At 35.2% G+C, this 57,671-nt stretch carries 51 protein-coding genes and 1 pseudogene (2 of these 52 running past the window's edge); 41 read left to right on the top strand and 11 right to left on the bottom strand.

What is annotated here, in order from left to right; all coding sequences use genetic code 11:
* The 4 genes from LG296_RS09750 to spoIIP all read left to right on the top strand — a co-directional run.
* On the top strand, positions 1–280 hold the 3' end of the coding sequence (locus LG296_RS09750; protein ID WP_181418098.1) for an AraC family transcriptional regulator. The gene continues 635 nt to the left of window position 1, outside the view; the window shows 280 of its 915 coding nt (coding positions 636–915); the start codon falls outside the window, past its left edge; it ends in the stop codon at positions 278–280.
* 244 nt (positions 281–524) lie between these two features.
* Positions 525–1,556, top strand: a complete 1,032-nt coding sequence (locus tag LG296_RS09745; protein WP_107936959.1) for a S66 peptidase family protein — start codon at positions 525–527, stop codon at positions 1,554–1,556.
* A 154-nt stretch (positions 1,557–1,710) separates the two neighbouring features.
* Positions 1,711–2,250: an RNA polymerase sigma factor gene (locus tag LG296_RS09740; RefSeq protein WP_107936957.1), complete on the top strand. Its 540-nt coding sequence runs from the start codon at positions 1,711–1,713 to the stop codon at positions 2,248–2,250.
* On the top strand, positions 2,240–3,139 hold the full coding sequence (gene spoIIP / locus LG296_RS09735; protein WP_107936955.1) for a stage II sporulation protein P: 900 nt from the start codon (positions 2,240–2,242) through the stop codon (positions 3,137–3,139). Before LG296_RS09740 ends, spoIIP begins: the two co-directional genes overlap by 11 nt.
* Before the next feature lie 68 nt (positions 3,140–3,207).
* On the opposite strand, the gene LG296_RS09730 is transcribed toward spoIIP, so the two are convergent.
* A complete protein-coding gene (locus LG296_RS09730; protein WP_107936953.1) occupies positions 3,208–3,912 on the bottom strand; it encodes a hypothetical protein in 705 nt (234 codons plus the stop codon).
* Between the two features lie 236 nt (positions 3,913–4,148).
* On the opposite strand from LG296_RS09730, the gene LG296_RS09725 reads away from it, so the two are divergent.
* From LG296_RS09725 to LG296_RS09680, 10 genes are all read left to right on the top strand, one after another.
* A complete protein-coding gene (locus tag LG296_RS09725; protein WP_251399063.1) occupies positions 4,149–5,084 on the top strand; it encodes an LCP family protein in 936 nt (311 codons plus the stop codon).
* A 112-nt stretch (positions 5,085–5,196) separates the two neighbouring features.
* A complete protein-coding gene (locus LG296_RS09720; protein WP_107936451.1) occupies positions 5,197–5,793 on the top strand; it encodes a protein kinase in 597 nt (198 codons plus the stop codon).
* Positions 5,794–6,047: 254 nt separating this feature from the next.
* On the top strand, positions 6,048–6,602 hold the full coding sequence (locus tag LG296_RS09715; protein WP_107936449.1) for a sigma-70 family RNA polymerase sigma factor: 555 nt from the start codon (positions 6,048–6,050) through the stop codon (positions 6,600–6,602).
* Positions 6,599–7,687 carry a DUF4179 domain-containing protein gene (locus LG296_RS09710; RefSeq protein ID WP_107936447.1) on the top strand — a complete coding sequence of 363 codons (1,089 nt, stop codon included), beginning with the start codon at positions 6,599–6,601 and terminating at the stop codon, positions 7,685–7,687. The genes LG296_RS09715 and LG296_RS09710 overlap by 4 nt, the downstream gene beginning before the upstream one ends.
* Positions 7,688–7,882: 195 nt before the next feature.
* Positions 7,883–8,326 (top strand): hut operon transcriptional regulator HutP, encoded by a 444-nt coding sequence (hutP, locus tag LG296_RS09705; protein WP_107936445.1) that lies wholly within the window; start codon positions 7,883–7,885, stop codon positions 8,324–8,326.
* A gap of 124 nt (positions 8,327–8,450) precedes the next feature.
* Positions 8,451–9,962: a histidine ammonia-lyase gene (gene hutH / locus LG296_RS09700; RefSeq protein WP_107936443.1), complete on the top strand. Its 1,512-nt coding sequence runs from the start codon at positions 8,451–8,453 to the stop codon at positions 9,960–9,962.
* A 94-nt stretch (positions 9,963–10,056) separates the two neighbouring features.
* Positions 10,057–11,733, top strand: coding sequence for a urocanate hydratase (gene hutU / locus LG296_RS09695; RefSeq protein ID WP_107936441.1), 1,677 nt, complete (start codon positions 10,057–10,059; stop codon positions 11,731–11,733).
* Positions 11,733–12,989 (top strand): imidazolonepropionase, encoded by a 1,257-nt coding sequence (gene hutI, locus LG296_RS09690; protein ID WP_107936439.1) that lies wholly within the window; start codon positions 11,733–11,735, stop codon positions 12,987–12,989. The genes hutU and hutI overlap by 1 nt, the downstream gene beginning before the upstream one ends.
* 1 nt (position 12,990) lies before the next feature.
* A complete protein-coding gene (locus LG296_RS09685; RefSeq protein WP_107936437.1) occupies positions 12,991–13,968 on the top strand; it encodes an agmatinase family protein in 978 nt (325 codons plus the stop codon).
* Between the two features lie 49 nt (positions 13,969–14,017).
* The gene (locus LG296_RS09680; protein WP_181418054.1) at positions 14,018–14,179 is read left to right on the top strand and encodes a hypothetical protein; all 162 of its coding nucleotides are present in this window, start codon (positions 14,018–14,020) and stop codon (positions 14,177–14,179) included.
* 175 nt (positions 14,180–14,354) lie between these two features.
* Here the strand turns inward: LG296_RS09680 and LG296_RS09675 are convergent, their stop codons facing one another.
* On the bottom strand, positions 14,355–14,789 hold the full coding sequence (locus LG296_RS09675; protein ID WP_107936435.1) for a GNAT family N-acetyltransferase: 435 nt from the start codon (positions 14,787–14,789) through the stop codon (positions 14,355–14,357).
* A 176-nt stretch (positions 14,790–14,965) separates the two neighbouring features.
* On the opposite strand from LG296_RS09675, the gene LG296_RS09670 reads away from it, so the two are divergent.
* The 22 genes and pseudogenes from LG296_RS09670 (at position 14,966) to LG296_RS09565 (ending at position 42,983) form a co-directional block, all read left to right on the top strand.
* On the top strand, positions 14,966–15,865 hold the full coding sequence (locus tag LG296_RS09670) for a TIGR01777 family oxidoreductase (RefSeq protein WP_107936432.1): 900 nt from the start codon (positions 14,966–14,968) through the stop codon (positions 15,863–15,865).
* Between the two features lie 23 nt (positions 15,866–15,888).
* Positions 15,889–16,272, top strand: a complete 384-nt coding sequence (locus LG296_RS09665) for a hypothetical protein (protein ID WP_107936430.1) — start codon at positions 15,889–15,891, stop codon at positions 16,270–16,272.
* A gap of 119 nt (positions 16,273–16,391) precedes the next feature.
* Positions 16,392–17,126: a class I SAM-dependent methyltransferase gene (locus LG296_RS09660; RefSeq protein WP_107936429.1), complete on the top strand. Its 735-nt coding sequence runs from the start codon at positions 16,392–16,394 to the stop codon at positions 17,124–17,126.
* A 269-nt stretch (positions 17,127–17,395) separates the two neighbouring features.
* Positions 17,396–17,977, top strand: coding sequence for a hypothetical protein (locus tag LG296_RS09655; protein WP_107936425.1), 582 nt, complete (start codon positions 17,396–17,398; stop codon positions 17,975–17,977).
* An 82-nt stretch (positions 17,978–18,059) separates the two neighbouring features.
* On the top strand, positions 18,060–19,052 hold the full coding sequence (locus tag LG296_RS09650) for a M23 family metallopeptidase (protein WP_107936417.1): 993 nt from the start codon (positions 18,060–18,062) through the stop codon (positions 19,050–19,052).
* 59 nt (positions 19,053–19,111) lie between these two features.
* Entirely contained in the window at positions 19,112–19,576 is a 465-nt protein-coding gene (locus tag LG296_RS09645) for a DinB family protein (protein ID WP_107936415.1), read from the top strand.
* A gap of 142 nt (positions 19,577–19,718) precedes the next feature.
* Positions 19,719–19,865, top strand: a pseudogene (locus tag LG296_RS09640) (hypothetical protein); the annotation flags it as partial.
* A gap of 71 nt (positions 19,866–19,936) precedes the next feature.
* On the top strand, positions 19,937–21,151 hold the full coding sequence (locus LG296_RS09635; RefSeq protein ID WP_107936413.1) for a CapA family protein: 1,215 nt from the start codon (positions 19,937–19,939) through the stop codon (positions 21,149–21,151).
* A gap of 107 nt (positions 21,152–21,258) precedes the next feature.
* Complete coding sequence (locus LG296_RS09630) at positions 21,259–21,471, top strand: hypothetical protein (RefSeq protein WP_107936412.1); 213 nt, start codon at positions 21,259–21,261, stop codon at positions 21,469–21,471.
* Positions 21,472–21,525: 54 nt separating this feature from the next.
* Positions 21,526–22,425, top strand: a complete 900-nt coding sequence (locus LG296_RS09625) for an alpha/beta hydrolase (RefSeq protein WP_107936410.1) — start codon at positions 21,526–21,528, stop codon at positions 22,423–22,425.
* Between the two features lie 148 nt (positions 22,426–22,573).
* Positions 22,574–23,029 carry a DUF2269 family protein gene (locus tag LG296_RS09620; protein ID WP_181418055.1) on the top strand — a complete coding sequence of 152 codons (456 nt, stop codon included), beginning with the start codon at positions 22,574–22,576 and terminating at the stop codon, positions 23,027–23,029.
* Positions 23,030–23,424: 395 nt separating this feature from the next.
* Positions 23,425–26,376: an EAL domain-containing protein gene (locus LG296_RS09615; RefSeq protein ID WP_107936406.1), complete on the top strand. Its 2,952-nt coding sequence runs from the start codon at positions 23,425–23,427 to the stop codon at positions 26,374–26,376.
* Positions 26,377–26,607: 231 nt separating this feature from the next.
* Positions 26,608–28,680: an EAL domain-containing protein gene (locus LG296_RS09610; RefSeq protein WP_181418056.1), complete on the top strand. Its 2,073-nt coding sequence runs from the start codon at positions 26,608–26,610 to the stop codon at positions 28,678–28,680.
* Positions 28,681–28,719: 39 nt separating this feature from the next.
* Positions 28,720–31,950: a response regulator gene (locus LG296_RS09605; RefSeq protein WP_181418057.1), complete on the top strand. Its 3,231-nt coding sequence runs from the start codon at positions 28,720–28,722 to the stop codon at positions 31,948–31,950.
* Between the two features lie 21 nt (positions 31,951–31,971).
* On the top strand, positions 31,972–32,820 hold the full coding sequence (locus LG296_RS09600) for a protein-glutamate O-methyltransferase CheR (RefSeq protein ID WP_107936400.1): 849 nt from the start codon (positions 31,972–31,974) through the stop codon (positions 32,818–32,820).
* Between the two features lie 147 nt (positions 32,821–32,967).
* On the top strand, positions 32,968–33,957 hold the full coding sequence (locus tag LG296_RS09595) for a VanW family protein (protein WP_107936398.1): 990 nt from the start codon (positions 32,968–32,970) through the stop codon (positions 33,955–33,957).
* Positions 33,958–34,265: 308 nt separating this feature from the next.
* A complete protein-coding gene (locus LG296_RS09590) occupies positions 34,266–36,374 on the top strand; it encodes a methyl-accepting chemotaxis protein (RefSeq protein ID WP_107936396.1) in 2,109 nt (702 codons plus the stop codon).
* A gap of 118 nt (positions 36,375–36,492) precedes the next feature.
* The gene (locus LG296_RS09585) at positions 36,493–38,028 is read left to right on the top strand and encodes a spore germination protein (RefSeq protein WP_107936394.1); all 1,536 of its coding nucleotides are present in this window, start codon (positions 36,493–36,495) and stop codon (positions 38,026–38,028) included.
* Positions 38,025–39,134: a GerAB/ArcD/ProY family transporter gene (locus LG296_RS09580; RefSeq protein ID WP_107936392.1), complete on the top strand. Its 1,110-nt coding sequence runs from the start codon at positions 38,025–38,027 to the stop codon at positions 39,132–39,134. The genes LG296_RS09585 and LG296_RS09580 overlap by 4 nt, the downstream gene beginning before the upstream one ends.
* Positions 39,131–40,252, top strand: a complete 1,122-nt coding sequence (locus tag LG296_RS09575; protein WP_107936390.1) for a Ger(x)C family spore germination protein — start codon at positions 39,131–39,133, stop codon at positions 40,250–40,252. The genes LG296_RS09580 and LG296_RS09575 overlap by 4 nt, the downstream gene beginning before the upstream one ends.
* A 78-nt stretch (positions 40,253–40,330) precedes the next feature.
* Positions 40,331–41,245 (top strand): VanW family protein, encoded by a 915-nt coding sequence (locus tag LG296_RS09570; protein ID WP_107936455.1) that lies wholly within the window; start codon positions 40,331–40,333, stop codon positions 41,243–41,245.
* Positions 41,246–41,405: 160 nt separating this feature from the next.
* Positions 41,406–42,983: an amidohydrolase gene (locus LG296_RS09565; RefSeq protein ID WP_107936388.1), complete on the top strand. Its 1,578-nt coding sequence runs from the start codon at positions 41,406–41,408 to the stop codon at positions 42,981–42,983.
* A gap of 53 nt (positions 42,984–43,036) precedes the next feature.
* Here LG296_RS09565 and LG296_RS09560 read toward each other — a convergent pair whose 3' ends face one another.
* Both LG296_RS09560 and LG296_RS09555 read right to left on the bottom strand, forming a co-directional pair.
* On the bottom strand, positions 43,037–43,957 hold the full coding sequence (locus tag LG296_RS09560; RefSeq protein WP_107936386.1) for an oxidoreductase: 921 nt from the start codon (positions 43,955–43,957) through the stop codon (positions 43,037–43,039).
* Positions 43,958–44,175: 218 nt separating this feature from the next.
* Entirely contained in the window at positions 44,176–45,072 is an 897-nt protein-coding gene (locus LG296_RS09555) for a 3-hydroxyacyl-CoA dehydrogenase (protein ID WP_107936384.1), read from the bottom strand.
* Positions 45,073–45,241: 169 nt separating this feature from the next.
* Here LG296_RS09555 and LG296_RS09550 point away from each other — a divergent pair, with 169 nt between their 5' ends.
* Positions 45,242–45,799, top strand: coding sequence for a flavodoxin family protein (locus LG296_RS09550; RefSeq protein ID WP_107936382.1), 558 nt, complete (start codon positions 45,242–45,244; stop codon positions 45,797–45,799).
* 52 nt (positions 45,800–45,851) lie between these two features.
* Here the strand turns inward: LG296_RS09550 and LG296_RS09545 are convergent, their stop codons facing one another.
* From LG296_RS09545 to plsY, 3 genes are all read right to left on the bottom strand, one after another.
* Positions 45,852–46,301, bottom strand: a complete 450-nt coding sequence (locus LG296_RS09545) for an NUDIX hydrolase (RefSeq protein ID WP_107936379.1) — start codon at positions 46,299–46,301, stop codon at positions 45,852–45,854.
* A gap of 121 nt (positions 46,302–46,422) precedes the next feature.
* The gene (locus LG296_RS09540; protein WP_107936377.1) at positions 46,423–46,713 is read right to left on the bottom strand and encodes a HesB/YadR/YfhF family protein; all 291 of its coding nucleotides are present in this window, start codon (positions 46,711–46,713) and stop codon (positions 46,423–46,425) included.
* Positions 46,714–46,739: 26 nt separating this feature from the next.
* A complete protein-coding gene (plsY, locus tag LG296_RS09535) occupies positions 46,740–47,345 on the bottom strand; it encodes a glycerol-3-phosphate 1-O-acyltransferase PlsY (RefSeq protein ID WP_107936375.1) in 606 nt (201 codons plus the stop codon).
* Between the two features lie 600 nt (positions 47,346–47,945).
* On the opposite strand from plsY, the gene parE reads away from it, so the two are divergent.
* The 3 genes from parE (at position 47,946) to LG296_RS09520 (ending at position 53,415) form a co-directional block, all read left to right on the top strand.
* Positions 47,946–49,922, top strand: a complete 1,977-nt coding sequence (gene parE, locus LG296_RS09530) for a DNA topoisomerase IV subunit B (protein WP_107936373.1) — start codon at positions 47,946–47,948, stop codon at positions 49,920–49,922.
* On the top strand, positions 49,919–52,348 hold the full coding sequence (gene parC, locus LG296_RS09525; protein ID WP_107936371.1) for a DNA topoisomerase IV subunit A: 2,430 nt from the start codon (positions 49,919–49,921) through the stop codon (positions 52,346–52,348). Before parE ends, parC begins: the two co-directional genes overlap by 4 nt.
* Positions 52,349–52,500: 152 nt before the next feature.
* Positions 52,501–53,415, top strand: a complete 915-nt coding sequence (locus tag LG296_RS09520; RefSeq protein ID WP_107936369.1) for a DMT family transporter — start codon at positions 52,501–52,503, stop codon at positions 53,413–53,415.
* A gap of 285 nt (positions 53,416–53,700) precedes the next feature.
* Here LG296_RS09520 and LG296_RS09515 read toward each other — a convergent pair whose 3' ends face one another.
* Both LG296_RS09515 and LG296_RS09510 read right to left on the bottom strand, forming a co-directional pair.
* Positions 53,701–55,245 (bottom strand): cation acetate symporter, encoded by a 1,545-nt coding sequence (locus tag LG296_RS09515; protein WP_107936367.1) that lies wholly within the window; start codon positions 55,243–55,245, stop codon positions 53,701–53,703.
* Entirely contained in the window at positions 55,245–55,568 is a 324-nt protein-coding gene (locus tag LG296_RS09510) for a DUF485 domain-containing protein (RefSeq protein WP_107936365.1), read from the bottom strand. Before LG296_RS09510 ends, LG296_RS09515 begins: the two co-directional genes overlap by 1 nt.
* Positions 55,569–56,032: 464 nt before the next feature.
* Between LG296_RS09510 and LG296_RS09505 the strand changes: the two genes are divergently transcribed.
* Complete coding sequence (locus LG296_RS09505) at positions 56,033–56,605, top strand: YdhK family protein (protein WP_235867655.1); 573 nt, start codon at positions 56,033–56,035, stop codon at positions 56,603–56,605.
* Positions 56,606–56,850: 245 nt separating this feature from the next.
* Here the strand turns inward: LG296_RS09505 and LG296_RS09500 are convergent, their stop codons facing one another.
* Both LG296_RS09500 and LG296_RS09495 read right to left on the bottom strand, forming a co-directional pair.
* Positions 56,851–57,225 (bottom strand): rRNA methyltransferase, encoded by a 375-nt coding sequence (locus LG296_RS09500; RefSeq protein ID WP_107937032.1) that lies wholly within the window; start codon positions 57,223–57,225, stop codon positions 56,851–56,853.
* Positions 57,209–57,671, bottom strand: partial view of an LAGLIDADG family homing endonuclease gene (locus LG296_RS09495; RefSeq protein WP_107937034.1) — the 3' portion only. It continues 350 nt past the right edge of the window; only the last 463 of its 813 coding nucleotides appear in the window; the start codon falls outside the window, past its right edge; its stop codon occupies positions 57,209–57,211. The genes LG296_RS09500 and LG296_RS09495 overlap by 17 nt, the downstream gene beginning before the upstream one ends.

The raw sequence follows: 57,671 nt of genomic DNA, 5'->3' as shown, positions 1-57,671 counted from the left end.
ACATTATTCAGATGATATTTCAGTAGAAACACTAGCCGGTATAGCACAACAAAGCAAATATCACTTTATCAGAAGCTTTAAGTTGGCAACTGGTTTTACTCCACATCAATACGTAATGATTATCAAAATCAAAAAGGCCAAAGAGCTATTAACTATTTCTAATAAAACGATAACTGAAATTAGTTATGAGGTTGGCTTTTCAAGCCCTAGTCAATTTTATAAAACTTTTGCTAATTTAGTTGGCTGTTCACCAAAGAAATTTAGAGAACACAAAGATTAAAATCAATAATAAATTCGCCCAATTCAGCTGCTCGAATTGGGCTTTTATAATTAATAAACATGTCTGTCCAAGTAAATATACGAACCAGCCCCTTTCCGATGAATGGGCTTTTTCTTTTTGAATGAGTATAGTTTCTTCAAAAAAAGAAGGATTTTAAAACATTCTATAGAAATTAAAATCTAAGAGAATCGTTATTTTACAGGTAAAAATACATAGATAATAGAGTTTTTTGGGGGGAGATTAGATGTTAATTAAACCAAAAAAGTTACAGCCTGGAGATAGTGTAGCAACCGTGAGTCCTTCTTGGGGAGGAGCAGGTGAACCAGAACTTAGATGGAGATATGAGCAAGGTGTAAAGAGATTGGAAGAGGTATTTGGGTTAAACGTTATCCCAATGCCAAATAGTTTAAAAGGTGGAGACTATCTATACAATAACCCACAGGCTCGTGCTGAGGATTTGATGACTGCATTTAAGGATGAAAATATAAAAGGGATTATTGCCAATATTGGTGGAGAAGATAGTATTCGTTTACTTCCATATATTGACTTTGAGGTGATACATAACAATCCGAAGATTTTTATGGGGTACTCTGATGTAACCATTTCTCATTTAATTTGCCATAAAGCAGGCATTTCTTCCTTTTACGGTCCAGCCATACTAACTGATTTTGCTGAAAATGTAGAGATGGATCCATATACAATTGAAATGGTGAACCGGACGCTCTTTTCTAATGAAATAATGGGAGAAATTCAACCAGCGAAAGAATGGACAAGTGAACGTTTAGAATGGATTGAATCCAATAAGAATAAGAGACGAACTTTGAAACTAAACGCTGGTAATGAGTTACTTCAAGGCTCTGATATCGTACAAGGACGCCTGATTGGCGGCTGTATGGAGGTTCTTGAGATGGCTAAAGGAACTGTACTTTGGCCAGAGAGCATACACTGGGAAAATAGTATCCTATTCTTTGAAACCTCTGAAGAAAAACCAGCACCAGATTATATTCGTTATTGGCTACGAAATTATGCGGCTCAAGGTATTCTTCAAAGAGCAAAGGGTATTATTTTTGGAAAGCCACAGGATGAGCAGTATTACGAGGAGTATAAAATCGAAATCCGAAAAGTCACGAAGGAATATAATTTAGAGCATTTACCAATTCTTTATAACCTAAATTTTGGCCATACAGAACCAAAGTTTATCTTACCTTATGGTGCTATGGCAGAGATCGATTGTGTCGATAGGACTTTCTCGATTCTTGAAAATGCAGCTGAATAACTAAACAGTATGTTATGTAAGGAGATGTATATCTCCTTTTTATTTTGTTTTTAAATGAACACCCTGTAATTCTTTTGATCATATATAAATTTCTGTAACCATTTATCAATCTCAAACGAATAATAAGTGACTACATACTAAAGGGGGGAAATGGTTGGTTGATTTACGAGACTTAGAAGGTAGCATAGTGGAAATTTATAATCAGCATTATCTAGATGTGTATCGATTTCTTGTTTGCTTTTCAGGAAATCAAAACGATGCAGAGGATTTAACACAAGAAGTATTCATTCGGGTGTTAAAAAGCTTACCAAACTTTAAAACTGATAGTAATTTTAAAACATGGATATTTTCTATCGCGAAGCATGTTGCTCTTGACCATTACAGAAAGAAGAAATTTTCAACGATTTTTAAGGAAGGTTTTTTCTCTAAGCTCGAGTCAAAGGAGAAAAAGCCTGATGAAGAGTACGAGAAAACTGAATTAGAGCACTATGTACATGAAGCTATCTCCAAGCTTAAACCGAATCACCGAGCAGCTGTTATTCTTCGCGGAATCAATGAGTTTTCAGTGAAAGAAACGGCAGAAATTCTGCAATGTAGTGAAGCCAAAGTGAAAGTCGATTATCACAGAGCTTTAAAGGATTTGAAAAGAAAACTAGATTTGGATGGAAAAGAGGTTTTGTCCAATGCAAAATGAAAAAGAAATTATTAACATGATAAAAGACAGTCACCCTCAAAATCCAAAAAAAGAATTTATAATATCAACAGAAAATTTGCTTAGACAAAAGGCTAGAAGTATGAGAAAAACTACAAGAGTTAGAAAACTCACTGTAGCAACAAGTGGTATTTTCCTATTTGCATTAGCTTTTTCTTGGCTTTTCCTTTTAAATGGCAAGGAAACCGTTATGAATCTTACAAATACAATTGGAGCAGAAGGTATTCCATCACTTGCCTTAGATGAAAAAGAACCGTTAGTGTTTATTTACCAAACACATAATGTTGAAGCATATTATCCAGAACTGCAGGGAGATGAGGATAGGGTACCCTTTAGTGATACAACGAATGTTACATTGGTGGGGAAGGAATTGAGTAATGCATTAGAAGAACGTAATATTAGCGCAATTCATGATGATACAGATTATAGTAAGATTTTGAGCGAAAGAGGATTAACTTTTAACGATGCCTATACAGTATCAGGAGAAGTCTTACAAAAAGCGTTAACTGAACATGATAGCATTGAAGTTGTATTGGACATACACAGGGAGTCAAATAAAAAAGATGACTCCACTACGACTATTGCAGGGACAGAATATGCAAAGATATGGATGTATGTATCGAAAACAGCTGATAATTATGAAATAAATAAAGCATTTGCATTGAAACTTCATGACAAACTAGAAGACCTATATCCGGGTTTATCCTTTGGTGTAATTGAAAGAGGAGTAAACCCAAGAAACACTTACAATCAAGATTTACAAGACAACTCTGTATTAGTCTCTATTGGTGGCATGGAAAATACATTCGAAGAGACATTTCGAACGGCAGATGCTTTAGCAGAGGCTATTAAAGAAGTATTGAGTAAATAATATATAGTAGCAAAAGCTTGATTTGGCGGTAATCTTCAAATCAAGCTTCAATCTTTATAGGAGCAGCTTTAATTTATTAATATAGCTTTATCATTAAATTCAACGTCAATTTCAAATAGCTGATTCATCAAAACAAGATTATCATGCCTCATTTTAAGAAAGTAATCTTGATAGTCCTCTGGAATAGGCTGTATATATGTTTTAGGTTGGCTTTGAACCTTCAACCATTCCTTCAAATTTAATAATTCAGCCGTAGTAAATCCATTATATGTAGTTGCCTCATTCAACTTTTTAATCTCTAAAGAGGGAACGACTGTTGTTACAAGTGGTTCTTTAGATTTATTGTTGATACCATATTTTTTTGGACGTATGTCTTTTGCCAGTTTTGATGAGAAGTGAATTTCATCAATCTCGCTCCATTTAAAATACTCGTTTTTGGTAAAATTGAAGCTTCTACGTTCAATACCTTCCTTATTCACTATCGTGAAAGTTTGTAGTAACAATGTGTTAGCGATGATTAAGATCGTTACACAGCTTATTAATAGTGCTTTCTTTTTCCTGAAAATCCAGCTGATTAGGATTAATATAATTGAGATGACCAATATTAAATCCGTAGGTGCTTCACGAAAGGAAACAATCAGATTGCCTTCTTTGTTTTCTAAAAACGCTTCAAGAATATGAGGCAGAGCTGCACAAATACCCATCAAAGCAATGACGATATAAACCTTATAATCCCAAAGAAAACCTTTATCTTTCCAACTATTCGTATCCATATTTTACCCTCCTTTCCTAATTTACCATATTCCAGCCTATTTTGAATAACCATTATTCAAAATTTTGGGAAGTAGGTTAAACTATGTAAATTTAAGGAGAGGTTATGGCTATTTTGCTATGTTAACAAATTAGAGTGCACTTAATTAGTCTATTTTAAACAACTTGAAAGCGAAAAATAGCATAATAACACGAATAAAGTTCACACTAAACCTAATTCCATAAAGGAGTGGGTTAAGTGAAAAGGTTAGTCTGGCATTTTTTCATTTTAGTTAGTGTTTTCTTGTTAATTAGTTGTCAACAATCTCCTTTAGAACAGTCTGGTGAACAATATAAAAAGTCTACGGAGCATAAAGTCAATAATCCTTTAGACTTTTTTAAGAATAAATTAATGGATAAGCCGATACATTTTCTTGTCGTAGGTGTAGATTCAAGAGATGAAGAAGAATCGCGAGCTGATAGTATTATGATTGTGCAATATTCTGCTGAGAATCGAACAATAAAGGTTGCCTCAGTGATGAGGGATTCTTATGTTGAAATCCCTGGATATAAACAAAAGTATGGAAAATTAAATCTTTCTCACTTTTTAGGTGGGGAAGAGCTTTTAAAAGAAACACTTCAAAATAATTTTGGTGTAAATATTGATTATACGATCACAGTCGACTTTCATGGATTTGCTACCATGATAGATACACTGGTTCCGGATGGTTTAAAAGTAAATGTTAGCTCAGAAATGATTAATGACATGAATTTTGACATGGAGGTTGGTGAGAATATTCTTCATGGGGAGGATCTTCTGAAATATGTCAGATTTCGTCATGATGATTTAAGTGATTTTGGTCGGGTCAATCGTCAGCAGGAGGTCTTACTCCAATTAAAGAACGAGATCAATGAAAAAATTAGCTCTTTAGACGGTGTTACACATATACCTGACTTTGTGGATATGGTCGTAAATAATGTGGAAACAGATTTAACCTTCAGCCAAATGTTTACATTATGTTCGAATATTTTTCTTCATCCAAGTGAAGAAATCGACACCCTTAGAATTCCCGTAACTGACGGATACACCAATAAAGAAACACCTCATGCTGGAGCGGTACTGGAATTAGATTTCCCTAAAAATCAAGAAGTACTATCAAAATTTTTCAATGAAACTTTAACAGTCAATGAATAAAGTGCTGAGTAATTACCGCGAAGTCCTAAGAGGATTTCGCGGTTTTATTTTATAAACTATCAAAAAATGTATAATATTTACAAATGATAATATGATAAGGAGCTGAGTTGAATTGATTCATGAACTAATTGCACGATGGAAAGAATTTTGTATACCTGAAAATTTTATTGGAATCGGTTCAACTCGAAAAGCCTATAAAGTAAATGATTATGTGATTAAAGTACATATACATCCAATTGGCTATAAACAATCAATAAGAGAAGTTGAAAAATATGTCCATATGAAAGAAAGAGGCTATAATCATTTATTTGCCCAGCCCTTTTATGTAAATAACTCAATTTCCATACAAAGGTTTTACCGCCCTTTAGAATTAGAAAATAACCAGAGCTACGAAATTGACACTCAAAAGCATGCAAATTACATTCCAGAAGCCTATCACAAAATCATACAACTATTAGATTCAGAGTTCGATAGCTTTGACTTGAAGGATAGTGGTAATTACGGATTGAATTCGAATGGAAAGCTAACATTCATCGACTATGGAATGAGTAAAAGCGTTTACGAAAAAGAATGGATACCACAAGCTGAAGCTGGAATTATACCTCAAATAGAATTTGACATATGTAGTAATTGTGGTGATGAGAAAGAGCTTCGAATGTATGGCGACCAGGATATGGATAAAAGATGCTATCACTGTGGGAAGGAGTAAAAGAACGAATTTATATTTGGAGAAGCTATATATATGGCTAGTAAAGTGATTGAATTGATTCCTTATTAAAAATGTTTCCTACTCATTTTGTTACGTTTACAAAATTGAGTAGGATTTTTATTTTAACTTTAAATTCCTTTTTTAAATTAAAATGGAATTATCATTATACATATTAAATTTTTTTATGAGAATAAAGTCTTCTTTAAGCGATGTATTAAGTGTAAAGGATTTACAGCTTAAGAAAGGGTGTTTGTATGATAATTACAAGTGAGAATTTTATAAAGCATTTAAAGAAAGGAAGAGAAGAGGCATTAGATTTTATTCTAGAAAATTATGCTGGCCTAGTAAAAGCCGTGATACATAATAGTCTGAAAAATTATAATGATCCTCAAATTATTGAAGAATGTATCAGTGATACTTTTATGGGAGCTTATGAAAATGCCAAGCAATTCAAGGGAAATGAAGAGGATTTTAGAAAGTGGATTTGTACAATAGCTAAATTTAAAGCAATTGACATACAAAGAAAATTACACAAGGTACCACAGCCATCTGAATTGGATGGTACGAGTAACCCTGTAAAATCTGCTGAGGAAGAATTTTTGATAAAGACTTCTACAAAAGAGCTGCTAATAATGATGAGTAAATTGGACCAATTAGATCGATATATCTTTACTATGAAATACTTTCTTAATATGAAGAATGATGAGATTGCATTGCATCTTGGAATGACTAAGGCTGCTATTGATAATCGGTTATATCGCGGAAAGAAACGGCTACATCAGATGTATTTAGGAGGGATTTTGACATGAAAAAGGTATATAAACAATTAAACCGCTTAAATATAGGATTTGAAATAGAACCCATGGAAGTCAGCGAAATTGAAAAAGAGCGAATTAAACGAAATATATTAAAGGAAAAAAAGAAAAATCATTATACAAGAGACTTTGTGGCAGCAGCTACTTTCTTGGTTGCCTCAACTATTACAATTGGTATGGGATTCCCAGCCTTTGCAGCAAACATTCCAATTATCGGGAATGTATTTGAACTATTTAATGATGACAATGATTCTATGTTTGAAAAATATAATGACCATTCTTCTACTATAGGTATAACGCGTGAAAGTAATGGAGTGGAAGTAACAGTCACAGATGCTGTATATGATGGAGAGAACATAACGATTGCTTACACCCTGAGAAGTGAAAAGGATTTGGGAGAAAGACCTGCACTTTCGATTAATCTAATTGCCGAAGAGCTTAAAAATACAATCAAAAATGGTTACTACTCCACCCACTATATAGTAGAAAAATTAAATGATAACGAATACGCTGTCATTTATATATATGAATTGTTACGGAACCCAAGACCAGAGGAGCTTCTTATAACATTAGAAGCAGGTGAAATTGTTGATTTAAATAATGCTAATAATTCAACATCAGGCGACTGGAATTTTAAATTTAAGATAACTGCACTTGAAAGCAAGAAACGAGAGCTAGCAAAAGAAGATCTAAAAACAGAAGTTAATGGTATAGAAATAAATGCAATACAAATGACGGAGACACCTATTTCTACAACAATTTATTTATCTGAAAAAGTCGACGTGAGAATGGTAGCTAAAGAGGACGAGAAATGGCGAAGTATTGGATTCGACTATCAGGTGACTGATAATTTGGGAAATTCCTATGATTTGGTTCAATATAATGGAGTGGGGCATAGTACAGATTTTGAAAGAATGAGAAGTGAACCTCGAATTACTATTAAAAATTTAGACAAGCAAGCAACAGCTTTAATAATAACTCCGACGGTAAATGTTTATAAAATGATAACAAGTGAGGGACAACTAGCTACTACATTTGACCCATATTCAATCGAACCGATTACGATTCCTATAAAATAGTAATCGTAATCTAAAGAAGAATTTACTAAAATAAGTTATAACCTACAGAGGGCTTAATTATCTAATTTTTGCTAAATTTACAAAAATTACGTTGACACTCAATTTTGAAGCGTTTACAATTAAATTAGTTAATAGACATTAGAGTATTCAGTTAGTTATTCTACTTGATTTTGAAAGATGAAATGAGTTGTTAATATGGCATTAAGTAAAGATCGTCGTATTGGTAAAAACGCTATCTTACTTTTGCTTTCTGAGAATCCAAAAGATCAACTGGATATGCTAGAGCAGTTGAATTGGAAGAGCTGTACAGGAAAAGTTGGATCGATGGATGCACATAAGGTAGTAGCAGCAATTGAAACGGCAGCCAAGAAAAATGGTGTTATAAATCCGGACCTTTACCGAGAATCCCACGCATTGTACCATGCGATAATAGAAGCCTTGAGCGGGATTACGAGAGGTCAGGTGCAAATAGGATCTGTATTAAGAACAGTCGGTTTATCTTTTGCGGTTTTACGTGGAAATCCATATGAAAATGAGCAAGAGGGAGAATGGGTTGCTGTATCCTTATACGGAACAATTGGAGCACCAGTAAAAGGATCTGAGCATGAAACAATTGGCTTAGGCATTAATCACATATAATAAGCCCATAGTATTTAGTAAATAGGGGGCTATATCAAGAAATCATTTTTAGTGATTTTTTTGATATAGCCCCTTTTCTATTGAGCTTTTATTTCACTGAAGGAATTTGAAGGGAGACACCTAGATGGTTACATTAAACGGTCAGTCACTTACTTTTACAGACGTACAAAAAGTTTTATTTGAAGAAGAAAAAGTAATTTATTCTGAGGACAGCATGAAAAAGGTCCAAGAAAGTCGGAAAGCTGTCGAAAAAATCGTTTCGGAAGAAAGAATAGTCTACGGTATTACAACAGGTTTTGGGAAATTTAGTGATGTGCTTATCGACAAAAATCACGTTGAAGCACTGCAGCTAAATTTAATTCGTTCACATGCTTGCGGTGTAGGAGAGCCTTTTCCAGAGGTCGTATCACGTGCGATGCTTCTCCTTCGGGCAAATGCCTTATTAAAGGGCTTTTCCGGGGTTCGTCCTATTGTGATTGAGAGATTGCTAGAGCTATTAAACGCTGGGATACATCCTATAATTCCTCAGCAGGGTTCACTTGGTGCAAGTGGAGATTTAGCCCCGCTTTCCCATTTGGCATTAGTGCTGATTGGTGAAGGAGAAGTCTTCTATAAAGGCGTGAAAACACCAGCAATACATGCATTAAAGAAAGAAGCAATCTCCCCAATAACATTAACAGCAAAAGAGGGCTTGGCTCTTATTAATGGTACCCAAGCGATGACGGCAATGGGAGTAGTTGCTTACATGGAGGCAGAAAAATTAGCATACCAATCCGAGCTAATTGCGTCCGTCACTATGGAAGGATTACGGGGGATTATTGATGCATTTGACGAAGATATTCATTTAGCACGCGGCTATAAAGAACAAGTAGAAGTGGCAGAACGTATTCGAGGCTACTTGTCAGATAGCACTTTAATAACTAGACAAGGAGAGCTTCGTGTACAGGATGCCTATTCAATTCGTTGTATTCCACAAGTACATGGTGCTACATGGCAGGCATTAAACTATGTAAAAGAAAAATTAGAAATCGAAATGAATGCAGCTACTGATAATCCATTAATTTTTGATAACGGTGAGAAAGTCTTATCAGGTGGTAATTTTCACGGTCAACCGATTGCATTTGCTATGGATTTTCTAGCTATTGCAATGAGCGAATTAGCAAATATATCAGAGCGCCGGATAGAACGACTTGTAAATCCGCAACTAAATGATTTGCCACCGTTCTTAAGTCCAGAACCAGGCTTACAATCAGGTGCAATGATAATGCAGTATGTTGCTGCATCACTTGTATCTGAAAATAAAACCTTGGCACATCCAGCAAGTGTTGACTCTATCCCTTCTTCAGCGAACCAAGAGGATCATGTCAGTATGGGGACGATTGGAGCAAGACACGCGTATTTAGTTATTACGAATACCCGTCGAGTGTTAGCAATTGAAGCCATTTGCGCTATACAGGCTGCAGAAATACGAGGGAAAGATAAGATGGCTAAAGCAACAAAGGAATTATTAGAGAATGCTAGAAAAATTGTTTCATATATTAATGCAGATCGTGTATTTTCCAAGGATATCGAGGCCATGAATGACTGGTTAAAGGTTGGTAGCTTTCAATTTAATAAATATAAAGCTTTAACTTAGAGATAAATTCATTGGCAAATAGATTCGTAAGGGAAACAAATATAAGGCGTCATCATTATAGGATTTAAGGATCCTAACTAGGAGGTTAATAACTATGCAAGCTGAAACAAACAATAAAATTACACGTTTAGAAGGTACAAAACTAAATACAAAGGGCTGGCAGCAAGAGGCCGTGCTCCGTATGCTGATGAATAATCTAGATCCAGATGTAGCTGAAAGACCAGAGGATTTAGTTGTTTATGGTGGAATTGGCAAAGCTGCGCGAAACTGGGAGTCTTTTGATGCGATTGTCAAATCACTTAAAGAGCTAGAAAGTGATGAAACGCTTCTTGTACAATCAGGGAAACCAGTTGCAATTTTTAGAACACATACTGATGCTCCACGTGTGCTACTAGCAAATTCTAATATTGTTCCTGCTTATGCAAACTGGGAAACCTTCCATGAGCTTGATAAAAAAGGCTTGATGATGTATGGACAAATGACAGCAGGGAGCTGGATCTATATTGGCTCACAAGGAATCGTCCAGGGTACTTATGAAACATTTGCGGAGTTAGCGAAGCAGCATTTCAACAATTCTCTTAAAGGTACAGTCACTGTTACTGCTGGTCTAGGTGGAATGGGTGGTGCTCAGCCACTTGCTGTAACAATGAATGGTGGCGTGTGTATTGCAATCGAGGTTGATGAAACAAGAATTGACCGCCGAATAGAAACTCGCTACACAGATGTAAAGGCTTATAAGTTAGATGAAGCGATTCAGTTGGCTGAAGAAGCGAAGAAGGATGGGAAGGCATTATCTATTGGTTTATTAGGAAATGCCTCCGATATTCTACCTGAAATGATTGCAAGAAACTTCATTCCGGATGTATTAACAGATCAAACCTCTGCCCATGATCCACTGAATGGTTATGTTCCTTCAGGGATGTCACTTGAAGTCGCAGCAGATTTACGAAGCTCGAACCCGCAACAATACGTAAAGCTTTCGAAAGCAGCTATGGCAACCCATGTAAAAGCAATGCTTGAAATGATGGATAAAGGAGCCATTACCTTTGACTATGGGAACAATATTCGCCAAGTAGCTAAAGATGAAGGCGTAGAAAATGCATTCGATTTCCCTGGATTTGTTCCAGCCTTTATTCGTCCACAATTTTGTGAAGGAAAAGGACCATTCCGTTGGGTAGCGTTGTCAGGTGATCCAGAGGATATTTATAAAACAGATGAAGCGATTTTACGTGAATTTAGTGACAACGAGCATTTATGTAACTGGATACGTATGGCACAAGAAAAAATACAATTCCAAGGCCTTCCTTCGCGCATTTGTTGGTTAGGATATGGCGAACGGGCTCGTTTTGGAAAAATTATAAATGATATGGTAGCAAGTGGTGAATTAAAAGCACCTATCGTAATCGGTCGGGACCATTTAGATTCTGGATCTGTAGCTTCACCTAATCGTGAAACAGAAGCGATGAAGGACGGGTCAGATGTTGTAGCAGATTGGCCAATCTTAAATGCCATGTTAAATGCAGTTGGTGGTGCTACATGGGTTTCAGTACATCACGGTGGCGGGGTAGGAATGGGCTACTCCTTACATGCCGGAGTAGTGATTGTTGCGGATGGTACGAAGGAAGCGGAGGTACGTATTGAGCGCGTATTAACAACAGATCCAGGAATGGGTGTGGTCCGTCATGCGGATGCAGGCTATGATCTCGCAAAGAAAACTGCTCGTGAAAAAGGGATCAAGATGCCAATGCTTGATAAAGGAGCCGATCACTAATGACTAAGCCTATTTGGATAAAGCATGCAAAACAATTGGCAACACTTGCTTCAGAAGTATCAGGACCACGAGCTAAAGAGGCGATGTCAGATTTAGGTTTAATAGAGGATGGTAGCTTATGGATAGAGGCTGGAATCATTCAAGCTGTCGGGACAACGGAGGAGCTTGAAAAACGCTATTCAGATAAGCTGCATTTAGCCGAGATTATTAATGCTACAGACCATTTAGTCACTCCCGGTTTAGTCGATCCTCATACACATGTCGTATATGGGGGAAGCCGGGAGCATGAATTTGAAATGCGGCTGCAGGGTGCTACCTATATGGACATTATGAATGCTGGTGGAGGAATTCATGCGACAGCTCGTTTCACAAGAGAAGCAACAGAAACTGAGCTTATCGAGCAAACAACACGGCGTCTCGATTCCTTTCTAGCACATGGTGTAACCACTATCGAAGGAAAAAGTGGGTATGGGATGAATCTTGAAACAGAGCTCAAGCAATTGCGAGTGATGAAAAAGCTACAGGAGCAGCATATGATAGACATCGTTCCGACTTTTATGGGAGCACATGCCGTTCCACCTGAATATAAGGGACGTGAAGATGAGTTTGTGAAACATTTGATTGAAGACATGCTACCGTTAATAGCTGAGGAAAATCTGGCAGAGTTTAACGATGTATTTTGTGAAAAGGGTGTTTATACACCAGAACAATCTGAGCAGATTTTAGAGGCAGGGAAACGATTAGGACTAATCCCGAAAATTCATGCAGATGAAATCGAGCCGTATGGAGGAGCAGAGTTAGCTGCAAAAATCGGAGCCATTTCTGCAGAGCATTTACTAAAAGCGTCAGAGGAAGGAATCAAAGCGATGGCCAAATCTGGAACAATCGCGTGTCTACTTCCAGCAACTGCCTTGTATTTACGAGAAGAAGCAGCCCAAGGAAGAAAAATGATCGACTTAGGTGTACCTGTAGCGATTTCGACAGATTGCAATCCAGGCTCATCACCAACAACATCCATGCCACTTGTTATGAACTTAGCTTGTATTTCTATGCGTCTTACTCCGGCCGAAAGCTTGACAGCAGCTACTTATAACGCGGCTTGTGCCATCAATCGGCAGAATCAAGTGGGCTCTTTAGAAGTCGGCAAACAAGCTGATTTCGTAATTTGGAATACGAAAAGCTATCAGGAGCTGCAATATTTATTTGGTGTAAATCATGTGAAAGCCGTATGGAAAAAAGGTGTAAAGGTCGTGTAATATGAGTGAGCATTGGCTGCAAGTACCAGAGTGGACTTGGAATTATTCTTCAGATGGAAGTGCCCCTGTTTATGTACATCAGTGGGTGCATCAGCTAAATAATATAAAAACTTTACCTGATATGATTCTTTACGGTGCCCCTATTTCTAGATCATCGATTAGTGTGTCAGGAGCTTCCTTATACCCATCAGAGTTTCGACGAGGCTGGAAAGGTTTCGCTACGTATAATTTGGACGAAACTGTTGACTTATCTCCATACAAAGTAGCTGATGCTGGAGACGTATTGATGCATACGACTGATATTCTTTTATCTCATCAAAGAATTCAAAAGTCAACTCAATATTTAGTAGAACACTTTCCTAACACAACAACCTGTATGATTGGCGGTGACCATTCAACAACAGCATGTGCAGTTCGCGGCATTAAAGAAGCTTTTAAAGAGGAAACCATAGGAATCCTTCAGCTTGATACACATCTTGATGTAAGAGATCCAAAAGAATTGGGTCCTGCAAATGGTACACCAATACGGCAATTAATTGATGGGAATATTGTTAAAGGGGAAAACGTCATCAATATCGGTTTACATGGCTACTTTAATGCAAAGCCGCTGATTGACTATGCGAACGAACATAATATTCAAATGGTTACTTTAAAGAATGCACGAAAAGCTGGGTTGATCAATACTATCCAAGAAGCACTCGTGCGTTTGTCCTCAAAGGTCGATCGCATCTACGTAACAATTGATATGGATGTGCTTGATATATCGGTAGCACCAGGTGTACCGGCATCCACTCCAGGCGGTATGACAACGATTGAACTGTTTGATAGTTTGCTAGAAATCGGAAAGCATCCGGATGTTTTGCATATTGATTTTGTATGTCTAGACCCTAGCAAGGACTCGGCGGTTGGTCAGACAGTTAAGAGCGGGGTATATGCATGGTTACAATTTGTGACTGGCCGTATCTTACAGATTAAATAGCTTAAGTGAGCGGACTATTGATTGGTTTCTAGTATTGAGCGTAGTCTTCGTGGAAGTTGCAAAAGAAATAAAAGGAAATATTTCGGTTATTTTAGATTACAGAGCTAAAAAGGTTGAAATATGGGGAAATATTCTGGCTAACTGCTCAAAATTAGGTAAAATAAAAGGATTTTGGCATTATAACAGAAAAAATTTCCTTTATTTTGAGTAAAATAAGGAGATTTTCAAATTTAACAGTAAATTTTCCTGTTATATTCCAAAGCACTGAAATAAGATTCAATTAGTAGCAAAGTCTAATTAGCTTACATGATAATACGCAATACAAAATTAAGAAGACATAACAATGGGTGGGTTCAAAAGCCACTCTGTTATGTCTTTCACTTTATTTATAAACTTTTTCGGAAAGAATAACAAAACTTTTCAAATGCAAATTTCCCCTCATAAAATCTATGTGCATCCAATCTCTGAAGACCTGACTCCAATGCAATATACACACAATTATTCTCTGAAGCATAATCAGATAAAAATAGCATCAACTCTTTACCATAGCCAGATGATCTAGATGCAGAGCTTGTTACTAAATCATATACCCATAGATGCTTTTTGTTATAGAAATTTGTTTTAATAGCAACTCCTGCTAATGCTTGAATTTCTCTATCATTATATAGTGCATATAGCTCGTAGCCCTCTTGCTCCATAACTTCATATAATTCAAGATACGATTCAAGTGTTAGATCTGTTCGTAATTCTTTCATAATCTCAAAGCTTTTAATCAAAGCAGCTCTTTCTGTGATTCTTATAATTGTAGTAGCTATCGACATTGTCTTCTCCTTCGTTATAAAAAAATAGATTGACAGAATTTTAAAAATCTAATATAAGTATAGGTTAATATAGAATTTATTTCCATCTGTTAAAATATATACAAATGAATTTAACGCTTAAAATTGTGATTAGAAACTATCTTATCATAATTAAGTTCTTATAAAGGGGTGATCTAATGAAAATCGTTATTGCTGGCGGCTCTGGTTTTATTGGCAATAAACTATCTAATCTTTTTATTAGTGAAGGACATGAAGTGAGTATCCTAACAAGAAAGGAAAAATCTACAGCAAAAGATGTTTCATATGTAAAATGGCTGAACAATGGGGCTACACCTGAGAAAGAGTTAGAAAATATAGATGTTTTTATCAACTTAGCTGGGGTCTCCATAAACGATGGCAGATGGTCAGAAAAGCACCAAAAGCAGATATATGATAGTCGGATGGAGGCTACGGACGAGTTACTCAGAATCATCAGCAAATTACCCAAAAAGCCAGCTGTTTTTATCAATGCTAGTGCCATCGGAATTTATCCAGTCTCATTAGATAATGAATATACTGAAGCTTCCATTTACACACCTAACGATTTTCTAGGTAGGACTGTAGATGATTGGGAGAAAAAAGCGAAACTAGTGGGTCAGTATGGGACGAGAACAGTCTTTATGCGTTTTGGGGTGGTACTCGGTGATGACGGTGGTGCACTTCCATTAATGGTTTTACCATATAAGCTATTTGCCGGGGGGACAGTTGGATCAGGTAAACAGTGGGTTTCTTGGATTCATGTAGCAGATGTAGTAAGAGCAATAGCGTTTGCTGTGAAAAACAATAACTTGAATGGACCTGTGAATATTACATCGCCAAACCCTGTAAATATGAGGGATTTCGGTAAAACAATTGGAGTAGTTTTAAGTCGTCCTCATTGGTTTCCAGCACCATCTTTACTTATGAAAGTGGCACTTGGACAAAAAAGTAAACTAGTCCTTGAGGGACAAAAAGTATTACCTAAAGTTCTGCTCAAAGAAGGATTTGAATTTAGTTTCCCAACCCTTGAAAAAGCTTTGAAAGATTTATTAGGTTAATTGTTTAGTTGGAGGTTGTTTTATTGACAAAAAAATCATTTATTCACTGTTTGTTGATTTTAATTATTGCAATCTTTGTATACTCCAATAAATTTTACTATCCACCACTCCCAATCGAAAATGTAAGTAAAAGAGAAGTGCTTAATATATTGAATAGCTCAAGTAGCCCCATTGTATCGCTAACCGCTGAAAAAGGTTATGAATGGTTCATTATTAACAGCCAGAATCAAATGGCAGTTGATGAAATTATCAAGGATAAGGTAAGTCAAAGTGGGTGGAAATTTACTAATAAAGATGGTAGCGGGCTCTTTTTTGAGAAACTAGGTGAAAGATTGATAGTTACTACTGAAAAATGGACAGGTAATTATTCAATAGCACAAATTCCCGATGATTTTAACCAGAAATAGGTTTGTTCTCTAGCTGAGGCAAATCTTTTTTTATGAACTTCTTTACTTCTTAAAATATAGTAGAAAATGGAAAAATGAGGTAAAATATGGTTAGACTATTCAAAATTGGAGGAACTAGGGTGAAGGAGACTATTCATAATTTTGAAGAATTACTGGAAATGCTCGATTCATTGTTACGTGATCCAACAGATTTTTGGGATAGCTTTTATTCAAAGCGTAATAAAAGCATCCCGTTTTTTGTTAATTTTCCAGATGAAAATTTAGTTGAATGCTTTGAAAAAGAGATATTTCAACAAGGAGATGTTCTGGAATTGGGTTGTGGTCCTGGGAGAAACGCAATTTATTTTGCTCATAAAGGTTGTCATGTTGATGCAGTTGATATATCAAAAGAATCTATAAAATGGGCTGAGGAACGTGCTTTTGAGCAGAATGTGAAGGTCAATTTTATACATGAAAATATATTCGATTTAGATATTGTTGAAAGCAGCTATGACATCGTATATGACTCAGGTTGCTTTCATCATATTGCACCACACAGAAGAATTGGTTATCTTGAGCTAGTAAAAAAAGCATTAAAACCAAATGGTTATTTTGCTATCAGCTGTTTTGAACAGGGTGGGGCAGTAGGAGGATCTGCTATCTCTGACTGGGAGGTTTATAGATTACGAAGTCTACAGGGGGGATTAGGATACACAGAAGAAAGATTAAGATCTATATTTCAGGATTTTAAAGAAATTGAAATTAGGAAAATGAAAATCGTGGAACAACCAGATAAAGTCTTTGGTATTTCAGGATTATTAGTTGGATTATTTCAATATCAGAAAAACAATTATTTTGAAATGAAAGGTGGATAATTTTGAATTGTAACCATTGTCAAAGTGAATTGATTAAAAATTGCGAAGTAAATGTCGAGGGTGGCTTGTATGGAGTGAAAATAATTAAAAAGAAAAAAGGATTGTTTAATAATGTTTCCGAAAAAACAAAGGCAGCAGTATGCCCAAGTTGTGGATATGTTGCATTCTATATCGATAATTATAAAGAATTCATTTAAAAGTCAGTCAATTAATTAAAAGATTTGATTTTGAACTGTTTCATAAAAGGCATGGAAATAGGAGGTACCACTATGGTCAATTCATTTGGAATAGCATTAGATCCCCCATATACGTTTAATTTTTTAATCTATATTCAAAATATTTACCTCAACCAAAAAAATACTGAAGAGGATTATTTTTATAAGCATCCCTATATACCATCGAAAATTTCATTTAAGAAAGATTTTGAATTGCAATTTAATGACTTATTTGATGAGATATCGCACAGGATTATGAAAAATGATCACGATTTGGTCATTTTTTATGAAGAAAACGAGTTGATCTATAATAGATTGTTTGAACAGACTCCAGAAAGCTTCAATAAATATAATGACATCTATAAAGCCTTTCAAGTTTGGTGGAGAAGTACTGCAGGACAAAGCTCTATCGAAATGCATGTATATGAAAGGACTAATAGCTTGTATGAGGCATTAAGTACTTACTTAAAGAAAAAGAAAATTATTCCTAGTAAAGGTTTGAAAATAAATCTAATCTTTGATAAGTGTATTTTGTCGAATAGTAACTTCCATCCTTATTTTGCAACTGTTTCTATTGAAGAAATTATATTTTATCAGGAAGAGCTAGCCTCTAATTTAAAGGGATGTTTATCATGAAGTTTCCTAAGAGCATCTTTGAAACAGATAGTAAAAAATGGTAAAATAGTGTTAAAAAGATGAGGGTTTAAGGGGGATATTGATGGGCAGCTCTTCACTAGATTTTGTAACTCCAGAAAATTTTGGGCATGTTTTTTTACATGGAAATCCAGAATTAATCTATAACCAATGCAGCATAGAGTTTAAGCAGCTAATTACACTATCAGACTTTAAAAAAATGGTTCAAAGCTTCAATAGAAAAGTAAGAAGCTATCAATTTCTGCAAAGCTCCTCTTTAGGCTTAATACAACAGTATTTGTGGCTAGATAATCATAGAAAAAAGGCTGTCTGTGTTGCTTTTGATTCATCAAATACTATTCACCGTTTATTAATAAAACCCTATTTAACCTTCCCTAAGAGTGATAAACGTTATACAAAAAACTTCTATAATATGCCTATCAACAAAGAATGGTTTGTTTTCTGGGGTGGAAATAACGAATTTCTCAATTATCACTACGCCTATAAATCGCAAAGATATGCTTATGATTTAGTCATCATGAAGGAACATCAAACCTACAAAGATAGTACATCGCAAAATGAAAATTTCTATGCATTCAATCAAGAGGTTGTTGCTCCTGATGCTGGTACAGTAGTGAAAGTGGTAAATCATGTCGCTGACAATATCCCAGGAGTGATGAATGCTTCAGAGCCAGCTGGAAATTATGTTATTTTAAAGCATTTAAATAACGAATATAGCTTATTAGCACATTTTAAACAGAATTCTATAAACGTAAAAAAGGGCGATAAATTGAAACAGGGACAGGTGATTGGATTATGTGGGAATTCAGGACATTCTTCTGAGCCACATATTCATTTTCAAGTAATGAATTCACCAAATCTAAAAAAATGTAAATCGATTAGTATCCGCTTTTCAAACGGTGTACAGCCAGTTCAAGGAGATTTTGTAGGAGAAGGTGCTCTCTTTCATAACACTGCCGATAAACGGACTCCATCCCTTGATAAAGCAGAGCTGTTTGTACTTATAGGAGAGGCGTTAATTACAATACCTCGTTTCTTTCTGTCATTTTTCAGATGATTCTAATGAATGGATTTTTCCACTGAGTATTTGTAAATTTATTTAATTGAAGGTGTGTTATGGACTATAAAAGTATTTTGCATCAAATCGAGATTGCGGTTAATACAATTGTACAAATGATAGAAAAGTTAGAAGACGTAGATTTGCAAAAGAGACCTACACCAAACAAACAATCTATTGGTGAACTCTTAACTCATTTAGCAGTCATTTGTGAAGCTGATTGGCGAAATTCCAATGAGGCAACAGAGTCACAAATGACGGCATTTTATTCAGAAAATGCTTACACAACTTTGCAGTCAATAAAGGATGTACTTCTTACAAGCTTTCAAGCATTAAAGGATAATTACTCGGGTTTGTCAGATGAAGAGCTTATTGAACAAACAACAGCCTACTGGGGGATAACTTACACAAGATATGAATGGCTATTAGAAATAATGGCACACATTTACCATCATAGAGGTCAGTTACATGCTATGCTTGTGCATTGCTATAGTAAAGATCCCAAGATAATGATGTTTGAATAACCGAGAAAAGATGAGGTATCTTCATGGAATTTAATATTCGAAAATCAAATGAATATGATATTCAAAACCTTTGCACAATTAGAAACAAGAAAGAGTAGCTCCAAAGCTAAGTGATCTATTTGTTCATTAAGAATTTCGTGGTCATGGTGTAGGTTCAGCATTAATAAAGTTTCGTGAAAAATTAGCGAGAGAAGAAGGGTTTTCTGAAATATTCGTAAATGTAGATCCCTTTGAAAATCCAAAGATGCTTCAGCTCATTACAACTTTTGAACGATTACTTTTTCCCTAGAAATAATTGTAAAAAGTATAATCTTTGATAAAATATGTATATTAAAAGAGAAGAAGCAGAAAAGGTGGTGAATGACGATTCTTAAGAAGTATTTTTTATTAATTGGTTTGTTGATACTGGTATCATGTGTTGATAAGAATTTCACGAATCAAAATCAAAATCAAAATCAAGTAGATAATGATGATACCTCTACTGTCAAAGAAGATAATATCTCCAAAGCTATAGAGGAAGCAGATAAACCTGAACCGAAAGAGCCTGAATATTATTCTGCTACCATCTCGGCAATTGGTGACATTTTAGCTCATAGTCCAGTTTACAAAGAAGCTTATATTGGAAATAATCAATACGATTTTTCTATAATGTTTACAAAAGTGAAACCATACATAGAAAGAGCTGATATTACAGTTGCAAATAGTGAAAGTATTGTTGGCGGACAGGAAATTGGCATCTCAAGCTATCCTCAATTTAACAGCCCTTACGAATTAGCGGATATTTTAAAAGCTGTTGGAGTTGATGTAGTGAATATGGCCAATAACCATACATTGGATAGAGGAGAACAAGCAATCCAAAACGCAACCAACTATTGGCGTGAGTTAGGTATCGAGTATGTCGGCGCAGCTACAAGTCAAGAGGAAGCAGAGCAAATTAAGACTTTAACTGTCAATAATATCACCTTTTCCTTTTTAGGCTACACTTATGGCACAAATGGTATACAGGTACCAGATGGAAAAGATTATCTGGTGAGCTATATTGAAGAAGAAAAAATGATTCAAGACATTCAACGGGCCAAAGAAATCTCTGATCTTGTTGTTTTAAATTTACATATTGGGGATGAATACAGTCGTTCCCAAAATGAGTATCAGGAGAAAATTGCCCAGCTGGCCGCTGATAATGGTGTTCATATTATTTTCGCCCATCATCCACATGTATTACAGCCAGCAAAGTGGTATACCGGTGTCGAAGGAAATCAAACCTTTGTCATTCATTCATTAGGAAATTTCCTTTCTTCGCAAGATAAGCTTTATCGACAAATTGGAGCAGTTCTCGAATTAGAAGTCAATAAAACCATCACTTATGATAAGGTAGGTAATGCAAATACCTTAATCGAGGTAAAAAATCCGAAGCTATTACCAACCTATGTGAAATTTTCCAATTGGAAGGATTTCGAAATTATTCCGATGTACCAACTAACAAATGACAGTTTACCCAATGCTACGGGTGTTTACGATGAAATTAAAAAGCATATGTCACAATACGTTCCAAATATAGAATTTATTGAAACATAATGATAAGCCAAGTTAGAAGGATTTATCCTTTTTAACTTGGTTTTTCTATTCATAGTGCCTCTTCACTTGGATATGTTAAGTAGTAAGAAACTTTAGGAGAAAAACGCATGCAAGAATTTAAAGTGACTTATTTTTTTGACGAGCAGCATTATGTAAGACGGTTTATTCATGTGGAATCTCAAGAAGTAGCAGAGGCGTTAATTCGAAAGGAAAGAGATCACTACATCGAATTTACCGATAGTAGAGGAATTTACCACGAATTAAATACTCGGAATGTACGGGTTACGCAAGTATCTGCATATCACCGGAAGAAGAAATAATATTATGAACTGATAGAAGGAAGCTATACATTTAAAAACGAAGGGAGTTAACCTATGCCATTACATCATTATATCGAGCAATTTTTTCAGCAAAATCTTGAAGCGCGAAGTAAAGGTATTTCTTTAGAAATTCCTCCATTAGAAAAACGACCAAAGGTGCTTAGTGTTGAGGACCTAACAGTAGATACACACACTCATCAAATCCCCATTAGAATCTACACACCGGATGATAAAATGGATTATTACCCCCTATTCGTTTTTTTTCATGGTGGTGGATTCATCGATGGCAGTATAGAAACGCATGATGTTTCTTGCCGCTTATTTTGCCAGCTTTCCGGCTATAAAGTGATTTCTGTTGATTACAGGTTAAGCTCAGAGTTTCCTGCACCTGCAGCATTTCAGGATTGCTACACTGCAACAAAATGGGTATTCGATAATGCCTCTGAGCTTGGTGGGCGCAAAGAGCATGTAGCTATAGGAGGACCTAGTGCTGGTGGGAATTTAGCAACCGTTGTTACTTTAAAGTCAATTGCGACAAAGGATTTTACTATAATGAAACAAGTTCTTCATTATCCAATACTTGATATAGATATCACAAAAAATGGAAGTGAATATCAGTCAAGAGCATTGTATAATGCAAAATATGGTGTAGACATAACAAAGAGTCAAGCTGATTTACTTCATACCGAACATGAAAATCAACCCTATAAATCACCACTTTTTCTTGACCAGCCAACCCTCTCACAAATGCCAAAAACATTACTGTTTACAGCAGAGTATGATCCTCTATGTGATGAAGGGGAGCTATATGTAGAAAAATTAAAAGAGGCTGGTGTTGATGTGAAGCTAGTACGATTTGATGGAGGAATTCATGGCTTTATGCAAAATTTCCCTGGGTCACCGGATTATATGCGAGGATATGACATTACCAGCGAATTCCTAATAGGTGAATAATAAGGAGTAGTACGATTTCCATATAGGATTCGTGCTGCTCCTTTTATTTGTAATTAATTTTACATAATAAGCTTTAGTTTCAACAAATTTTTCACTCCTTTAAAACGTATACATACAGTATCTATTAAGAAGGAGTGTGCTAACTATATTGGATATCCTCTTCAAGCTATTACTAATCATTCATATTCTCGGTGCGATTTGTGGGTTAGGAGCTACATTTGCTTCTCCTTATATTATGAATAGTGCCCGTAACGTCCGCACAGCCTTTACTGCACATATGATTAATGCCCAAGTGGAAAAACTGGCAAAGATAGGGAGTATTGCTTTATTGACATCTGGTCTCATTATGGGCTTTATTCATCCCTATTTATTCATAACAGGCTGGTACATAACTTCAATTGTTTTATACATCCTTACGCAACCAATTGTCGCCTACTTAATACCTAGATATGAGAGATCAATGCTTGAAATCCTTGAGCAATCAAAGAGTGAGGACCTGCCAAGTGAATACATTCAGATCGCTAAAAAGACCAAGCCCTTAACCCTCACAACATATGTCTTACTTGTCCTGCTTGTCTTCTTAATGGTCTTTAAGCCTTTTTAAGATTATGTCCCAAAGATAAAACTTTGGGGCATTTTTTCATTAAAAAAGAAGATAACTTATAACTGATATAAAGCAGAAGCATTATCTTACAAAAATAAATGTAATCGTTAAGTGAAAACGAATAGGAGTATAAAAATTACGAATACTTAAGAAAATAGGAATAGGTTCCTATCTAAATAAGAACTGTCGGTGATATGTAAATTTTCTCCAGAGGGATATCATGTATTTAATCGACTAGATATACTGCAAGATAATTATGAATTTATACAAGAATTTCTATTAAATCAAATACAAATACTATAAATATAAACAAACTGTAATCTATAGGTCTGATTCGTTCGGGGGTGACAGTTAAACATAATAATTAAAAGCTTGGAACTAGGAGGAATTTTTTGATGGGATTTTCACTATTACCTAATATGAAAAAAAATAAAAAACAACATACAGAATCAGATAGCTCATATTTTACAAATGAAAATATATTTCATTTATTGTTTGATCAGCATCCTGATGCTGTTTTCACATTAAACCTAGATGGTAAAGTTAATCTCTATAATCAATCATTACTATCTATTTTCGGATATTCCGATAAACAAATTGTGACTGATTTTAATGAATTGTTTTTTAATGAAAATATAAAAAAGAAATTCAAACTTGTAGCAAAAGGGAAAGCGCAAAGTTTCTTTGAAATCGTACAACATAAGGATGGGCATGAAGTGAATGTGGGTCTTACACTTGTCCCATATTTGAAACCAGATATGGAAGTGCTTTCGATTTATGGTATGGCAAAGGATATAACTCAATATATACAGCACGAACAGAAAATTCAAAATGTATTGGATAAATTAGAATTAGCTCAAAGCTGTGGAAATATTGGTTCGTGGGATTACGATATTGAAAAAGATGAAATTTTCTGGTCGAATCAGCTTTATATCATATGCGGTATGGAAATAGAAGAAAATTACACACTTAATATTGCTGAAGGTTTAACTTATGTACATCCAAGTGATCGTGAAAAATATTTAAAATATTTTAATCAGATAGTAGAAAGTGGTGAAGGAGATTCCTTAGAATATCGTTTACTACGAAGGGATAATACTATCCGTTTTGTATCTGAAAGAATCTCAGTGGTAAAAAATCTTAATGGTAAACCAGTTCGTTTAATTTGCAATACGCAAGACATTACAGATCGAAAACTAGCTGAAAATGAACTGCTCGAAACGGAAAAAAGATTCGAACATATCTATGATAATCTTTCTCTTGGCATAAGATCCTTCGATACAATAAAGAAAAAATATATTTTAGTAACTCCAGGTATTGAGTTAATGCTTGGTTATCCTACTGAGATGTTTTACGAAAAAGGAAGCTTGGAAAAAATAATTCATCTAGAAGATCGTTCATTTTATATGGATGCATTTCAAGGTGTTTTGAATGGGGAAGGCTTTGAAATCCAATATCGAATTTTTCATAAAAATGGTGAAATTGTATGGGTTCAAGATAAAACACTTCCAGTTTTAGATGATGCAGGAAAAGTCATCCGAATTGATGGGATTATTACCAATATTACTGATCAGAAAAACTATGAAGAAAAAATTAATCAATTAGCTTTCTATGATAATTTAACAAATTTACCAAATAGTCTCTTATTTAACCAAGAAATAGAGGCTCTTATCGAACAAGATAAGCGATTTACTGTCATGTTTTTAGATTTAGATCGTTTTAGAAATATCAATAACACATTGGGTCACACGATTGGAGATATTATTTTAAAGCAATTTTGTGAGCGAGTTGATAATTTACTGACGGGTTCCTATATGTTTTCAAGACTTGGTGGGGACGAGTTCGGGTTAATCTTATGGGGATATGAGGATAATTGTTATCCTGAAACTGTTGCTAAAAATATTATTAACCATTTAAGTATGCCTTTTGCAGCAAATGAATTTGAGCTATATCTATCAGCTAGTATTGGAATTAGTGAGTGTCCGACAAATGGTAATACAACGACGGAAATATTAAAGAATACTAGCTCAGCTGTACTACGTGCAAAACAAAACGGAAAAAACAACTACCATATCTATTCTTCGACTTTAAATATTTCGTCATTTAAAATATTTGAATTGGAAAGAGATTTAAGAAAATCGATTATTAACAATGAATTAGTACTACATTTCCAGCCTCGTGTAGATGCGAAAACAGGTAAATTGTTAAGTGCTGAAGCATTAATTCGTTGGCAGCATCCCGTTTGGGGGCTAGTCTCTCCAGGAGAGTTTATACCAATTGCAGAAGAAAGTGGCTTTATCAATGATATTAGTGACTGGGTATTTAAAGAGGTTTGCCGTACAATTGCAAAATGGAAAGAGAATCATTTAACTGTTGTACCTGTATCTATAAATGTCACTTCCCAAAGATTCCTTAGAAGTGATTGGGTTACTCTGATTCTTTCTGTTCTAAACGAGTATGAGATAGACGCTTCCTTGATTGAATTTGAAATCACTGAAACAACCTTGTTCGAGCATGAGAAGGAAGTAGAGTTTGCAATTCAATTTTTAAAAGAGCTTGGTATAAAAATTGCTTTAGATGACTTTGGGACAGGCTACTCATCCCTTGCTCATATTAATGATTTTTCGATTGATACAATTAAAATCGATAGATCCTTTATCCAAAAAATTAATAGGGATGAGAAAGTAGAAATGATTATAAAATCCCTTATTTTTATGGCAAAAGGAATGGATATGAATATTGTTGCAGAGGGTGTTGAAACAATCGAACAGCTTGAGTTTTTAAAGGAACAAGATTGTAAAGAAATACAAGGGTATCTCTTTAGTCAAGCTGTACCGGATGATAAATTTCAATCGTTTTTGAAACAAGCTTATCTGAAACCACAATATAGTGAGGATAATCACAAACAATTTGAAAGAAGGGCATTTTATCGAATTGAATTGCTGTTCCCTCTAAGTAGTAAAATGACTTTGACAACTTTCCAGGATAGAAAAGTAAACCTTGGTAAAACAGAAGTTATTATTGATAATATCAGTCCAGGTGGTCTAAAATTCACCTCTAATATGCAGCTTCCTGTTCGCTCGGATGTTTTCTATCAATTTGAAACAATGATTGTGAATTCTAAAATAGTAGTAAATGGCTACATTGTTTGGAAAAATGAATCGAAGGATGGATTTTTTGAATATGGTGTCAAATTTTCGATTGATGACAATGAAAGAGATGAATTACTAAAAATCCTAGAGAAATTTTCTAGGGAATTAAAGAAAGATCCTTTTGAAGCCAATAGTAATTTAATAAAAGAAGACAAATTTTATTATTTAAAGAAAATAACCGCTAGTGCAAGTTAATAATACAGCAGAAACATCTAATTACTTTTTATTTCATCAAATAATTAATGTAATTAGATTTTTTTATATGATAAATTTATCAAACTTTTAAAAACGTAGTCATAAAGTAATGTGAAAGTGGTTTTAACTAAAATTTATACGGGATTATATCTCCCATCCCATTAAATAGTATGGTATCCTAATTACTACCAAAGTATTATGATTCTGTATGTTTGGTTGGGGGGAAAAGGTATGAATCAAGAAAATAGAATAAATATTTTATTAGTTGATGATCGTCCAGAAAATCTATTAGCTTTGGAAGCGATTATTGAAAGAGATGAATATAATTTAATAAAAGCATATTCCGGAGAAGAAGCACTGAAGTACCTATTAAAATATGATTTTGCAGTTATCCTCCTTGATGTTCAAATGCCAGGGATGGATGGTTTTAGTACTGCCAAAATTATTAAAGCTCGTGAAAAAACGAAAAATATTCCAATCCTCTTTATAACGGCTAATAATTTAGATTCCGAGCACATATTCATGGGCTATTCTGTTGGTGCAATCGATTATCTTTTAAAGCCCTTTGACCCACTTATTCTTAAGTCAAAGTTAGAAAGATTTGTAGAGCTATATCTGTTAAATAAAAAAATAATAGAACAATCTAAGAGCTTAGAAGACAAAAACAAAACAATTGAATATATTGCTTATCACGATGGTTTAACAAGCTTACCAAATCGAAGAATGTTTCATGATGTAATGATTCAAAATCTTATGAATGCGAAAAACAAAAATGAAACTCTTGGATTAATGTATTTAGATTTAGACCGATTTAAGTCTGTAAATGATTCTCTTGGTCATTTAATGGGGGATAAGTTGCTTCAGCAAGTATCTAAAAGATTAGTTAACGCTGTAAGAGAGTATGATTTTGTTGCTCGTCTTGGCGGGGATGAATTTGTTATCGTGCTATCAAATAGTAATCGTGAGGAATGCTTGGAGGTTGCTGAAGAAATACTTAGTAGCTTTAAAGACCCTTTCTATATAGATAATTTTGAGTTTTATATCACTACATGTATCGGGCTTTCAATTTTCCCATATGACGGGGAGGATTCGAATACCTTAATGAAAAATGCAGATGCTGCACTTTATCGTGCAAAAGAACAAGGCAAAAACGAATATAAGGTATACCATTCTGGCATGAATATTGAATCCTATCGTAAATTCTTAATGCAAAACGAGCTAAGAAAAGCAATTGAGTTAGATCAATTTTCGATTGTGTATCAGCCCCGTATTGACGTAGAAACTGGTGAAGTAGTTAACGCTGAGGCACTTATTCGATGGAATCACCCAAGCTGGGGAGTTGTTAGACCCGATGTCTTCATTCCGATTGCCGAAGAATCTAATTTAATATTCGAGATTGATAAATGGGTACTAAAAAAGGTTTGTGAGCAAATGAGTAGGTGGAGCAATATTCCCTATCTATCTATAAAGGTCTCAGTAAATTTCAGTGCTCAGCATTTTTTACAGCGAGATTTAATAAAACAAATTAAACAAATCCTAAATGTTTCTAAGATGAATCCGAGCATGCTCGAAATTGAAATTACAGAATCAGCACTCTTACAAAATGAAGAGACTGTATTACAGGCCTTACAACAGATAAAAGATCTGAATATTCAAATTGCCCTTGATGATTATGGGACGGGTTATTCATCTATTAAATATTTAAGAGAGTTTCCATTTGATACGGTAAAAATCGATAAATCCTATATTCAAGATACTACAAATCCTGAGAAAAATAGCCGTGTCATTGTAGATTCAATTATCACACTAGTCAAAAATTTAGGGATCCATGTTGTAGCTGAAGGTGTTGAAACAATCGAACAGCTTAATGTGATAAGAAACCTACAATGTAACGAAGTACAGGGGTATTTCTATAGTCGACCTTTACCACCAGAGGATTTTGTCCTATACGTTGAAAAACTGAATATGGAGAACCGTCAATCAAAAACTTCTAAAAATATAAAAAGCGTAGATAACGTTATCATTTTAGAACCAAAAGAAGAAATAGGAATAAACAAAACACTTATTGAGATTTCCATTCAAATTATTAAAAGGGAAAACTCCCTTTCTACCCGTGAAGTGGATGTATTCTCTTTAATTGTTGAGGGATTAAGTAATAAAGAAATCTCTGAGAATTTATTCATAAGTGAGCACACTGTAAAAAATCATATTACGAATATCCTTTCAAAATTAAATGTTTCTGATCGCGTACAGGCAATCGCTTTAGTATATGAAACATGTATTAACGAGAAAAAAATAAAATAGAGTAATACATTTTATATGTGTTTATTGGAGCGTGTAGCCATGAAGGTACGGACAAAAATGCTATTAGCAATATCAACATTACCTATTTTAGTGCTATTAATTATCGGTAGTGGATGGTTACAAATCTCTCATTTGAATGCTACTAGCGAGCAAATCCATGGAAATTTTAATTCATCTGTACTGGCAGCTACTATTCGTGCAGATATTAAAGACCAGGGAATGTATTTAAGGAATCTAGCTATTTATTTTAACGAACAAGCCATCACGGAAGAACTGGCCAAAATTGAAGTAGAGAGCAAGAATGTACAACGAAATATACTTCTTTTAGAGGAAAATGTAAAAAGTAAGAACCATAAAGAATTAGTAACCCGTTTGAAAAACGTAAACGAGGATTTTGAAATTTATAAAAATCAAATGGTTTCACTAACCAGAGAGAATAGAAGAGAAGACGCGAGAAGGCTTATTAGTGAAAGCTCAGAACAACTGCATGAAAACTTTACAATCGTGTTAAGAGATATCGCTGCAGCCTACGATGAGGAGCTTGAAAACTCTTTAGTCGAAATGAGTAATAATACACAAAGGGAAACACTCCTAAGCTCAATCTTATTGGCTGTTGCCATTCTGATCATCATGACAATCATCCTAAAAAATGTTTTTTCGGTTTCCAATCGCATTATGAAGATGACGACCATCATGCGTAATATTTCAGCAGGTAAAATAAGCCTGACAACAAAAATTGATGTAATAGCTAATGATGAATTCGATAGAGTGGCTAAATCCTTTAACCAATTGGCCTTGATATTAGATCGACAAATTGAGTTAGAAAAAGAATTGACGTGGAGAAAGTCGAATTTAGCCGAGATTTCTTCTAGTATAACTGGGTCGCACAATCTTGAATATCTAGGTAAGACTTTGCTGTCAAAGGTTGTACCTTTAGTAGAGTCGAACCATGCCGTATTCTATGCAAAGGATTTTAATAATCGAAACAAAGATCAATTTAATCTCATTTCAACCTATGCACTAGAAGATGTGAAATCTATAAAGAAGACAATTCTCTTTGGAGAAGGGTTACTTGGACAAGCAATTGAAGAAAAACGAGCCGTTTTTCTTTCTGAACTTCCATCAGATTATATGAAGATATCTTCTAGTCTAGGTGCAACAACACCAGTAGATGTGGTAATTTTACCAATTCTATTTGAAGGTGAGGTTAATGCGGTTCTTGAAATTGCTGCTCTAAAGCCAATAGGCGAAGCCCATAAAGCATTCCTAGAAGAAATGATTGCAAATCTAGGAATTATTATTGAAAGTGTCGTAAGTCGTTTACAATTAGCTCAGCTTCTTGAGGAATCGCAAACTCTGATGGAGGAGGTTCAAGCTCAATCAGAAGAATTACAAAATCAACAGGAAGAGCTAAGAGCAACAAATGAAGAGCTTGAAGAACAAACTCAAAGCTTACGCCAATCAGAAATTAAGCTACAAATTCAGCAGGAGGAATTAGAGCAAACAAATGCAGAACTAGAGGAAAAAGCAAAGAGTCTGGAAAACCAAAACGTGAAGTATGAGGAAGCCAACCGTATTGTTGAACAGGCGAGAAAAGAGCTTGAAGTAAAAGCTGAACAACTAGCCCTAAGCTCTAAATATAAATCAGAATTCTTGGCTAACATGTCTCATGAATTGAGAACACCTTTAAATAGTTTAATCATCCTATCAAAATTATTAGCAGATAATTCAAATGAGAATTTGTCTGATAAACAGGTCGAGTATGCAAAAACGATTTATTCATCTGGGAATGATTTGTTGATTCTAATTAATAATATTCTAGATCTCGCAAAGATTGAATCAGGTAAAACAGACATTATTCCTAGTGAAGTTTCAATTCAGGATTTAGTGGAATTCGTCGAAAATAATTTCGCAGCTTTAGCGGATAATCAAAAAATCAACTTCGAGGTGAAGGTCCTAGAGGACATTAGACCAACGATTTTCAGTGATCAAATCCGAATACAACAAGTGTTGAAAAACCTGTTATCAAATGCGTTTAAATTCACGCCAGCCGGGGAAGTTTCCTTACAGATTTCAGAAGACACGTTGAAAACGAAAAAGTATGGGAAGCCTGTAATTGCGTTCTCGGTTGTTGATACTGGTATTGGACTTTCTAAAGATAAGTTACATATTATTTTTGAAGCTTTCCAGCAAGCGGATGGAACGACTAGTAGAAAATATGGTGGAACTGGCCTAGGTTTATCCATTAGTAGGGAAATTGCCTCCCTTTTAGGTGGGGAAATTGAAGTGGAAAGTGAAGAAGGAAAGGGAAGTCGATTTACCTTCTATCTTGCCGACTATGAAGAACAACTAGTAGAGAATCTGGTGACAAGTCCTCTAGAAGTAGCAGCTACTTCTTTAGATACGAGCGTTGAACCCGAAATACCGGCTATTAATGTAGCTTTACCAGATCAATTTACTGAAACTAGTCATATCAAACGGCTACTAATTGTTGATGATGACCTGAACCAAAGAAATAGCTTGATGGAGCTTATTGGGAATATGGACTTTATTATTAAAGCTGTGTCTTCAGGAGAAGAAGCCATTGAAACGTTAAAAGTTTCGGCAGTTGATTGTATCATTCTTGATTTAGGGCTATTAGATACAAATGGCTTCGAATTACTAAGTAAAATAAAAAATAATGTGGCCAATGAACATATAAAAGTGTTCATCTATACAGGTCGTGATTTAACACTTAAAGAAGAAATCGACTTAAACAAATATGCCCATGCAATTATTATCAAAAATGAGCATTCTCCTGAAAGATTAGTTGCAGAGCTTGAAGCTTATTTGGAAGATTCAAGCATGCTGCCTCATAATACAGATCTATTTATTCAGCGTGTTCAGTCAAAACAGGGGTTATTAGGAAAAAAAATTCTCCTTGTAGATGATGACATTCGAAATGTATTTGCTCTATCAAGTGTTCTTGAAATGGCAGGCATGAATGTCGTATTTGCCGAAAACGGATTAGAAAGCTTAAAAATGCTAGACGACCATCCAGATATTGACCTTGTGTTAATGGATATTATGATGCCTGAGATGGATGGCTACGAAGCGATTATTAAAATACGTGAAAATCCACTTTACGAAAATCTTCCACTTATTGCTCTTACAGCTAAGGCAATGAGGGAAGACAAAGAAAAATGCCTGGAAATCGGTGCCTCAGATTATATTGCAAAACCTGTAGAGCCCGATCAATTAATTTCTCTTATTAAAGTATGGCTATATTAATGAGATGAGGAATGCATAGCAATGGACCAGCTAACTCTAGAAAATAATCAGGGAGAGGATTTCGAAAAAATCGAGATTTACCTACTGCTTGAGGGTATTTATTTGAAATATGGCTATGATTATCGAGACTATGCCTATCCTTCTATTAAGAGACGAGTATGGCATCGAGTCCATGCTGAAAATTTAAATAGAATTTCCAGCTTATTGGATAAGGTTTTACATGATTCGTCCTGCTTTGAACGGTTAATCGCTGACTTTTCTATAAACGTAACCGAGATGTTTCGGGATCCTCTATTTTTCAGGACGTTTAAAGAGAAGGTCATTCCTGTATTAAAAACTTATCCTTCTATTCGAATCTGGCATGCTGGCTGTTCTACAGGTGAGGAAGTGTATTCGATGGCCATTCTCCTCCAAGAAGCGGGACTTTACGAAAAGACAAAAATTTACGCAACTGACATCAATACGGAAGTTTTAAAAACTGCAAAAAACGGATGCTTCTCCTTAGAGCATATGAAAAAATACACAAATAATTATATGCAGGCCGGTGGAGATGAGGCGTTCTCTGATTATTATAAAGTAACTGATGCAGGTGTAAAGTTTCATACGTTTTTAACGGAAAACGTAGTATTTGCACAGCATAACCTTGTTACTGATAGCTCCTTTAATGAGTTTCACGTCATCCTTTGTCGAAATGTCTTGATCTACTTTAACAAGGACCTACAAAATAAAGTACACACTCTTTTTTATAATAGCTTAGGGAAATTCGGCGTTCTCTGTCTAGGAAACAAAGAATCCATCAACTACACGAACTATAATAAGATGTACGAGGAGATAAGCCCTTCCCAAAAGATTTACAAAAAAATAAAGTGATCCCTACTACTATTCTCGAAAATGCTTCTGGACGCATTTTCGAGTTTTTTTATCGTAACTTATGCTGCTTTTAACGAGAGTCATATTCGCCCCTTATTGAATACACTAATTGTTGGAGAAGGATGTCGAATTAAGGGGGGCTTGCAAATGAAAGCTATTTTCATTTTCATGATGCTAGTATTGTTGACTGGATGTAGCGAAGAAAGCACTGAAGATGCTCCAATTCAACAAAGTGTTACAGAAGAAAGTAATCAACACGTAGACGTAGAAAATCCTCAACAAGAGGAGGCAACCTCAGAAGAACAATCAAAGACCACTGAACTTACCGGCGAAATAAATGTATTCGATCCTGTTACAAACTCTGTTATCGCTACATTTTCCACTACTGAATTAGGATATCATACAGATTATTATTCTTACGTAAACCAAATCAAACAGCTAGCAAAAGACTTAGCTCAAGGCACCGATTCAACAGAAGGCTATGATCAGCGAATGTTCCTTGATAAAGTAAATGAAAATGGGGAATTAATCAAAGGCCATCCTATGGTTATATTAAAAGAAAGTGAGCTTGTGGAACGAATTCTTGAAATCTCTCCAAATGGAGGCAATGTGGAATTGCCTATTTATATTACGGAAACAGGATATGACCGTAGTGAGTTTGACTCACTCGAAGAAGTGATTATTGCTTCATATACAACCTATTTTAAAGCTTCAGATGTGGGTCGTACGCACAATATCCGTCAGTCCTCTGATGCGATTTCAAAGGTGATTGTAGGGAATGGAGATTATTTTTCATTTAATACAATGGTCGGTCCAAGAACAAAGGAAACAGGCTATCAGGAGGCACTTGAAATCGTTAATGGTGAATTTGTATTGGGGATTGGTGGGGGGATTTGCCAAACTTCTTCAACTCTATTTAACGCAGTAGACCAACTATCAGTAGAATATGTTGAATGGCATCATCATTCAAGAGATATTGGTTATGTGCCAAAGGGTAGAGATGCTACTGTGTCATATGGGACCTTGGATTTTAGATTTCATAATACCACCGGTTTTCCATTTATGATTATTTCAACAACTACTGAAAACTCGATAACCATTGAGATTCGAACTTCCGAGCATTATACCTATCATTAACTTAAAACAAACGATATTGTCTAAAACAATATCAGGTTTCCCCTTTAAAATAGGCACTTTTATCGTGCCTATTTTTTAATATAAAAAAGATAAACTCTTAAAAAATTACTATATTATAAAATTTTACATACTTTTTAACTAGTTTATATTTTCCATTTAGTAGTAATGTTCTAAAATTATATTTAATTACCATTATTTTTAGTATATAATTAATTCTGAAAATAATATTTTTAAAGGGAGGATTTTACTGCATACACTTCATAATTCCTAAAATTGAATACTAGAACGGCACCAAGGGGGTTTCTTTATTGTTTAGCAAATATCTAAAGCCAAACAAGCTTAAAAAACAGAAAATTCAAAAGGATCCAACAGAATCTAAAAAGAGAAAAGCTCAGAAAGAACCGCGTAAGCAGAAGCCTCTCAAAGATTCAAAGAAAAAGAGCAGGATTAGTATCCGTACTAAATTTGTAGGGGCTATTTTACTCATCTCTATTATTCCTTTAATAGCAGTATCTTTCTTTATTCAAAATAACAATAGTAGTATTTTGATAGAAAAAGAACAAAATGCTATGCAGGATTTAGCAGTAAGTAAGTCCTTATCCATTGAACAATGGTTTAACACACAAATCTCTGAAATGCAGGTTGCTGCTGCAAGTGATGTTATGAAAACAATGGATACTGAGAGTGTGTTATCATACATCAATATGCTAGAAAATCGTTCAGATGTGTTTGATACTATGTTTGTTATTGATAAGAACCGAACAGTAGTAGCACATACCCTCAAAGGTGAGGTTGGTGCAGATTATAGTGATCAAAGCTATGTACCTACTGTGTTTGGTGGTAAATCTGTTATTTCAGAGGTTATCACACTAGATAATTCGGACAAGCGAGCTGTAGTTGCTGCTACACCAATTATGAATGACAAGGGTTTAATTGTAGGTATTTTAGCTGGTGCAGCTAATCTTGATGCCTTGATTAGTACATATTTAGCTGAGGATGAAAACTCATCAAATTCTATTACATTAGTCGATGAGCAAGGAATTATACAGGAGCATCCATCAGAAGAGTTAATTGGAACAAAATTTAACGAAGCAAATCTTGGTGAATTAGGGTCTTATTTAGAGAAAAGTGCTAAAGAATCAGGGATTTCTACATTTGACTTTAATCATGAAGAATACATCGTTTCTTATACACCTATTAGTTCAGTAGGTTATGGGCTAGCTATTTATACACCTAATGATGAAGTACTTTCCGAGTCAAATGCACTTCGTGATGCAACAGTCATAATGATTATCATTGCTGCAATAGCAATTATAATAGTAACCTTTGTGATTGTAAGAAGTATCACAAAACCAATTTTAGTTCTATCCTCGAAAATGGAGAAAATTGCAACAGGTGATCTGACGACATCCATTATTAAAACGAAGAGAAATGATGAAATTGGACAGCTCTCAAAAAATTTCAACCTGATGATTGACAATATTAAGCATCTTGTTTCAGAGATTAAGAAAGCCTCTGATAAAGTTCTTTCTTCTTCTGAAGAATTATCTGCAAGCTCAGATGAAACAGTGCAAGCAACGGAGCAAATTGCTGCATCGATACAAACGATTGCTTCGAATACTGAAACTCAAGTAAGCTTTACAGAGAACGCCAAAAATGTAGTTGTTAATATATCAAATGGTATTTCTACGATAGCTGATAATATCGAAAGAACGAATGAGCTTTCAAGCCAAGCAGTCGATGCATCGAATTCCGGTACAGAAGTAATTGGCAATACGATTAGCTACATGAAAACCGTTGAAGAAAAAACAAATGCAGCATCGGTAACAATCAACGGACTAGGGAAGAAATCTTCTGAAATTAATGACATCATTTCTGTTATTACTGATATTGCAAGTCAAACAAACTTACTTGCACTGAATGCGGCTATTGAAGCGGCTAGAGCGGGTGAGTATGGTAGAGGTTTTGCAGTAGTAGCTGATGAAGTTCGCAAGCTAGCTGAACAATCCAGTAAGGCATCTGGTCAAATTAGTGAGCTGATAAAAGATATTCAACATGAAATTTCCTTATCGATTCAAGCTATGGATGAAGGGAATACAGCTGTAAATGACGGAAAAGAGTTAGTCGTAAGAGCTGGCAGTGAATTTGAAAACATTGCAAAAGCCGTGGATAAGGTTTCAATTCATATGAGAGAAATTTTAGAGGAGAGTCAGCATATCAACAGCTCTTCCGAGAAAATGGTTGATGAAATTGACCATATTTCCAAAATCTCGATAGAAGCATCTCGAAATACACAAGAAATCGCTTCGGCATCAGAGCAACAAAATAGTTCTATGGAAGAAATCGCAGCCTCGGCAGATAATCTAGCTACTATGGCAGATAATCTAAAGGCCGCTGCACAAGCATTTAAAATGTAACTATCAGGCAATATTTTCGTGTAACAAGCGAAAATATTGCCTTTTTCATCTAAACAAAAAGTATAGATCTATGCTATTCAGACAATCCTATGAAAAGATAGGAAATGGAGAGAAATTTATGTTTGGAATGAAAAAGATTAGAAAAATAAATAAATCAAATGATTCTTCGGCGAAAACTGAAGCTAAACATATTAAAATTCCGTCGTCTAAGGTGGAATTCATTGAAAAACTAAAAGAGATTACACACTCACCAGCAGATTTAATGATAAAGGAAATTAGTGACACCATTACGATTATCTATGTTGACTTTTTAATTGATGTAAATACTTTAAATGAACAGATTTTACCAACACTTGAAAAAACAGATTGTGCAACACCCAGAATTATAAAAGAGAGCCTTTTAGTTGCTGAAGTTGACTTAGGTTCAGAGTTGAATAAATGTGTACTTGAAATGTTAATTGGTGCAGTATTAATTCATGTCGAGGGGAATTCTGAACTCGTCATTGCTAAGATATCAGCGTACCAGACGAGAAGTTTAACAACCCCTGAAAATGAATCCCAAGTTATCGGGTCACAAATAGGCTTCAATGAAAGTCTTGCAACGAACATTTCATTAATCCGTAGGTATATTACAAACCCTAACTTAAGTAATGAAAAATATGTTATAGGGAAAGAAACTAATACGTCATTATCCGTTTTATATATTAAAGGCATTGCCTCCGAAGAGTATGTGAATACTGTTCGCCAAAGAATTATAGATTTGGATGTTTCCGATATTTTAGATAGTGCAATTTTAACTGAATTAATAGATGATAATTCTTTAACCATTTTCCCTCAAATGCTTTTAACTGAAAGACCCGATAGATTTTGTGATGGACTATTAAGTGGAAAAGTTGGCATAGTGGTAAACGGAAGTTCTATGGCTATCCTATGTCCTTATACCTTTTTCGAATTTTTCCAGAGTAGAGAAGACCAAAACCTTCGTTGGCCAATAGCTACCTTTTTAAGGTTATTAAGGTTTAGCGCTATCTTAATATCAATCTTTTTTACACCTATATATGTTGCTACCTTAACATTTCACTATGAAGTGATTCCACAGCCTCTATTAGTACCTTTAAGTGAATCGAGAGCGATAGTTCCATTTCCACCAATTATCGAAGCTTTATTTTTGGAATTAATAATTGAACTATTACGCGAAGCTGGGGCACGTTTGCCTACCAAAGTAGGACAAACAATCGGGATTGTTGGAGGGATTGTCCTGGGAACAGCAGCTGTTCAAGCAGGGATTACAAGTAATATTTTAATCATTATTATTGCTTTATGTGCCTTATCTGCTTTTACTACTCCAAATTATGTGATGGGTAATGTAATTAGAATTTTACGTTTTCCAATCATTTTTTTAGCTGGATTTTGGGGCTTTTATGGCATTATGTTTGCTTTTTGTTTACTAATTATTCATTTATTAAGACAATCGAGCCTTGGTGCTCCTTATTTGCAACCATTCTATCCACCGAGATGGAAAGACATGGCTGATAGTGTGATAAGGTTACCTCTCCCGTTTATTAATCGTCAACCGATACTTACATCTAGAAAAGTAAACGATAAGGCGTCAAATAACAACTCTTCAAATGAGGAGAAGATGAAGCAATCATGAAATCCTTACTCCAAATAAGCAACGATCAAAAGTTTAATGCACCTCTCCTATTTTTTGTAGTGGTAACTAGTCAAATAGCGGTTGGAATTCAGGGATTTCAACGTCTTATCGTAAAGGATGCAACTCACGATGCATGGATTTCAATCTTATTGAGTTTTCTATTTTCTCACTTTATTGTATATGTCATGTTTAAAACACTGGAAATATATTCAACAAACGATTTGTTTGGCATTCAGCTAGATTTGTTTGGCAAATACCTTGGTCATTTAATAAACTTTTCATATGTTATTTACGTATCTTTCGCCTTTTTTGTGGTATTAAAAAATTACACTGAAATCATCACAACATGGGTTTTTCCAAATTTATCACAGGTATTTATCTCAGGAACTCTTTTGATACTTGTCATTTATTCATTTACAGGTGGGTTGCGGGTAATAATTGGAGTTTGCTTCATTAGCGTTGTTTCCACTATTTGGATGCTACTTCTACTCCTCTTCCCTTTAGAATATGCACATTATAATCACCTTCTACCCGTACTATCAAATGATCTTGTAAGTATCTTAAAAGGTGCATATTCAATGACGTTTACAATTGTTGGATTTGAAGTTGTCAATATCCTGTACCCATTTGTAAAAGATAAAAACAAAGCACAAAAATATGTTCACTTTGGTTTGTTTTTTACTTGCTTTGTATATGTATTTGTTATGATTGTTACCATAGTATATTTTAGCAATGAGCAATTGGAAAAGACAATTTGGGCATTGCTTACATTATTTAGCATTATAAAGCTTCCTTTTATTGAGAGAATTGAAATTATTGTTATCTGTTTTTGGTTAATTATTATATTACCTAATCTTTGTTTATTTTCTTGGTCTGCATACCGGGGCATTGTTCGGATAAAGAATATTAAAGGAACAACATTTATTTGGATTTTTACTATTTTAATTTTTTTTGTTTCATTACCAGTCCAATCACGACATGATATAAACCGGATAAATAATATATTTAGTAAAATTGCATTTTACGTCGTTTTTATCTATCCATTGTTTCTCTATATTATGGCATCAACTAAAAAGATTTTGAAAAAATGGGTGAAAAGTAGTTGAGAAAAATAAAATTAATTTTAATCTTGTTAATATGCTGCTCGTTAATCACTGGGTGTGCGGAAACTAAAATTCTAGAAAGAATAAGTTTAGTAACGTTAATTGGTTATGATAATGGAGATGAGGATAAGGTAACGGCCACTACAGTTGTTCGACAAATTAACCCGGAATTTGAAAGTAGAGTCGAAACTCAAACGGAAACCGAAGCAACGAGTAAAGGAACACGAATCAAAGTAGACATGAAAACTGCGAAGAAATTAGCAGCTGGTCAATTGCGGGTTGTACTATACGGTGAAGAGCTGGCGAAACAGGGGATAGAGGAATCCATTCAAACCCTGCTTTCAAATTCTGAAATTAGTACAAGTGTCTATTTAGCGGTAGTCAGAGGAGAGTCAAAAACCTTGATAGAACAGAACTATGAAGGAATATCTGACATTGGCCAACATCTGTATAATTTAATAGACCATAACATTGAGCAACAACAACTAATCTCTTCAACACTTCATGAAATAGGACGGGATAATCAATCAAAAGTACGGAATTTTGCATTACCAATCCTTAAAAAAGAGGGACAATTTATCGGAATTACTGGTACTGCTTTTTTTAATAAAGGAAAAATGGTTGGTGAACTACCATCAAGTGATATCTCCTATCTCGTGCTGATTTGTGATAGTTTTAAGTCCGGTACACTTGAACTTTCCTTGGATTCGGAATCAATAAGTCCCACAGTCGAGACGAAAGGTGACACCCTCAATTTGGCTGTTGACTCAATAAAATCAAAAAGTATTATAAAAGTAACCGATGCAAAAAAGAACGAATTTGATTTAAACATACTATTGAAATGTAGATTGTTGGAAACTTCTAATAAAATTGATATAAGTGATCCAAAAGTTAATAAGACAATAGAAAAAGCCATGAATGAAAAAATTGAAAGCGAAATCTCCAGGATTATTAAGTATACGAAAGAAATTGAATCGGACATCTTTGGTTTTGGGGAAGAATATAGATCGCAGGTTAGAGGCGCGAATCTAACAGAGGAGAAATGGATGGAAATGTATAAAAAAATGAAATTAAATATAAATGTGGATGTTGAGATTATAAGAAATGGCGTATATGAATAATAATTTATGATATTTCATCACGATTTGGGCAAGATAAACTCAACTACAGACAATAGTTAGGTTGGGTTTAGCGTGTTAATGAATAAAATTATACCGATTCTGATTATTCTTTTGCTTTCAGTCAATATCACAACGATTCAAGCTGAAAAAGAGGGAGACGAGTCAATCTCTTCTAGAACGATTAAAATTATAGATCCTTTTACAAAGGATCTTATTAAGACTTTTACACCGAGTGATTACGAGATCGCAATAGATATCACTCAATATAAGAAGCAAATTAAAGTGTGGGTGCGTGATTTTAGTGATGGCTATCGAAAGCCAATGATCTTAGATAAGATTGAAGAAAACGGCGAGCTCATCAAGGGAAGACCGCTAATAACTGTTAATGAGGAGGAGCTTGTTGAACAAATCGTTCAGCATTCGTTATCAGGTGGGGAAATTGAGCTTCCACTAAATTATAGTCAAAGTGATTATAGTGAGAAGGATCTCCCTTATTTTAATGAAGTAGTCCTTGCCTCTTACAGTACACGCTTTAGAGCATTTAACTCTGGACGCAGTAAAAATATCGAGCTTTCAGCAAATGCCATAAATAATGTAATAGTCGGTAACAACGATATATTTTCCTTTAATTCGGTCGTTGGGCCAAGAGATGTTGCATCCGGCTATCAAATGGCACCAGAAATAATAAAAGGAAAGATGGTCATGGGAATAGGTGGGGGCATATGCCAGACCTCTTCGACATTATTTAATGCGGTAGATCAGTTAGGCTTGAAAATTATTGAACGCCATAATCATTCAAGGGATGTTGGTTATGTACCAGAAGGCAGAGATGCAACAGTTTCCTTTGGAGGACTAGATTTTGTATTTCAAAACACAATTGGTGTTCCCTTTATTGTGAAAACCTATTATCAAAAAGGGGCTATTACTATACAGATTAAAACGTCAAAGGAATACGAACAGATTCTAAAAAATGAACTCAGTCATTTACAGTAAAGACACGTAAATCTCGTGTCTTTTTTCTTTTGGAAAAGAAAATCCCTTACTTGAGCTTTAAGCAGTAAAATAGCATAATGAGAATTAGTAGAATATACAGAAATTTTAGTTCGAAATATAAATGTAAATCCAAAAAATTTACGTAGAGAGGTTTGGTAAGATGAAAGATTTATGGCATGGCGGGACAATCTATACAATGACTGATGAGAATGATAGAGTAGAGGCTGTTTTAGTAGAGCATGGTAAGATTATAGAAGTAGGAGCATTCGAGAAACTAAAAGTACAAGCTGATACTTTTCATGATTTAAAAGGAGCTACAATGTATCCTGGATTTGTAGATAGTCATCTTCATATCATAGGCCACGGGGAGAAATTACTGCGTCTTGATCTATCAAATGCAACCTCAGTAGAGGAAGTACTTTCCTTAGTACGTGAAGCAGCAAAGAATACGCCGTCAGATAAATGGTTATTTGGAGAAGGATGGAATGAAAATAACTTTAAAGACAAGCGTATTCCTACTATTCAAGAGCTTGATGCCATCCGATCAGGTCCCATCCTTTTAACACGTGTATGTCATCATGTCCTTTTGGGTAACACAGCTGCACTGAATGCAGGAGAGATTCATGAAGACAGCATTTCTCCAGCAGGAGGTAAAATTGGCCGTGATTCCAATGGTAAATTAAACGGTCTCTTATATGAGCAAGCTACAAGTCTAGTTAATAATGCGATTGTTCGAGAAGGAGAAGCCTATGTTCAAAATTTAGTAGAAGCATTGAACTATTCGATTGATGACATGCTATCTAAAGGTTTAACAGGTGGTCACAGTGAGGATATGAGCTATTTTGGCAGTTATACGAATCCTCTAACCGCTTATGAAAGAGTAATAGGAGAAAAGCGTCATTTCCGTGTGAATTTACTTCGGCATCATGCTGTTTTTAAAGAGATGATGGAGGCAAATCCTTCCTATGATGAACCCTTTATTGAACCAGGTGCTATGAAAATCTTTGCTGATGGTTCGTTAGGTGGAGCAACTGCTGCATTAGTTGAACCATATTGTGATAATCCGGAGAATAAAGGATTATTTATTCACACTGATGAAGAACTAGAGGAGCTTGTAAAATTAGCACGTAAATATAATGAGGCAATTGCTGTTCACATGATTGGTGATGCTGCTACTGAGCAAGTTTTGAACGCTATTGAAAAATACCCTGTACCAGCAGACAAACGCGATCGATTAATACATTGCTGTGTTTTAAATGAGAATCTAATGGAACGAATAACAAGGTTATCGGCAGTTGTGGATATACAGCCAGCCTTTGTTTCTTCAGATTTCCCTTGGGTAATTGAAAGACTTGGTGAAAATCGCTTAGAGTATGCTTATGCTTGGAAAAAAATGCTGGATAGAGGCATTATGTGTTCTGCTGGAACAGATGCACCAATTGAAGATATCGATCCTCTTTTATCTATTTATGCTGCAGTTGAACGTAAAAAGCCTGGAGCACAGCATGAGGGATACATTCCTGAAGAGAAGCTAACTCGCTTTGAGGCAATCCGTGCTTATACGTATGGTAGTGCACAAGCCATTGGAAAAGAAGCTGTTCGTGGGTTCATCAAACCAGGCTATGATGCTGATTTTTCTATTTTTAATCGTGATTTATTTGAAGGGTCATCAGAGGATATGCTAGAAGCTATAGCTGTGAAAACAGTTGTAGCAGGTCGAGTTGTTTTTGAACGATAAAGTAGAAAAATAAAAACCAATCCCCTCCACAGTGCTTTTAGAGGGGATTGGTTTTAAAATTTATATGTGATGCCTGTAAGCTTTTCTGAAAGGATCCATAGATTACTGGATACATTTTCAACAAATTGCTGATCTAATATTTCTAGTTCAGTAGGGGAGCCTTTTATTCCTTTACGTCCATCTGGTCCGATATATTCTCCTCCACGAATCGAATAATCTGTTGCTGCATACAAAATTGGATTCGCAGCAGCCTCCGCACTTTGACCAATCATTTTTAATGAAGCCCGTGTAAGGCGCGTCTTAAGCTTACGAGAACCCTTCCCGAAGATGTAGGTTTGCGCAATTCCTGGATGACAAGCAACGCTTATTGAATCAATATTCCGCGCACGAAAACGATATTGAAGCTCTTTAGCAAAGTACATACAAGCAAGTTTACTTTGAGCATAGCGCTTCATGGCATTAGATTTCACCTTAGAGCCAAGAAACTCTTTAAATTCTGGCTTAATGGAATGCGCAGAAAGACTACCAAGTGAAATTACCCTAGAATCCGGTGTTTTAATGATTAAATCGAGCAATAATCCTGTTAAAGCAAAATGCCCTAAATAGTTGATGCCGAATTGTGATTCAAAACCGTCCTTTGTCTCTTTTTTGGGCGGCATCAGTACACCTGCATTATTAATCAGTATTGATAAGGAACGAAATTTTTTACGAAAATCCTCGGCGAATTCTTTAATACTTTCTAAATCATTTAAATCGAGCTTTAGTACATGTACATTTGCGTTAGGAAATTCTCTTTTAATCTTATCTACAGCTTCATGTCCTTTGTTCAGATTACGAACTGCCAGTATGACTGTAGCGTAATTTTCAGCTAATGCCAAGCTTGTTTCATAGCCGATTCCACTATTTCCCCCAGTAACAATTGCTACTTTTCCTGTAAGATCTCGTATGTCTTTTTTTGTCCATCCTTTACTCATACTTACACACTCCTTAAATTACTTCAAATCAATTGATGGAGTTGAAATTTTCTGCTCAAGTCTAGTAAATTATGTTTTATTATATGTTCAAAACCGCGAAACAGAAGAAACCTTGTAATGTTATTTAAGAAATGTGTTTTGAGTTAGGAGTTTATATATTTAATAAGGGAATTTTATATTAAAAAGCGACACACATTTATTTTGTGTGCCGCTGTATTCTAACTGTCTAAAAACCCTGGTTCTAAATAACTTGGGTTAGGATAGGAATAGAAGCCTAGTTTAGTTTCTGTACCCAATTTTCCCTTCTCAATATACTCAGATTTTAGGACATTAGCTAATTTTTTAAATTCTTCATTACCAGCTTCGCCCTTAGCGTTCGCTATGTTATAGGCTGTATTGATTCCTACAATGTCTAATATTGCAAATGGACCCTTTGGAGAACCAGTTGCAATCATCCACGTTTTATCAATTGTTTCTACATCAGCAATCTTCTTGACTAATAGCATTTGAGCAGCTTCTAGGAAGGGAACGAGTAAAGAATTTAAAATGTAGCCAGGTTGTTCTCTTTGAATAGGTAATGCTACCATTCCAATCGATTTGGCAAATTCGATAACCTCATCAAATACTGTTTTTTCAGTATTAGGATGTTTCATAATTTCGGCAGTATTGTTTAACCAGATTTCATTAGCAAAATGTAACGCAAGAAATTTATGAGGTCTACCTGTTATTTCTGCAAATTGACTTGGCAGCATCGTAGAGGAGTTGGTTGCAAAAATCGCCTTTTCGGGTGCTACTTGACGTAGCTGTTGATAGAAAGTCTTCTTAATCTCAACTACTTCTGGGACAGCTTCAATAACTAAATCTGCGTCTAGAACTGCTTCTCCTAAATCTGTATAGAAGGAAATACGATTATAAGCTAAATTTACAGCTTCTTCTGTCGCTTCAAGGTCTTGAGTATAGCGTACCTTTAGATTCATCATTCGATTTTTCCCACGATCTATTGCTTCATCATTAATATCATATACTGCAACATCATATCCTTTAAATGCAGTTTGAAACGCAATCTGACTTCCTAAAACACCACTACCAGCTACTACAATCTTTTTATAGTCCATATGAAAACCCCTTACTTAGTTTTAAACAAGCTATATTGTTCACTTTTCATGATAGACATGCTACTGTTTTTTATACTGATTTTAAATGTTCTAATGGGCTGTTGTGAGAAATACAGTTCTTTCATTCGTTTTAAATGAATATAATGGTAGGAAAGGAGCGAATCATTGCATGTCTATTGCTGTTATTTACGGAAGTACTCGCGAAAATGGGAATACGGAATGGCTAACTGAGCTAGCGATAAATGATTTGCCTGTCGAAAAAATATATCTAAGAGAATATAACATACTGCCCATTAAGGATGAGCGGCACACAAAGGCAGGGTTTCAGGAGGTGACAGATCAATATAACATTATTATTGATAAAGTTTTGAAGCATGACATACTTATTTTTGCTACTCCTATCTATTGGTATAGCATGAGCGGAACAATGAAGCTGTTTATTGATCGGTGGTCTCAAACTTTACGTGATAAAGATCGACCTGCCTTTAGAGAAGAATTAGCGAAGAAAAGTGCCTATGTGATTGCGGTAGGAGGAGATAAGCCGACGATTAAAGCACTTCCGATGATACAACAGTTTCAATACATTTGCGATTTCTTTAATATGGCTTTTGAAAGCTATATTATTGGCAAAGCGAGTAAGCCAGGGGAGATACCCAATGATTCAAAGGCTATTGCAGCAGCTAGGGAAATGAATGCGTCCTTAAAGAATAAGTTGAAATTGAATTAGATGGCTAAAAACGAGTTGAAGACATTGAATCTCAACTCGTTTTTAGTTTAATTTAAGCGAGGATTTCATCTATATAGGGTGTTATAAACCCAATGTATTCTGACTTCATATTATCTGGTAGTTGAAGTGGGGAATAGTACGTCAGCGCTTGTGACTCATGATTTATCCTTAGCTTGCCACTAACGTTTTTTGATAGAAAAACAGCTGTAACAGAATAAAATTCATCACCATTTTCAATTTTACTGAAGTAATCTTTGCCAGAAAATACGCCTAATAATTTTAAATCACGTACAGTTAAGCCAGTTTCCTCAAAAACCTCTCGGTATGCGACTTCCTCATAGCTTTCTCCTAGATCCATCAAGCCACCTGGCAAGCCCCAGCTCCCATTAGGTCGCTGTTGCAGGAGAATATCCTTTTTGTCATTTACAATAATTACTACTGAACCAGGTAATAGTAATGGTTTATTACCTACATATTTACGAATTGCTTTATAATATTCCACTTATTTTACCTCTCTTAATGCGTATTCTTTCCTTACTAGTTCAATGCCTATATTTAAAAACCTCTATTTAAATACAAAAAAGCGAGAAGTCATCTTCTAGAATCACTTCTCGCTCTAATTATTACGCTAAATATTCATATTTAAGTTCGTCTGCTTCTATATTTACATCAATTAGTAGATCATGCTCATTAAAAAACCAAAGGTCGTCTTTTTCAATGTAGAAATGAACTCCATCAATCGTTTGCTTTATGCCAACATCATGCCACTCCTCACGATTCATGCCAAGGGAAAACCCTTCATGAAACGGGGAAGAACCACCATAACGTGCGTAAAAACGAATCATATCGCCAGGAGATACTTCCATCTCTTCTTTAAACCACTGTAATGCTTCTTTGGTAACTTTTATGTTCATACATAAACATCCCTTCAGACCGATCTTTAAATCCATTTTACTTTTGGTTCTGTTCCTTCTTTTATACGCTTAAGATTTGCACGGTGACGATAGAATATAAAGACAGTTAATATTAAGATTAAAATCAATAAAGCGATATCTCCAGTCACAATCATATAAATAATGCTATAAATAACTGCTATAACTGAAATAATCATCGAAGATAAGCTTACAATTTTGGTAACCTTTAATGCTAAAAAGAATGCTACAATTAATAAGAGGAATAATGGCCATGCATAGCCTAACAGTACTCCGCCAGAGGTTGCGACAGCCTTTCCACCACGGAATCCAGCAAAGATAGGAAACATATGTCCAACAACTGCTATTGCTCCTAATAATAGCGGATGTATTGTTGTATCTGCAAAAAACGGAACAAGTGGCAGTAATGTAGCAGCTGTCCCTTTTAAAATGTCCAGGATCGTTACGACAAGTCCCGCTTTTTTACCTAAAACACGAAATGAATTTGTCCCACCTAAATTTCCACTACCATGCTCTCTAATATCTTTTTTGTAAAAGATTTTACCAACCCAAAGGCCAGAAGGAATGGAGCCAATTAAATAGGCAGCCAATATAAGTATAATTACATTAACCATAGAATGTTCCTTTCAAAAAATTAATAGTTGGTACTAATACTTGTAATAACAATATACCACCTTTTTAACCATTTGAGGAAGATGTATTTGTATTTAGTTCTTTTATCGATCAAACTAAATAGACCCCCAACAAGTGTGACGGGACGAGTAGTTTTTTATACTATTGCGAGTCTGTAGCTCAATCATAACAAAGTTTTTTTAAAGAAAATGAATGAACTTGAAGGAAAAAGTAAAAATTATCGTGAATAAATGTACAATATGTTTTTAGATTTACAGTTATAATAAAAATATGTAAACACTTTTACCTTTTTAAGTAGGTTATCCATTACTAGAAGAGATACGAGTAGTTTGATAAATATTTCAAAGAGCACGGGTATATATACAAGCCGAAATTGATTTGCCTATAATATAGTTCAATAAAGTTTCAAATACGCCAAGCCACACTTGATTTTATAAAGTTCTATTTGTGCAGAGTGACTTGAGTTTGATACAATAAAAAAGCTTATTTCTGGTAAAAGGAATATTGACAGAAATTACTATACTCATTACGATGGATATAGAAACAGAACGGATGTTTGTATTTTTGGAGGGGGATTTGATTTGGCAATAAATCAGCCAGGGATCGCATATGATGACGATGCCATTCAAGTATTAGAAGGATTAGAAGCGGTTCGAAAACGACCAGGAATGTATATTGGCTCCACAGACAGTCGAGGTCTTCATCACTTAGTTTATGAAATAGTTGATAATGCAGTGGATGAAGCTCTTGGTGGATTTGGATCACATATCATTGTAAGGATTCATGAGGATGGATCTGTGAGTGTTCGTGACTATGGTCGAGGCATGCCAACCGGAATGCATAAAATGGGGAAGCCGACACCTGAAGTTATTTTTACAATCCTTCATGCTGGAGGTAAATTTGGTCAGGGTGGCTATAAAACAAGTGGTGGTCTACACGGAGTAGGTTCGTCTGTAGTTAATGCACTTTCTAAATTTTTAGAAGTAACTATTTATCGTGATGGTCAAATTTTCCGTCAGCGATTTGAGCAAGGCGGAAAGCCGGTTACAACACTTGAAGTAATTGGAACAACAAAAGAAACGGGAACGAATGTCAGCTTCTTGCCGGACAAAGAAATATTCTCTGTGACAAAATTCAATTACGATATATTAGCTGAACGACTACGTGAATCAGCCTTTTTACTTAAAGGGTTAAAAATCGAGCTTATTGATGAGCGCGGCGAGGGACAAGCTGATGTTTTCCATTATGAAAACGGAATTGAAGCGTTTGTTACATACTTGAATGAGGAAAAAGATGTTCTTCATCCTGTTAAATATGTCGAAGGCTCTCAAGAAGGTATTGAGGTAGAATTCGCATTTCAATTTAACGATGGTTATTCAGAAACAATCCTTTCATTTGTTAATAACGTTCGTACACGAGATGGCGGAACACATGAAACTGGTGCAAAATCAGCCATGACAAAGGTATTTAATGAGTACGCACGAAAAGTTGGGCTTTTAAAGGAAAAGGATAAAAACCTAGAAGGTACTGATATTCGAGAAGGACTTTCGGCTATTGTATCTGTTCGTATTCCAGAGCATCTTTTACAATTTGAAGGGCAAACGAAAAGTAAGCTTGGTACAACTGAAGCTCGTTCTGCAGTAGAGAGTGTTGTACTTGAGCAAATGCTTTATGTACTAGAAGAGAACGCTGAATTGTCTGCTTCGCTTGTTCGTAAGGCTATACGTGCACAGCAAGCTCGAGAAGCAGCCCGTAAAGCTCGAGAGGATGCACGTAGTGGCAAAAAGAAAAAGTCCAGTACACTTCTTTCTGGTAAGCTGACACCTGCACAATCGAAAAACGCTGCTCGTAATGAGTTATATCTAGTAGAGGGTGATTCTGCCGGTGGTTCGGCTAAGCAAGGCCGTGACCGTACATTCCAGGCAATCTTGCCTTTGCGCGGAAAAGTAATTAATACGGAAAAAGCAAAGCTATCAGACATCATGAAAAATGAAGAAATTTCTACAATCATTCATACAATTGGTGCTGGAGTAGGAGCAGATTTTAATATTGATGATTCCGCTTACAATAAAGTCATCATTATGACCGATGCCGATACTGATGGCGCTCATATCCAGGTATTACTTTTAACTTTCTTCTATAAATATATGAGACCATTAATTGATGCTGGTAAGGTATACATTGCACTACCACCTCTTTACAAAGTTTCTCGTGGTACCGGCAAAAAAGAAGTAATCGAGTACGCTTGGACAGAAAAAGAATTGCAAGCTTCTATCCAAAAGGTTGGTAAAGGCTATATGCTCCAACGTTATAAAGGACTTGGTGAAATGAATGCCGATCAGTTATGGGATACAACAATGAACCCTGAAACACGAACTTTAATTCGTGTAACAATAGAAGATGGCGCACGTGCTGAACGTCGCGTTACAACATTAATGGGCGATAAGGTTGAACCTAGACGTAAATGGATTGAATCCAATGTAGATTTTGGTATGGAGGATGACTTAAATATTTTAGATAGCGATTTCATCCAACATGAGGAGGATTTAGAAGTATGACGACACCCGAACGATTTCAAGAATTACCGTTAGAAGAAGTGATGGGCGATCGGTTCGGTCGTTATAGTAAATACATCATTCAGGATCGCGCTTTACCTGATGCACGTGACGGTTTAAAGCCTGTACAACGACGAATTCTATATGCCATGTTCAATGAGGGGAATACGAACGAAAAACCTTTCCGTAAATCTGCAAAAACAGTCGGAAATGTAATCGGTAATTTCCATCCACATGGAGATACATCCGTGTATGATGCAATGGTTCGTTTAAGTCAGGATTGGAAAATGCGCCATATGCTTATAGAGATGCATGGGAACAACGGTTCGGTAGATGGTGATCCACCAGCAGCGATGCGTTATACAGAAGCAAGGCTTTCTTCAATTGCTGCTGAAATGCTTCGCGATATTAATAAGGGAACTGTAGATTTTGTTCCAAACTTTGATGACCAAGATTTAGAGCCAACCGTTTTACCTTCAAGATTTCCAAACTTGCTTGTAAACGGTTCTACAGGGATTTCTGCAGGTTATGCTACAGATATACCGCCTCATAATTTAACTGAATCGCTTGATGCAGTACTTTTGCGTTTAGATAACCCCCAATGTTCCGTTGATGAATTAATGACAGTTATCAAGGGGCCTGATTTTCCTACTGGTGGAATTATTCAGGGTGTCGAGGGGATTAAAAAGGCTTATGAAACAGGTAGAGGAAAAATAATCGTACGTTCTAAAACTACGATTGAAGCAGTAAAGGGTGGTAAAGAACAAATCATCATTACCGAACTTCCTTTTGAAGTGAATAAAGCTAACCTAGTAAAGAAAATAGACGAGCAAAGAGTAGATAAGCGATTAGAGGGTATCTCTGAAATTCGAGACGAATCGGATCGCACAGGTCTTCGTATCGTTATTGAACTTAAAAAGGATGTACAAGCAGTTGGTATACTAAACTACCTATATAAATCAACTGAACTACAAGTCAACTACAATTTTAATATGATTGCCATTCATAATCGTCGTCCAACAATGATGACATTACCTTTAATGCTGGATTCATATATCAAACACCAAAAGGATGTAGTGACAAAACGTTCTAAATTTGACCTTAAAAAGGCTAATGATCGTTTACATATCGTTGAAGGTTTAATCAAAGCTATTTCAATTTTGGATGAAGTAATTATAACTATTCGTGCTTCAAAAGATAAACGTGATGCGAAAAATAACTTAGAACTACAATTTGGTTTTACAGAAGCTCAATCTGAAGCAATTGTTAGCTTACAGCTGTATCGCTTAACTAATACAGATATTACTGAGCTGCGTGCCGAACAAGAAGAACTTGAGAAGTTAATCTCAAAGCTAATGGATATTTTGGGGAATGAAAAAGAATTGATTAATGTCATCAAATCAGAACTAGCAGAAATCCGTGCTAAGTTTGCTGAAGAGCGTCGTTCAGTCATTCAAGCGGAAATTGAAGAAATTAAGTTAACTCTAGATGTATTAGTTCCAAGTGAAGAAGTTGTAGTAACAGTAACAAAGGACGGATATGTGAAACGCACAAGCACACGTTCTCATTCAGCTTCTAATGGTCAGGATTTTGCAATGAAGGATTCTGATTATCTATTATTTGAAGAGACACTTAATACTCAGCATCATCTAATGCTCTTTACAAACAAAGGAAATTATATTTATCAGCCTGTTCATGAGCTACCTGATATTCGCTGGAAGGATCTTGGCCAGCATATTTCAAGTATTGTTCCTATCGAGCAAGATGAGGAGATCATAGATGTCATTGGTATTGATAAATTCGATCAAGAAAATGTTTATATCCTCACAGCAACAAAAGAAGGACAAATTAAACGCTCAGCATTAGCAGATTATGCAGTTACTCGATATTCTAAACCAATTAAGACTATGAACCTTAAAGGCGAAGATGAAATGATTTTTGTAAGTCTTATTTCAGCTGAAAAAGAAGTGTTGTTAACATCTTACTTAAGCTATAGTCTACGATTTGATATTGACGAAATACCTGTAACTGGTGTAAAAACTGGTGGCGTTAAAGGTATCAATTTAAAGGATGGCGATTTATTAATAGCCGTAAACCTGCTCAATTCTGAAGAAAAGCAAGAAGTAGCGATTGTTACACATCGCGGATCTGTCAAACGCATGAATGTAACAGAGGTTGAGAAAAGTACGCGTGCAAAACGAGGCGTAGTCACATTAAAAGAGTTAAAAACGAATCCACATCGAATTTTTGCTGTAAAAGTGGTTTCAGCAAACGATACTGTGTTATTAGAAACAGAAGAAAACGTACAAGAAACGATTGAAGTGAAGTCATTATCAAAAGCAGACCGCTATTCAAATGGATCTTTAAAAATTGATGTATCCAATGATGGTGAGCTAATGCGTGTTAAAGTTATTCCTTCAAGCAATTAAGATTTAATCTATTATCGATATGTAAAGGCGACTATCCGCTTTTACATATCTTTTTTGGTTTATATAGAATTTATAATCTTAAATTTATGTTGCTTTCAATAGATATAACGAATAAGATAGACTTGTTTCCTTTATTTTCTAGGAGGTCTAATATGAACTTACAGGGTAGAACAAAAGGGATTATTCTAGTATTAACTGCAGCGTTTTTCTGGGGTATCTCTGGGACAGTTTCTCAATATCTCTTTCAAGAATTACATATCAGTGCAGAATGGCTAACTACCGCTAGACTGTTGTCTGCAGGCTTCTTACTTACATTAATAGCCTATAAACAACATGGGAATCGGGTATTTGATGTATGGCGTCACAAAGCTGATATTTTGGGAATTGTAATTTTCGGAATTATAGGGATGATTGGGGTACAATATACATACTTAGCTGCGATTAAGCATGGAAACGCAGCAACTGCTACTGTTTTACAATACTTAGGTCCAGCTATTGTAACTGGATATTTTATATTAAAAGCTAAGAGACGACCAACTTCAAAAGAAATGATTGCGGTTTTCTTAGCGCTATTTGGTACATTTTTACTCGTAACTCATGGTAATATCCAAAACTTATCAATCTCAAAGCTAGGCTTTCTATGGGGGATTTTAGCTGCTTTTGGACTTGCATTTTATACTATTCAACCAATCGAGCTTCTAAAACGCTGGGGGTCTACTATCGTAGTTGGCTGGGGCATGATTATCGGTGGGGTTGTGTTCAGCTTTGTAACACCTCCCTGGAGCTTTGAAGGGGAATGGTATTTCTCTACAAGCTTAGCCTTTTTATTTGTAGTTGTTTGCGGTACAGTCCTTGCTTTTTATAGTTATCTTGAGAGTTTAAAATACTTATCTGCATCTGAAACCAGTCTATTGGCTTGTGCCGAGCCATTGTCGGCTGCTGTAACATCCGTTCTATTTCTAAATGTTGCTTTTGGATGGATCGATTGGCTTGGTACTGTACTGATTTTACTAACCATAGTCGTATTAACTAAAAAACAAAAGGCATCTCCAGAAGAATCATTGTGATTGTCCTGGAAATGCCTTTTATGCTTCTTATAAAATTTATTTAAGGATTCCTGCTTTGTCTTTGTCATTCGTTCATGCGTACTAAACTTTACATCTCCCCGTTGTATAGTTACATCTTTACCTTGCTCACGTAGTACACGCAACCTGTTTTTCTTAGCTCTTGAATTCGACATTTACCTTCACCTCTTGATATTATTTGATTTCTATATTATTCCATTATGAGTAAAAAGGGAAGTAATAAATATAAAAACCTCGAGCAACTAGTGCTCGAGGCCATTTTGTGTATTAGTGTGATACGTCTTGAACAGAAATACCAGTTTGAGCTTTAACTTCAACTTCGCGATATTTCGCTTCATCAGCTTCTTTAGAAAGTAGGGTACCAATCCATCCACCTAAGAATCCTAGTGGAACAGAGATGATAGCTGGATTTCCTAATGGGAATAAAGCTTCTCCAACGAAGATTGCTGCACCTTCTACTGGATTCCAAACGTTTGGTGAAAGCGCTACTAAAATTAATGCTGAAATTAAACCAGTTAACATTCCTGTAACTGCACCCGTTGTATTGAAACGCTTCCAGTAGATTGTGTAAATTATTACTGGTAGGTTAGCAGACGCTGCGATACAGAATGCTAAAGATACTAAGAACGCAACGTTTAGAGTTTGTGCTCCTAATGCTAATACGATAGAAATTACAGAAATAATAATTGAACCTGTACGAGCAGCAATTACTTGTTCTCTTTCAGTTACTTTACCTTTTTTAATGATTTGACCATAGATATCATGTGAAAGGGCAGATGCTCCAGAAAGTACAAGACCTGCTACTACTGCTAAGATTGTTGCAAAGGCAACAGCACATACGAAGGAGAATAGAATATCTCCACCTAAAGCTTGTGCAAGAAGTGGGGCAGCCATGTTACCAGCAGCGTTTGCAGCAACAATTGCATCTTTACCTACGAATGCAGCAGCACCAAATCCTAAGAAGATTGTTAACACATAGAATAAACCAACAATCCAAGTTGCCCAAATTACTGAAGAACGAGCTGTTTGAGCATCCTTTACTGTGAAGAAACGCATTAAAATATGTGGTAAACCTGCAGTTCCTAATACTAAAGCAATTAACATTGAAATCGTGTCAATTCCATTTGTATATTTTAGACCAGGGTTTAAGTATGCTTCACCAGCTTCTGTTGCAGTAGACATATGTGAGAACATAGTTAAGATATTAAAATCGAATTTAGCTAATACTAAGAATGAAATAATGACTGTACCTAACATTAAAAGACATGCTTTGATAATTTGTACCCAAGAAGTTGCAGTCATACCGCCAAATAATACATAGACTGTCATCATGAAACCTACAAGAAGTACTGCTACCCAATAATCAATTCCTAATAATAATTGAATAAGTGCACCTGCACCAACAAGCTGAGCGATCATATAGAATAAAACAATTACAATTGAACTTAAAGCAGCTGTTCCACGAACCTTTTTTGCATCAAAACGAGCAGAAATCATGTCCGCTAAAGTAAATTTACCAAGGTTACGTAATGGTTCAGCTACGATATATAAAACCACTAAGTAAGCTACTAAATAACCAAGTGAGAAGAAGAATCCATCAAATCCAGCTAAAGCGATAGATCCAGCAATACCAAGGAATGAAGCAGCAGATAAATAGTCACCTGAGATAGCTAGTCCATTTTGCCAACCTTTTAAACCTCCACCAGCAGTATAGAAATCGCTAGCAGTATTATTTTTTCTTGATGCCCACCATGTGATAGCTAATGTTAAGCCAACAATCCCGACGAACATTGCAATAGCAGTAATACTCATTAATTAACACCTCTCTCATACTCTTCGATAATCGCTTTTGCTTCCTTATCGAATGAATTCGCCTTTGATACGTATAGATGAGCTAGTCCCCATGTCATGATAAATAGCCCAGCAGAGTAGAACCATACCCACGTAATTTCTCCTACAGCTTTATGATGTAGAATTTCAGTAAATGAAGTTAAGATAGGTAATAACAAGTAAGCAACTAAAAAAATAACAGTAAGAGTCCATAAGAAGTTGTTTTTTCTTTTCGTTAACTTTTTGAATGATTCCATTTGTGCAATCTTGTCATAATTAATATTTTCTCTAATTTTCCCCGCCATAATTATCCCCCTTTTTTAGGTTATTATTTTCTACTTTGTGTTCGTAAAATTCTAGTTTAATAGTTTTTACATTTCTCATTTTATTTTGTCGTTCACAAAATTGCAATACTTTTTATTTAAATAATAAATATATTTTTGAAAATTTATTAGTTTTTTAGAGAATTTCTATACAAAAACGATTAAAAATAGGTATTACCATTAAAAAAACACAGATTTCATATATACACGAAAGAGAAAATATGAAAACTTTTGGTTATTGACAAAGCAAAATTTCGCAATTATTCCAGCCTGTAAATAGTGAAAATAGTTTATAATAGTATTCTGTAATAGGCTTTTTGCTAACTTAGTAGATGGTTTATTTGGAAAATTTCAATAAAATTTCACAGCATTTTTTGATTGAAAATTGTTACGATTAATAGGATGAATTCGATGTAAAATAATATAGCTTATGGAGGGGTTTTACGGTGTCTAAATTCAGTTTTGTAATTATAGTATTAGCCATTGTATTGAATTTATCTGCTTGTGGAGACAATGAAGATGCTGCTCATGATATGTCACAAGATGATAAAGAAGAAACTACACAAATTGACCATTCAACAATGAATCATTCAACTGATGGCAAGTTACCAGATGGTTTAAAAGAAGCTAGTTATCCAACATACTCAGTCGGTAGCACAGCTATAATACAAGCAAACCATATGGAAGGCATGAATAATGCTGAAGCTACAATTGTAGGTGCTTATGATACAACAGTTTATGCAGTATCTTATACACCATCAAATGGTGGAGAACCTGTTACAAATCATAAATGGGTGATTCATGAGGAACTAAAGGGAGCTGGTGAAGATCCTTTAAAGCCAGGTGATCAAGCAACCATTAATGCAGACCATATGCACGGAATGCAAGGAGCAACAGGAACAATTGATTCGGCAATAGAAACTACTGTATATATGGTAGATTACATTTCAACAACAGGAGAAAAAGTAACAAATCATAAATGGGTCACAGAAAGTGAATTATCAAAAACAAAAGAATAAGCTTGAAAATACAGCTTGGGAAGTCTAGGCTGTATTTTTTTGCCTAAAGCAACAGGTGTTAATTTATAAACACTATAAGATTAATGGTACTAGTTGAAGATTAAAAATTGGTTTCAGAGCTATTTTGGTTTCTGTCTCACTATTAAGAGTATACTTTTTAAATGATACTTAGCTTCCTATAATAGATATTACGACCACATCCCTATTTATAGAAGTATAAAAAGGAGTATCTAAATACTCCTTTGCTAACTTTCAATACGATATCTCCATTTACCATCTTTAACTTGCTCAATATCAATTAAGTTGCAACTTGCTTCAATAACATCATTTAAATTCAATTTATTATCCTTAGCAAATACTCTAAGATTTTCTAGTACTTCTTTATTACATGTTGTTCTGAATTCAACTCGATCCTTGGGTCTGTTTTTTTTATCGAAGTTTATATAATTTTCTTTTAAAATCTGCACAAATCCAGTTTCTAATAAATATCCTACATGTGTATTATGTTCGTCTGCTAGTTTTTTTAGCTCTGTTAGCAATGATTTACTTATACGTGTTTTATATTCAGCCCTAGTATCGTCAACCGTTTGAATTAATCTACCATTAACAGATTTCCACAAAATACTTCACCTCCGTTTCTTTAATCCATTGTGTAAGCCTCTCACGTTTTGTATATACATAATTTTCTTCACAATTATTATAAATAAGCCTAGATAGCTCTGAAATACTTTCTTTACCTTTTACCCAAACTCTATATACTTTTCGCCCTGAATTTGTCAATTGGTTTGTTATTTCAGTTTTCAAATTCCATTTTTTAAATATGTTATATAATCCTTCAGCGAAATTATAACTAGCTGTAGTAATATTCATTACATAACCACGGTCTTGTACCCACCCATCCCCGTCCACTACCCCTCGTACAAATGAGCCCATAAATTCTTCCGGCACGTCTGGAAAAGGTAAAGTTAAAGATTTATTGGAAGTAACTCCTAAATTAGCCAGATCATTTTTAATTTCTTTTGAGTTTATAACTAAGATGGGTACGGTTCTAGTGGTGCTGATTGGT

The organism is Ureibacillus chungkukjangi (genome assembly GCF_044795995.1).
Lineage (GTDB): Bacteria > Bacillota > Bacilli > Bacillales_A > Planococcaceae > Ureibacillus > Ureibacillus chungkukjangi.
Note: the sequence above shows the minus strand (reverse complement) of the source record. Positions and strands in the feature narration are given on the sequence as shown.

Coding starts and splice junctions, on each gene's coding strand:
- LG296_RS09745 (WP_107936959.1), top strand. CDS start 525: ATGTTAATTAAACCAAAAAAGTTACAGCCTGGAGATAGTGTAGCAACC.
- spoIIP (WP_107936955.1), top strand. CDS start 2,240: ATGCAAAATGAAAAAGAAATTATTAACATGATAAAAGACAGTCACCCT.
- LG296_RS09730 (WP_107936953.1), bottom strand. CDS start 3,912: ATGGATACGAATAGTTGGAAAGATAAAGGTTTTCTTTGGGATTATAAG.
- LG296_RS09715 (WP_107936449.1), top strand. CDS start 6,048: ATGATAATTACAAGTGAGAATTTTATAAAGCATTTAAAGAAAGGAAGA.
- LG296_RS09710 (WP_107936447.1), top strand. CDS start 6,599: ATGAAAAAGGTATATAAACAATTAAACCGCTTAAATATAGGATTTGAA.
- hutP (WP_107936445.1), top strand. CDS start 7,883: ATGGCATTAAGTAAAGATCGTCGTATTGGTAAAAACGCTATCTTACTT.
- hutH (WP_107936443.1), top strand. CDS start 8,451: ATGGTTACATTAAACGGTCAGTCACTTACTTTTACAGACGTACAAAAA.
- hutU (WP_107936441.1), top strand. CDS start 10,057: ATGCAAGCTGAAACAAACAATAAAATTACACGTTTAGAAGGTACAAAA.
- hutI (WP_107936439.1), top strand. CDS start 11,733: ATGACTAAGCCTATTTGGATAAAGCATGCAAAACAATTGGCAACACTT.
- LG296_RS09685 (WP_107936437.1), top strand. CDS start 12,991: ATGAGTGAGCATTGGCTGCAAGTACCAGAGTGGACTTGGAATTATTCT.
- LG296_RS09675 (WP_107936435.1), bottom strand. CDS start 14,789: ATGTCGATAGCTACTACAATTATAAGAATCACAGAAAGAGCTGCTTTG.
- LG296_RS09670 (WP_107936432.1), top strand. CDS start 14,966: ATGAAAATCGTTATTGCTGGCGGCTCTGGTTTTATTGGCAATAAACTA.
- LG296_RS09655 (WP_107936425.1), top strand. CDS start 17,396: ATGGTCAATTCATTTGGAATAGCATTAGATCCCCCATATACGTTTAAT.
- LG296_RS09650 (WP_107936417.1), top strand. CDS start 18,060: ATGGGCAGCTCTTCACTAGATTTTGTAACTCCAGAAAATTTTGGGCAT.
- LG296_RS09645 (WP_107936415.1), top strand. CDS start 19,112: ATGGACTATAAAAGTATTTTGCATCAAATCGAGATTGCGGTTAATACA.
- LG296_RS09635 (WP_107936413.1), top strand. CDS start 19,937: ATGACGATTCTTAAGAAGTATTTTTTATTAATTGGTTTGTTGATACTG.
- LG296_RS09630 (WP_107936412.1), top strand. CDS start 21,259: ATGCAAGAATTTAAAGTGACTTATTTTTTTGACGAGCAGCATTATGTA.
- LG296_RS09625 (WP_107936410.1), top strand. CDS start 21,526: ATGCCATTACATCATTATATCGAGCAATTTTTTCAGCAAAATCTTGAA.
- LG296_RS09615 (WP_107936406.1), top strand. CDS start 23,425: ATGGGATTTTCACTATTACCTAATATGAAAAAAAATAAAAAACAACAT.
- LG296_RS09610 (WP_181418056.1), top strand. CDS start 26,608: ATGAATCAAGAAAATAGAATAAATATTTTATTAGTTGATGATCGTCCA.
- LG296_RS09605 (WP_181418057.1), top strand. CDS start 28,720: ATGAAGGTACGGACAAAAATGCTATTAGCAATATCAACATTACCTATT.
- LG296_RS09600 (WP_107936400.1), top strand. CDS start 31,972: ATGGACCAGCTAACTCTAGAAAATAATCAGGGAGAGGATTTCGAAAAA.
- LG296_RS09595 (WP_107936398.1), top strand. CDS start 32,968: ATGAAAGCTATTTTCATTTTCATGATGCTAGTATTGTTGACTGGATGT.
- LG296_RS09585 (WP_107936394.1), top strand. CDS start 36,493: ATGTTTGGAATGAAAAAGATTAGAAAAATAAATAAATCAAATGATTCT.
- LG296_RS09580 (WP_107936392.1), top strand. CDS start 38,025: ATGAAATCCTTACTCCAAATAAGCAACGATCAAAAGTTTAATGCACCT.
- LG296_RS09570 (WP_107936455.1), top strand. CDS start 40,331: ATGAATAAAATTATACCGATTCTGATTATTCTTTTGCTTTCAGTCAAT.
- LG296_RS09565 (WP_107936388.1), top strand. CDS start 41,406: ATGAAAGATTTATGGCATGGCGGGACAATCTATACAATGACTGATGAG.
- LG296_RS09560 (WP_107936386.1), bottom strand. CDS start 43,957: ATGAGTAAAGGATGGACAAAAAAAGACATACGAGATCTTACAGGAAAA.
- LG296_RS09555 (WP_107936384.1), bottom strand. CDS start 45,072: ATGGACTATAAAAAGATTGTAGTAGCTGGTAGTGGTGTTTTAGGAAGT.
- LG296_RS09550 (WP_107936382.1), top strand. CDS start 45,242: ATGTCTATTGCTGTTATTTACGGAAGTACTCGCGAAAATGGGAATACG.
- LG296_RS09540 (WP_107936377.1), bottom strand. CDS start 46,713: ATGAACATAAAAGTTACCAAAGAAGCATTACAGTGGTTTAAAGAAGAG.
- plsY (WP_107936375.1), bottom strand. CDS start 47,345: ATGGTTAATGTAATTATACTTATATTGGCTGCCTATTTAATTGGCTCC.
- parC (WP_107936371.1), top strand. CDS start 49,919: ATGACGACACCCGAACGATTTCAAGAATTACCGTTAGAAGAAGTGATG.
- LG296_RS09520 (WP_107936369.1), top strand. CDS start 52,501: ATGAACTTACAGGGTAGAACAAAAGGGATTATTCTAGTATTAACTGCA.
- LG296_RS09515 (WP_107936367.1), bottom strand. CDS start 55,245: ATGAGTATTACTGCTATTGCAATGTTCGTCGGGATTGTTGGCTTAACA.
- LG296_RS09510 (WP_107936365.1), bottom strand. CDS start 55,568: ATGGCGGGGAAAATTAGAGAAAATATTAATTATGACAAGATTGCACAA.